This window comes from Paraburkholderia sp. MM5477-R1 (genome assembly GCF_050436385.1).
GTDB classification, from domain to species: Bacteria; Pseudomonadota; Gammaproteobacteria; order Burkholderiales; family Burkholderiaceae; genus Paraburkholderia; species Paraburkholderia tuberum.
Window position 1 is genome coordinate 1 of the sequence record NZ_JBNDMC010000008.1, and the last position, 57,671, is coordinate 57,671.

At 63.5% G+C, this 57,671-nt stretch carries 46 protein-coding genes, 1 rRNA gene, 2 pseudogenes and 2 riboswitches; of the genes and pseudogenes, 17 read left to right on the plus strand and 32 right to left on the minus strand.

From position 1 onward, the window contains the following. Nucleotides 1-83, minus strand: a 16S ribosomal RNA gene (locus tag OKW35_RS41795); the annotation flags it as partial. A gap of 578 nt (nt 84-661) precedes the next feature. On the opposite strand from OKW35_RS41795, the gene OKW35_RS41800 reads away from it, so the two are divergent. Then, nucleotides 662-1,606: a flagellar brake protein gene (locus OKW35_RS41800; protein WP_429555145.1), complete on the plus strand. Its 945-nt coding sequence runs from the start codon at nt 662-664 to the stop codon at nt 1,604-1,606. A gap of 67 nt (nt 1,607-1,673) precedes the next feature. Here the strand turns inward: OKW35_RS41800 and OKW35_RS41805 are convergent, their stop codons facing one another. From OKW35_RS41805 to cobW, 4 genes are read right to left on the minus strand one after another with little or no spacing between them, the layout of a single operon-like run. Further along, nucleotides 1,674-2,288, minus strand: coding sequence for a vWA domain-containing protein (locus tag OKW35_RS41805; RefSeq protein WP_429555146.1), 615 nt, complete (start codon nt 2,286-2,288; stop codon nt 1,674-1,676). 56 nt (nt 2,289-2,344) lie between these two features. Beyond that, a complete protein-coding gene (locus OKW35_RS41810; protein ID WP_429555147.1) occupies nt 2,345-3,445 on the minus strand; it encodes an ATP-binding protein in 1,101 nt (366 codons plus the stop codon). Continuing rightward, nucleotides 3,442-7,260 carry a cobaltochelatase subunit CobN gene (cobN, locus tag OKW35_RS41815; protein ID WP_429555148.1) on the minus strand — a complete coding sequence of 1,273 codons (3,819 nt, stop codon included), beginning with the start codon at nt 7,258-7,260 and terminating at the stop codon, nt 3,442-3,444. The genes OKW35_RS41810 and cobN overlap by 4 nt, the downstream gene beginning before the upstream one ends. 14 nt (nt 7,261-7,274) lie before the next feature. Continuing rightward, nucleotides 7,275-8,366, minus strand: a complete 1,092-nt coding sequence (gene cobW / locus OKW35_RS41820; protein WP_429555149.1) for a cobalamin biosynthesis protein CobW — start codon at nt 8,364-8,366, stop codon at nt 7,275-7,277. Nucleotides 8,367-8,568: 202 nt separating this feature from the next. After that, a riboswitch (cobalamin riboswitch) is annotated at nt 8,569-8,846 on the minus strand. Between the two features lie 80 nt (nt 8,847-8,926). Continuing rightward, nucleotides 8,927-9,186: riboswitch (cobalamin riboswitch) on the plus strand. Between the two features lie 195 nt (nt 9,187-9,381). On the opposite strand from cobW, the pseudogene cobA reads away from it, so the two are divergent. The 5 genes and pseudogenes from cobA to bluB all read left to right on the plus strand — a co-directional run. Next, nucleotides 9,382-10,122: pseudogene (gene cobA, locus OKW35_RS41825) on the plus strand (uroporphyrinogen-III C-methyltransferase); the annotation flags it as partial. Between the two features lie 75 nt (nt 10,123-10,197). Further along, nucleotides 10,198-10,632, plus strand: coding sequence for a cobalamin biosynthesis protein (locus OKW35_RS41830; RefSeq protein WP_429555248.1), 435 nt, complete (start codon nt 10,198-10,200; stop codon nt 10,630-10,632). Then, a complete protein-coding gene (gene cobO, locus OKW35_RS41835; protein WP_090805916.1) occupies nt 10,629-11,231 on the plus strand; it encodes a cob(I)yrinic acid a,c-diamide adenosyltransferase in 603 nt (200 codons plus the stop codon). The genes OKW35_RS41830 and cobO overlap by 4 nt, the downstream gene beginning before the upstream one ends. Before the next feature lie 3 nt (nt 11,232-11,234). Further along, nucleotides 11,235-12,614: a cobyrinate a,c-diamide synthase gene (locus OKW35_RS41840; RefSeq protein WP_244144864.1), complete on the plus strand. Its 1,380-nt coding sequence runs from the start codon at nt 11,235-11,237 to the stop codon at nt 12,612-12,614. Next, on the plus strand, nt 12,598-13,257 hold the full coding sequence (gene bluB / locus OKW35_RS41845; protein WP_429353813.1) for a 5,6-dimethylbenzimidazole synthase: 660 nt from the start codon (nt 12,598-12,600) through the stop codon (nt 13,255-13,257). Before OKW35_RS41840 ends, bluB begins: the two co-directional genes overlap by 17 nt. A gap of 36 nt (nt 13,258-13,293) precedes the next feature. Here bluB and OKW35_RS41850 read toward each other — a convergent pair whose 3' ends face one another. The 8 genes from OKW35_RS41850 to OKW35_RS41885 form a co-directional block, all read right to left on the minus strand. Then, entirely contained in the window at nt 13,294-13,908 is a 615-nt protein-coding gene (locus OKW35_RS41850; RefSeq protein WP_429555150.1) for a DUF4136 domain-containing protein, read from the minus strand. A 42-nt stretch (nt 13,909-13,950) separates the two neighbouring features. Beyond that, nucleotides 13,951-16,437 carry a CHASE2 domain-containing protein gene (locus OKW35_RS41855; protein WP_429555151.1) on the minus strand — a complete coding sequence of 829 codons (2,487 nt, stop codon included), beginning with the start codon at nt 16,435-16,437 and terminating at the stop codon, nt 13,951-13,953. A 65-nt stretch (nt 16,438-16,502) separates the two neighbouring features. After that, the gene (locus OKW35_RS41860) at nt 16,503-17,954 is read right to left on the minus strand and encodes a FecR domain-containing protein (RefSeq protein WP_429555152.1); all 1,452 of its coding nucleotides are present in this window, start codon (nt 17,952-17,954) and stop codon (nt 16,503-16,505) included. Next, nucleotides 17,951-18,691 (minus strand): response regulator transcription factor, encoded by a 741-nt coding sequence (locus tag OKW35_RS41865; RefSeq protein ID WP_429403186.1) that lies wholly within the window; start codon nt 18,689-18,691, stop codon nt 17,951-17,953. Before OKW35_RS41865 ends, OKW35_RS41860 begins: the two co-directional genes overlap by 4 nt. A gap of 1,034 nt (nt 18,692-19,725) precedes the next feature. Beyond that, the gene (locus tag OKW35_RS41870; protein WP_429555153.1) at nt 19,726-23,232 is read right to left on the minus strand and encodes an SNF2-related protein; all 3,507 of its coding nucleotides are present in this window, start codon (nt 23,230-23,232) and stop codon (nt 19,726-19,728) included. Nucleotides 23,233-23,429: 197 nt separating this feature from the next. After that, complete coding sequence (locus tag OKW35_RS41875) at nt 23,430-23,969, minus strand: cytochrome b (protein WP_090805927.1); 540 nt, start codon at nt 23,967-23,969, stop codon at nt 23,430-23,432. Next, the gene (locus OKW35_RS41880; RefSeq protein ID WP_429555249.1) at nt 23,966-25,021 is read right to left on the minus strand and encodes a catalase family peroxidase; all 1,056 of its coding nucleotides are present in this window, start codon (nt 25,019-25,021) and stop codon (nt 23,966-23,968) included. The genes OKW35_RS41875 and OKW35_RS41880 overlap by 4 nt, the downstream gene beginning before the upstream one ends. 206 nt (nt 25,022-25,227) lie before the next feature. Then, nucleotides 25,228-25,500 carry a DUF4148 domain-containing protein gene (locus tag OKW35_RS41885; RefSeq protein WP_184049825.1) on the minus strand — a complete coding sequence of 91 codons (273 nt, stop codon included), beginning with the start codon at nt 25,498-25,500 and terminating at the stop codon, nt 25,228-25,230. 167 nt (nt 25,501-25,667) lie between these two features. Between OKW35_RS41885 and OKW35_RS41890 the strand changes: the two genes are divergently transcribed. The 3 genes from OKW35_RS41890 (at nt 25,668) to OKW35_RS41900 (ending at nt 27,914) form a co-directional block, all read left to right on the plus strand. Next, complete coding sequence (locus OKW35_RS41890; RefSeq protein WP_429555154.1) at nt 25,668-26,393, plus strand: anti-sigma factor family protein; 726 nt, start codon at nt 25,668-25,670, stop codon at nt 26,391-26,393. 154 nt (nt 26,394-26,547) lie between these two features. Continuing rightward, entirely contained in the window at nt 26,548-27,066 is a 519-nt protein-coding gene (locus OKW35_RS41895; protein ID WP_018421072.1) for a sigma-70 family RNA polymerase sigma factor, read from the plus strand. Continuing rightward, nucleotides 27,063-27,914, plus strand: coding sequence for an anti-sigma factor family protein (locus OKW35_RS41900; protein ID WP_429555155.1), 852 nt, complete (start codon nt 27,063-27,065; stop codon nt 27,912-27,914). Before OKW35_RS41895 ends, OKW35_RS41900 begins: the two co-directional genes overlap by 4 nt. Before the next feature lie 33 nt (nt 27,915-27,947). Here OKW35_RS41900 and OKW35_RS41905 read toward each other — a convergent pair whose 3' ends face one another. Next, a complete protein-coding gene (locus tag OKW35_RS41905; protein WP_429555156.1) occupies nt 27,948-28,859 on the minus strand; it encodes a helix-turn-helix domain-containing protein in 912 nt (303 codons plus the stop codon). Nucleotides 28,860-29,106: 247 nt separating this feature from the next. Between OKW35_RS41905 and OKW35_RS41910 the strand changes: the two genes are divergently transcribed. Next, nucleotides 29,107-30,012 (plus strand): NmrA family NAD(P)-binding protein, encoded by a 906-nt coding sequence (locus OKW35_RS41910; RefSeq protein WP_429555157.1) that lies wholly within the window; start codon nt 29,107-29,109, stop codon nt 30,010-30,012. A 78-nt stretch (nt 30,013-30,090) separates the two neighbouring features. Further along, nucleotides 30,091-30,501, plus strand: a complete 411-nt coding sequence (locus OKW35_RS41915) for a hypothetical protein (protein WP_429555158.1) — start codon at nt 30,091-30,093, stop codon at nt 30,499-30,501. 395 nt (nt 30,502-30,896) lie between these two features. On the opposite strand, the gene OKW35_RS41920 is transcribed toward OKW35_RS41915, so the two are convergent. The 15 genes and pseudogenes from OKW35_RS41920 to OKW35_RS41990 form a co-directional block, all read right to left on the minus strand. After that, a complete protein-coding gene (locus OKW35_RS41920) occupies nt 30,897-31,610 on the minus strand; it encodes a DUF4396 domain-containing protein (RefSeq protein ID WP_429555159.1) in 714 nt (237 codons plus the stop codon). An 856-nt stretch (nt 31,611-32,466) separates the two neighbouring features. Further along, nucleotides 32,467-33,126 carry a hypothetical protein gene (locus OKW35_RS41925; protein WP_090805940.1) on the minus strand — a complete coding sequence of 220 codons (660 nt, stop codon included), beginning with the start codon at nt 33,124-33,126 and terminating at the stop codon, nt 32,467-32,469. Nucleotides 33,127-33,169: 43 nt separating this feature from the next. After that, complete coding sequence (locus OKW35_RS41930) at nt 33,170-34,462, minus strand: chloride channel protein (protein WP_429555250.1); 1,293 nt, start codon at nt 34,460-34,462, stop codon at nt 33,170-33,172. 95 nt (nt 34,463-34,557) lie between these two features. Beyond that, nucleotides 34,558-35,721 (minus strand): MFS transporter, encoded by a 1,164-nt coding sequence (locus OKW35_RS41935; protein WP_429555160.1) that lies wholly within the window; start codon nt 35,719-35,721, stop codon nt 34,558-34,560. A gap of 725 nt (nt 35,722-36,446) precedes the next feature. Next, a complete protein-coding gene (locus OKW35_RS41940) occupies nt 36,447-36,770 on the minus strand; it encodes a DUF1840 domain-containing protein (RefSeq protein WP_429555161.1) in 324 nt (107 codons plus the stop codon). 375 nt (nt 36,771-37,145) lie between these two features. Beyond that, nucleotides 37,146-37,877 carry a YfdX family protein gene (locus tag OKW35_RS41945; RefSeq protein WP_187610278.1) on the minus strand — a complete coding sequence of 244 codons (732 nt, stop codon included), beginning with the start codon at nt 37,875-37,877 and terminating at the stop codon, nt 37,146-37,148. A 524-nt stretch (nt 37,878-38,401) separates the two neighbouring features. Next, complete coding sequence (locus OKW35_RS41950) at nt 38,402-39,478, minus strand: APC family permease (protein WP_429555162.1); 1,077 nt, start codon at nt 39,476-39,478, stop codon at nt 38,402-38,404. Next, nucleotides 39,408-40,004, minus strand: coding sequence for an APC family permease (locus OKW35_RS41955; RefSeq protein WP_429555163.1), 597 nt, complete (start codon nt 40,002-40,004; stop codon nt 39,408-39,410). The genes OKW35_RS41950 and OKW35_RS41955 overlap by 71 nt, the downstream gene beginning before the upstream one ends. Nucleotides 40,005-40,249: 245 nt before the next feature. After that, nucleotides 40,250-40,978 (minus strand): ABC transporter ATP-binding protein, encoded by a 729-nt coding sequence (locus OKW35_RS41960; RefSeq protein ID WP_429403198.1) that lies wholly within the window; start codon nt 40,976-40,978, stop codon nt 40,250-40,252. Then, nucleotides 40,975-41,724, minus strand: a complete 750-nt coding sequence (locus OKW35_RS41965; RefSeq protein WP_429403199.1) for an ABC transporter ATP-binding protein — start codon at nt 41,722-41,724, stop codon at nt 40,975-40,977. The genes OKW35_RS41960 and OKW35_RS41965 overlap by 4 nt, the downstream gene beginning before the upstream one ends. Next, nucleotides 41,721-42,614, minus strand: coding sequence for a branched-chain amino acid ABC transporter permease (locus tag OKW35_RS41970; protein ID WP_260334916.1), 894 nt, complete (start codon nt 42,612-42,614; stop codon nt 41,721-41,723). Before OKW35_RS41970 ends, OKW35_RS41965 begins: the two co-directional genes overlap by 4 nt. Before the next feature lie 53 nt (nt 42,615-42,667). Next, nucleotides 42,668-43,537 (minus strand): branched-chain amino acid ABC transporter permease, encoded by an 870-nt coding sequence (locus OKW35_RS41975; RefSeq protein ID WP_429353831.1) that lies wholly within the window; start codon nt 43,535-43,537, stop codon nt 42,668-42,670. 116 nt (nt 43,538-43,653) lie between these two features. Then, a complete protein-coding gene (locus OKW35_RS41980; RefSeq protein ID WP_184069005.1) occupies nt 43,654-44,910 on the minus strand; it encodes an ABC transporter substrate-binding protein in 1,257 nt (418 codons plus the stop codon). A 531-nt stretch (nt 44,911-45,441) separates the two neighbouring features. Next, nucleotides 45,442-45,828, minus strand: coding sequence for a hypothetical protein (locus OKW35_RS41985; RefSeq protein ID WP_184069008.1), 387 nt, complete (start codon nt 45,826-45,828; stop codon nt 45,442-45,444). A gap of 268 nt (nt 45,829-46,096) precedes the next feature. After that, nucleotides 46,097-46,490, minus strand: a pseudogene (locus OKW35_RS41990) (chloride channel protein); the annotation flags it as partial. Between the two features lie 519 nt (nt 46,491-47,009). Between OKW35_RS41990 and OKW35_RS41995 the strand changes: the two are divergent. Both OKW35_RS41995 and pal read left to right on the plus strand, forming a co-directional pair. Continuing rightward, a complete protein-coding gene (locus OKW35_RS41995) occupies nt 47,010-48,026 on the plus strand; it encodes an IS110 family transposase (protein ID WP_429555164.1) in 1,017 nt (338 codons plus the stop codon). 271 nt (nt 48,027-48,297) lie between these two features. Further along, the gene (gene pal, locus OKW35_RS42000; protein ID WP_429403200.1) at nt 48,298-48,795 is read left to right on the plus strand and encodes a peptidoglycan-associated lipoprotein Pal; all 498 of its coding nucleotides are present in this window, start codon (nt 48,298-48,300) and stop codon (nt 48,793-48,795) included. A 28-nt stretch (nt 48,796-48,823) separates the two neighbouring features. Here the strand turns inward: pal and OKW35_RS42005 are convergent, their stop codons facing one another. Continuing rightward, nucleotides 48,824-49,078: a hypothetical protein gene (locus tag OKW35_RS42005; protein WP_184067236.1), complete on the minus strand. Its 255-nt coding sequence runs from the start codon at nt 49,076-49,078 to the stop codon at nt 48,824-48,826. Continuing rightward, nucleotides 49,062-50,996: a chloride channel protein gene (locus OKW35_RS42010; protein WP_429555165.1), complete on the minus strand. Its 1,935-nt coding sequence runs from the start codon at nt 50,994-50,996 to the stop codon at nt 49,062-49,064. Before OKW35_RS42010 ends, OKW35_RS42005 begins: the two co-directional genes overlap by 17 nt. 473 nt (nt 50,997-51,469) lie before the next feature. Between OKW35_RS42010 and OKW35_RS42015 the strand changes: the two genes are divergently transcribed. The 4 genes from OKW35_RS42015 (at nt 51,470) to OKW35_RS42030 (ending at nt 55,371) form a co-directional block, all read left to right on the plus strand. Beyond that, nucleotides 51,470-51,904 (plus strand): MarR family winged helix-turn-helix transcriptional regulator, encoded by a 435-nt coding sequence (locus OKW35_RS42015; protein ID WP_429555166.1) that lies wholly within the window; start codon nt 51,470-51,472, stop codon nt 51,902-51,904. A gap of 468 nt (nt 51,905-52,372) precedes the next feature. Then, nucleotides 52,373-53,113 (plus strand): ATP-binding cassette domain-containing protein, encoded by a 741-nt coding sequence (locus OKW35_RS42020; RefSeq protein WP_184067230.1) that lies wholly within the window; start codon nt 52,373-52,375, stop codon nt 53,111-53,113. A 113-nt stretch (nt 53,114-53,226) separates the two neighbouring features. Continuing rightward, a complete protein-coding gene (locus OKW35_RS42025) occupies nt 53,227-54,165 on the plus strand; it encodes an ABC transporter permease (RefSeq protein WP_090805964.1) in 939 nt (312 codons plus the stop codon). 213 nt (nt 54,166-54,378) lie between these two features. After that, nucleotides 54,379-55,371, plus strand: coding sequence for a sugar-binding protein (locus tag OKW35_RS42030; protein ID WP_184067251.1), 993 nt, complete (start codon nt 54,379-54,381; stop codon nt 55,369-55,371). 813 nt (nt 55,372-56,184) lie between these two features. Here the strand turns inward: OKW35_RS42030 and uppS are convergent. Continuing rightward, a complete protein-coding gene (gene uppS / locus OKW35_RS42035) occupies nt 56,185-56,925 on the minus strand; it encodes a polyprenyl diphosphate synthase (protein WP_184067224.1) in 741 nt (246 codons plus the stop codon). Between the last annotated feature and the right edge of the window lie 746 nt (nt 56,926-57,671).

Here is a 57,671-nt window from a genome sequence, read left to right on the forward strand (position 1 = left end):
CGGAGTCCGTGCTGCCGTTCGACTTGCATGTGTAAGGCATGCCGCCAGCGTTCAATCTGAGCCAGGATCAAACTCTTCAGTTCAAACCTGTTACTGTGTTCGGGCTCTCTCGAACCCGGTCGCTCACTCAACGTACTGACGATGATTGATCCGTCTTTCGACAGACAAACCTTCCTCCAATACTGTGTGAGGCTTCTGATACTTCTGCCTGACAGCAGATTCCGGAGAATCCGCCGCCGCATTCCGCATCAAGCGCCCACACTTATCGACTGTTAGTTTTTAAAGATCGGTCCGCCAAACCCGCCGCGCCTGAATCACCACTACCCGGCACCGCTTCGTTTGCGTCGCTGCGTCTGCAGCAGAGAAGCGAGATTATGGAGAGCGGTCGACAACACGTCAATACCCTTCTGCGAATTTCTTTTGGGAGCAAAGACTGCCATCTCCATCGCATTGCCGCCAGCCCCTAAAAAAGAGTCAACTCTGGCCAGACCAAAAAATCAGCGAAAATAGTTAGTCATCCGATTCAACCCGCCGAAGTCCTGATACCGACAAAACAAAGTAGTCCGAGCACGGCTCGAACTCACCACGGCTCCCCAAATTAAAGTTCTACCCTTCCCCGCCGTCAATCAGATCATCTCGCCACTTAAATTAGCTGCCGACTATGGACAATCTCGTCGACGCACACGTCGAGGACACCCAGCCCGCCGCGGCATCCCCGATGCTCGAGCCTGATACGGTGCCGGTAGGCACGCCGCTCCCATGGCCGATCGTCGATGCCGACGGCACGCTGCTCTTCGCAAGCGCGACGACGCTCGCGACCACCGACGAGCGCGCCTTTCTGTTTCAACACTTCCGCCCGCAACGCGGCGACCTGTTCGACCTCGGCGCACAACAACCGCCGGCGCCAACCGCCCAGCCTGACCACGCCGGTGAGTTGACGCTGAAGGACATGCACCTCGAGATCGGCACATTGATCGGCATGCGTTCGCAACCCGGCAGCGGCGCGCCGATGCAACCTTGCGGCATCATCGGTTTCGCGCCGAATCATGCGCTGTTCGTCACGCCGCCGATGCAGCAGGGCCAACCGCTGCCGCTCACGCCCGGCGAGAACGTCGAGGTCGTCGCGATCGCGAGTCAGGCCGTGTTCCGTTTCGTCTGCACGGTCGAAGCGGTCTGCCGCGTGCCGTTCGACTATGCCGTGTTGTCGAGACCCGGTATGGTCCGCCGGCTCCGTGAGCGCAAATCGATCCGCGTCCATGCGCACCTGCCCGTGCGGTTTGGCATCGGTGGGAGCGGTGACACTTACGAAGGCCTTGGACTCGCCAAGGGCATCAGCGCGCTCGGCATGTCGTTGAGTGCGTCATGGACACTGGGCGAAGTCGGCGAGCGGCTGCGCATCGCGTTCCGGCTGAAGTCGGCCGAATACGATTCACAGATCGAGACGACGGCGGTGATCCGCAACGTTCAGAAGGGCAAAGCGCCTGGCGAGCCGTCCATGCATGGGCTCGAACTGGATCAACTCGATTCCGTTCAACAGATGGCGATGAAGGTGTTCGTGTTCGATCGTCAGGAGGATGTGCAGCACTGGTCCAACGGACTGAAATAAGCGGTACGGCCACAAAAGCAACGCGCGTGCGGACACAGCAGCGTCGACCTAGCTGCGCACACATCGATCAGCCGAGCAACTCTTCCGGCGTCAACCGCCGCGCTCCCCAGGCATTGGCGAGCACCTCGCAACGACCGAGCCGTATCGCACCACGCTCGAAATCGACGAACACGACTTCATCGACGTCGGCCGGCCGCGCGGGTTCGTCGCTCGTGCGGCCGTCGGTCAGAATCCATAACCAGCGCTGCTGGGCCGGCCGTCGCCGCGCGCAGCGTTCGAGCAGTTGCGCGGCGCGGCGCACGCCCGACGCGAGCGGCGAACCGCCGCCTCCGCCCACGGGCGCGAGCCATCGCTCGTTCCACCAGCGCGGCACGGCCGGGCCGAAGCGCACATCCGCTCCCGCACCGCCGAAGCAGATCAGCGCAGCCTCGGCGCGCATCGCACTCGCACGGTCGAACAAGGCAGTCAGTAGACCCTTCGCCAACGCGAGGCGTTGGCCCGCCAGCATCGACCCGGAGCAATCGAGCACGAAACAATGCAGCACACCGCCACGCGGCACTTCCCGTACGAAGCGCAGATGCTCACGACGCAGCGTGTGCTCGCGCATCGCGGCGAGCGTCGGTGGCCATGCAATGCGCCTGCCCGGTTCGCCGCGCGACGTGTCGTGCGAATCCGCCCCCACGCCTCGTCGCCATCGAAAACCGCTGCGCGAGTCAGCGGCGGCGCCTTTCCGATGGCTCAGCGTTTTTTTGCGTCGAGCGCAATGACGCCTTTGACAGGCAAAGCCGCCGTCGGCTCGGGCGGCAGGTAGCCGCAGTCGGAGTCGGCGGAAGGTGTCGTGGATCCAGCCGTATCGCCAGACGCACCCGCAGCGACGTCCCGTGCCGGCGCCTCGCTTTCTGGCCGGCGCTGATTCGCATGTTGCGAATCATGCTGACGCCGCCGATGAAGCAGCACCGGATCGGCAACGCGCTCCACATGCCGCACCGTCACCGCGCCTGCCCGTTCGAATGCGGCCAGCGCGCGCGCCGCGCGCAGCATCACGAGGTCGGCGCGCAAACCGTCGACGGCCGCGTCGATGCATAGCGCGCTCACGCGCGCATGGACGGCGTCATCGAACGACAGCAGCGGCAGCGCCGCGCGCGCCGAGCGAATTCGCTGCACGTATGAAGCCTGCTGCTCCGCGTAGACGGTACGAAACCCAGCGGGATCGAGATCGAACGCGAACCGCGCTTTGACGATCGCCTGCCGCACCTGCGGCTCGAAGGCGTTCTGCAACTCCACCATCAGACCGAAGCGGTCGATCAATTGCGGCCGCAACTCGCCCTCTTCGGGATTCATCGTGCCGATCAGCACGAAGCTCGCGTCATGACTATGCGACACGCCATCGCGTTCGACGGTATTCACGCCGCTCGCCGCCGCATCGAGCAACGCATCGACGAGCGCATCGGGCAGCAGATTGACTTCGTCGACGTACAGCACGCCGCGATGCGCCTTCGCGAGCAGCCCCGGCGAGAAGCGCACCGAGCCGTCGCGCAGCACGCTTTCGATATCGAGCGTGCCGATCAGACGATCCTCGCTCGCGCCAAGCGGCAGATTCACGAGCTCTCCCTCCGGCAGCAGTTCCGCAAGCGCGCGCGCGGCAGTCGACTTCGCGGTGCCACGCGGTCCGCTGATCAATACGCCGCCCAAGCCCGGGTCGATCGCCGCGAGCACCAGCGCCTGCTGCAACGAGGCCTGGCCGATCAGCGCCGCAAACGGAAAAACGGACCGCGCCGCCGTACCCGATACACAGGCGGAGCTACCTGCGTCGCCCGCTCCTCGCATCGCTCCATTCATGTTTGTCTTCCTTCGATCTGCTGTTCGCTCGCCAGCAGATGCGTTTCCACCTGCGCGCGATAGTCACCCGGCTGCTGCCACAGCCCCCGCTGCATCGCCTCGAGCAAACGCTCGCAAATCGAATGCAGCGCATGCGGATTGTGCCGTTGCATGAACGCGCGCGTATCGGCGTCATTCAGATAAGCATCGGCGACGAGCGCGTATTGATGATCCGCGATCACGCGCGCGGTCGCGTCGTAGCCATACAGATAATCGACGGTCGCGGCGATCTCGGCCGCGCCCTTGTAGCCGTGGCGCTTCACGCCGTCGAGCCATTTCGGATTGACCACGCGCGAGCGGATCACGCGCGCGATCTCCTCGTGCAACGTCCGCACGCGCGGCGCGGCCGGATTGCTGTGATCCGCGTGATAGACGCGCGGCTGCCGACCTGCCAGATGCCGCACCGCCGCGACCATGCCGCCCTGAAACTGGTAGTAGTCGTTCGAATCGAGCACGTCGTGCTCGCGATTGTCCTGGTTCTGCAGCACGAGGTCCATCGCTGCGAGGCGCGTGCCAAACGCTTGCTGCGCTTGCTCGCCCGCGCTCTTCTGCGCGTACGCATATCCGCCCCACGCCTGATACGCGTTCGCGAGATCGGCGTCGGTCTGCCATTGGCGCGAGTCGATCATCTGCTGCAGACCCGCGCCGTACGTGCCCGGCCGCGCGCTGAACACGCGCCAGCCGGCGCGCTTGCGCGCTTCGACCGGGTCCATGCCGCGCGCGATCAACGCATCGCGTTCGCGCTGCACGCGCGCGCGAATCGGATTCAGCTCCGCGGGCTCGTCGAGTTCGGCAACCGCTTGCACGGCCGCATCGAACAGATGCATCACGTTCGCGAACGCATCGCGAAAAAAACCGGATACGCGCAACGTGACGTCGATACGCGGCCGATCGAACGCGTCGATCGGCATGATCTCGAAGTCCGTCACACGGTGGCTGCCCGGCGCCCATTTCGGCCGCACGCCGAGCAGCGCGAGCGCCTGCGCGATATCGTCGCCGCCGGTGCGCATCGTCGCGGTGCCCCAGACCGACAGGCCGATCGCGCGGGGATAATCGCCGTGCTCCTGCAGATGCCGCTCGATCAGTTGCTGCGCCGATCTCAGGCCGAGTGCCCACGCGGCTTGCGTCGGCACCGCGCGCGTGTCGACCGAATAGAAGTTGCGGCCGGTGGGCAGCACGTCGGGCCGACCGCGCGACGGCGAACCGCTCGGACCTGGCGGCACGAAACGTCCTTCGAGGCCGCGTTTCAGCTGCGTCATTTCCTGCGGGCCGCAGGCGTCGAGACGCGGCAGCACGTCGTCGCGCAGGCGTGCGATCACCTGTGCCGCTTGCGGCAGACTTTCGTCGGCTACGGGGACGGCCTGCGAACGATCCGCATCATCGCAATCGACATCGCAGACACCGCGCAACAGCTCGCCCGCGAGCAATTCCAACCGCTCGCGCGTATCGCCATAATGTCGCCACGGCGCATCGCTGACCCGCTGCAATACATCGGGTCGCGGGCCGTCCCATGCGGCGGCCCAATCCACCGTCAAGGGGTCGAACCGATGATCGATGCGCAGATCGCGCGCCAGCGCGTCGACGAGCCCCGCCTTGCCGGCCCGCCCATCGCCGACCGGAAAGCGCCCGAGCGCGAGCAGCGTGTCGCGCCGCTGCACGCCGCGCGGCGACTGCCCGAACGTATGCAGGCCATCGCGAATCTGCGCTTCCTTCAGCTCGCACAGCCACGCATCGACGCGAGTGAGCAGCGCGTCTTCATCGTCCTGTCGGTTCGGCGCCGCGAGACTCAGCTCTTCGTGCAACCGATGCTCGACGATCGTCGTCAGAATCGTGCGACGCAAGAGCTTCGCGCGACGCGAATCGACCATCAATGCTTCGTAGTATTCGTCGACCTGGCGTTCGAGGTCCTGCAGCGGCCCATAGTTTTCGGCGCGTGTAAGCGGTGGCATCAGATGATCGATGATCACCGCCTGCGCGCGCCGCTTTGCCTGGCTGCCTTCGCCGGGATCATTGACGATGAACGGATACAGATGCGGCATCGGTCCGAGAATCAGATCGGGCCAGCACGCATCGCTCAAGGCGACGCTTTTGCCCGGCAGCCATTCCAGGTTGCCGTGCTTGCCGACGTGCACGACCGCGTCGATGCCGAACTGATGGCGCAGCCAGAAATAGAACGCGAGGTATGCGTGCGGCGGTACGAGCTCCGCATCGTGATAGCTCGCGTAGTCGCCGTGCTCGCGCGAACGCGCAGGCTGAATGCCGACGAACACCTGGCCGCAGCGCCAGCCGGCGATCATGAAGCGGCCGCGCCGTAGCGTGGGGTCCTGCTCGGGCTTGCCCCAGCGCGCGTTCAACGCGTCGCGCACGCTCGCCGGCAACGCGTTGAAATGCGCGAGATAGTCGTCGAGTGCGAGGCTTTGCAGGGCCGGACGCAGATCGCGTACGACCGGATCGTTGGTCACGCCTTCGGTCAGCCTGTTCAACAACGCGTCGCCGTTTTCGGGTAGTTCGCCGACACGATAACCTTCATCGCGCAGCATCGACAGAATGCCGACCACCGACGCCGGCGTATCGAGCCCGACGCCATTGCCGATGCGCCCTTCGCTCATCGGATAGTTGGCGAGAATCAACGCGACTTTCTTGTCGGCGTTATCGAGCGAACGCAAACGGCACCAGCGCCGGCTCAGCTCGGCGAGAAAGCGCACCCGTTCGAGGTCGGGCTGATAGCGGACCACGTCGACCTGCGTATGCGCACAGCGATACGCGAGCCCCTTGAAGCTGATCGCGCGCGTGATGATGCGCCCGTCCACTTCGGGCAGCGCGATATGCATCGCGATGTCGCGCGAATTGAGGCCGTGGTTGTCCTTCAGCCAGTCTTCGCGATTGCCGCCGCTCAGGATCACCTGAAACACCGGCGCGTCACCGGCGAGCGCGAGCGGCTCCGGGTCGTCGATCGCGGAAGCGGCGAACGCAGTCGTGTTCAGCACGAGCGCGACACCATCTTGCGCGCACAGCGACTGCACGACATCGCGGCTCACCGCATCCTTCAGCGACGTGATCGCGAGCGGCAGCGGATTGAGCCCTTGCGCTTCGAGCGCGTCGATCAACGCATCGAACACCGCGGTATTGGCGGCCTGCAGATGCGCCTTGTAGAACAGAATCGCGACGACCGGCGCGTCTTGCCGCCAACGCGCCTGCCAGTCGGCGACGATGGGGGTATCACGCTCGGGGTGATACAGCGACGCGGCCGGCAACGCGCGCGGCGGATCGGGTTCGCGCCCCCAGTCGAGCGCGCGATACGCGATGCAGCGCAAAAACGCCTCGGCGTTCTGCGGACCGCCCTCGCGCAGATAGCGCCACAGCTGCTGACACAACTCGGCGCTCGCGGTGCTGCGCGCGAGCAGGTTCGGGTCTTCCTGCAGATCGCCGGAAAACATCGCGAGTGTTTGCTGTTTGCGCTGCGCGAGCGCGACCACCTGCTCGATGCCGTACGGCCAATACGTTTCGCCGCCGAGATGATCGACGACGACCACGCGCGCATGCTGCAACACGTCGTCCAGATAGAAATCGACCGAGGCAGGCTGACGCAGATACGTGACGTTCGCGAGCCGCACGCTCGGAAAGCCGTCGCCGAGACGCGGCACTACGCTCGCGAGCAGCGACAGCGTGGTGTCGGCGGAACTGAGCACGACGATCTCGGCGGGCTGCTGATCGATGCGGATCACGCCCTGCGTATCGTCGACGAAGCCGCCCGGCGTCGTGCGCAGCAGATGCATGCTGGGGCGCCTGTTTATGCCGTCGCGTTCGACGTCGCGCCGAGCGCCGCGTCGAACGCCTGTTGCATCGCGTGTTGGTCGAGGTCTGCGCCGATCAGCACGAAGCGGCTCAACGCGCCGTCGCCATTTTCACCCGCTTGCCAGCGCCGGTCGAAGTAGCTCTCGAAGCGCCGGCCCACGCCCTGGATCACGAGACGCATCGCCGCGCCCTGCAGTGCCGCGAAGCCTTTGACACGGTAAATCGTGTGGGTTTCGACGAGCGCCTGCAAGGCGGCGAGCGCCGCGTCGCGCGACGGTACGGATGCCTGCACGACGACCGAATCGAATTCATCGTGGTGGTGATTGGGGTCGTCGGCGGAACCGTGGTGGTCATGACGCAGGTGGATCGTCTCTTCCGACGCCGCTTCGAGGCCCAGCAGCGTATGCAGGTCGAGCCGCCCCTGCTGCGCGCGCACGATCTTCACCTGCGGCGCAATCTCCGCGCGGATCGCGGCTTCGACCTCGTGCTGCCGCGCGTCGTCGATCAGATCGGTCTTGTTCAGAATCACCAGATCGGCCGCCGACAACTGGTCTTCGAACAACTCGTGCAGCGGCGACTCGTGATCGAGATTCGGATCGGCCTTGCGCTGCGCATCGACGGCGAGCGGGTTATCGGCGAACTGGCCGCTCGCGGCGGCCGGGCCGTCCACCACCGTCACCACCGCGTCGACCGTGAAGCCGTTGCGGATTTGCGGCCAGTTGAACGCCTGCACGAGCGGCTTCGGCAACGCCAGGCCCGACGTTTCGATCAGCACGTGATCGAGTTCATCGCGGCGCTCCGCGAGCTTTTCCATCACCGGGAAAAATTCTTCCTGCACGGTGCAGCACAAACAACCGTTCGCGAGTTCATACAATTGCCCTTCGGTCTCGACGCCGTTTTCATCGCAACCGATGCCGCAGCCTCTGAGGATTTCGCCGTCGATGCCGAGCTCGCCGAACTCGTTGACGATCACCGCAATGCGCTTGCCGCCCGCATGCTGAAGAATGTGCCGCAGCAGCGTGGTTTTGCCGCTGCCGAGAAAGCCCGTGACGATCGTGACGGGGATCTTGCGCAATTGAGTTTGCATCGTGAGGTCCATCCCTTGGCGTTGATCGGTATGCCGGAAAGTCCGCGCGTGGGTCCGCGTCGGCTGGCGAATGGAGCGAATGAAGCACGCGCAGAAGTACCAGCGATCACCAGACACGGGGACGAACGACGGCATTGCCGCGACAACGGAAATACAGAAAGCGGAACTGAGGTCATGAACGCGCCGCCGCATCCCCGCGGCGGTCGTTCTGCTTCTTTGGGCCGGTATCCGGGCTGGCGAAAGCGCCGCTTCCCCTTCCCGGCCGAGTGGTTTCTCGTCCAGTGGTGAAATGTCCACGCGAGCTTGCGCGAGGACATCGAAGCCGGCACTGCGGTGCCCGGCTATCAAGCCGGAACCGCTTTTCGCTTACCGTTGCGGGGACAGCACAGGTTAGCCGCTCCAGAGCAGGTGGCTCCCTGTTTCCCGTTTAACTGCATGCGCACGAGCGCGCACGCGAGCACCCAAAGTGCGTGCGAGTGTAGGCCCGCGGCCTTGCGCAGTCAAGCAACGCAGCGAGCCGGAAAGCGCCGCCGAGGCTTATCCGGCAAGGCGCCATGTGCTATCGTATGCGCGCGTTTGGTGCCCGCACATGCGCTCGCGTGTGCAGTTAAACGGGAAACAGGCAGCGCCTCGCGCGTTCAACCTGTGCTGTCCCCGCAACGGTAAGCGACCTGCGGCGCGCGATTCGATTCGCCTTCGATTCCGCCGTGCCGCGCATGCGTTTTTTGATGCCACTGTCCCGCGAATCCACAAACCGGGACGGGAAGGCGAAGCGCATGAGGCCGCCAGCCCGGATACCGGCCAGACGCGGAGGCGGTGCCGCATTGCATCCGTGCATCACGCGGCGCCGCCGGCCGCCGGAATCCGCGGGGAACGGATGTGAAGGCGTAGCAGCGCGGCATCGCGCGTGCCCGGATTCGCAGTTCCGCATGACCTCTATATTCACCGCCGCGCGCGCTGTCGCACGCCGCGTCTCTTCTTCCATCACCGCATGGCGCGCGCCATGCACGCCGCGATGACGCGCGCCTGGCTGATCGGCGCCGGTCCCGGCGACGTCGAACTGATCACGCTGAAGGCCACCCGTGCGCTCGCGCAGGCCGATGTCGTGCTCGTCGACGATCTGGTGAATCCCGACGTGCTGCAGTTCGCGCGCACCGACGCGCAAGTCGTGTACGTCGGCAAGCGCGGCGGCCATCCGTCGACGCCGCAAGCCGACATCGTCGCGCAAATGCTCGGGCATCTGCGCGCGGGGCGCAGCGTCGCGCGGCTCAAGGGCGGCGATCCGTTCGTGTTCGGCCGCGGCGGCGAAGAGTTGCAGGCGCTACAGGCCGCGGGTATCGAAGTCGACGTGATCAACGGCATCACGGCCGGCATCGCGGCGCCCGCGGCGCTCGGTATCGCGGTCACGCATCGTGATCACGCGCAGGGCGTCGTGTTCGTCACCGGCCACGGCGCCGGCGGCAGTGGCGAACCGGACTGGGCCGCGCTCGCCGCGACGCGCATGACGCTGGTGATCTATATGGGCATGCGCCGGCTCGGCGAGATCGCCCGCGCATTGCTCGCGGCCGGCATGTCCGCCGACACGCCGTGCGCGGCGATCGAGTCGGCGACGCGGCCTGAGCAGCGTCATGTGCTCGCGCCGCTTCGCGAGTTCGCCGAGGCGGTGGCGCGTGCGGGGCTCGGCTCGCCGGCGATCGTCGTGATCGGCGGTGTGGCGTCGCTCGCGCTGGCGCGTGATGCGGCCAAACGCGACGCCGGCGTTGCTCACGAACTGGCAGCGAGCGCGACACGACACGGACTCGGACGCGCGATCAAAACGCTGAGCGTCGGCATCGGTTGCCGCTTGCACAGCGAAGCCGCTGAGATCGAAGCCGCCGTCCGCGCAGCACTCGGATCGAATGCCTTCGAGCAGATCCGCGCGATCGCGACGATCGACACCAAAGCCAACGAAGCCGGTCTGCTCGAATTCTGCTCACGTCATCAGCTGCCGCTGCAACTGTTCAGCCGCGAGCAGATCGCCGCGGTGCCGGTCGCGTCGCCGTCGGCGGCGGCACACGCGCATCTCGGCGTCGACGGTGTGTGCGAGCCGTGTGCGCTGCTGGCGGCAACGGCGCAGGACTCCAGCACAACCGCGCAAAACGCGCGTCTAATCGTACGCAAGACCGCGCACGCCGGCATCACGGTTGCGATCGCAGCGGCGAACAACGCTGCCCTTAGCGACGCGCCCCCATCCCATCCCGCCCCTCAAAACCAGGACCCTCGATGAAAACCGATCCGGAATCGCATCAACGCATGACCGAACGCCGCCGCGAAGGCCACGAAAAGAAGCAGGCCGGCGCGACCGTCGAAAAAGGCCTGCTGATCGTCAACACCGGCACCGGCAAGGGCAAGAGCACGGCCGCCTTCGGCATGGCCGTGCGGGTGCTCGGCCACGGCATGCGGCTCGGCGTCGTGCAGTTCATCAAGGGCGCGCTGCATACGTCGGAGCGCGATTTCCTCGGCGCGATCGCGCAATGCGATTTCGTCACGATGGGCGACGGCTACACGTGGAACACGCAGAACCGCGAGGCCGACATGGCGACTGCGCGCAAAGGCTGGAACGAAGCGCGGCGGATGATCGAAAGCGGCGACTACCAGATGGTGATCCTCGACGAGCTGAACACCGTGCTGAAGTACGAATACCTGCCGCTCGACGAAGTGCTCGCGGTGATCAACGCGCGTGCGCCGATGTTGCATGTCGTCGTGACCGGACGCCATGCGCCGGACGCGCTGATCGAAGCCGCCGACCTCGTCACCGAAATGCGCGCGATCAAGCATCCGTATCGCGAGCAAGGTGTGAAGGCGCAGCGCGGCGTGGAGTTCTGAGCGATGTCGGCATCCCCCAACTGGGCTTCGTCCGGGGCGCCCCCCAAGGGGACTTCCTTCGGGGCGTCCCCCCAGGGGACTTCCTTCGGGGCGTGCCCCGCGCTGTTCATTAGCGCGCCCGCGTCGGGACAAGGCAAAACCACGATCACCGCCGGTCTCGCGCGCTATCACCGGCGGCTCGGACGTCGCGTGCGCGTGTTCAAGACCGGGCCGGATTTTCTCGATCCGATGATCCTCGCGCGCGCGAGCGGCGCGCCGGTGCTGTCGCTCGATCTGTGGATGGTCGGCGAAAGCGCATGCCGCAACCTGCTCGCGCGGGCGGCGCAAGAAGCCGATCTGATCCTGATCGAAGGCGTGATGGGCCTGTTCGACGGCACGCCGAGCAGCGCCGATCTGGCGACCACGTTCGGCGTGCCGGTGCTCGCGGTGATTTCCGCGCAGGCGATGGCGCAGACCTTCGGCGCCATCGCATTCGGCCTTGCGCGCTTCAGGCCGCAACTGCCGTTCCACGGCGTGCTCGCGAATCGCGTCGGCTCGGCTCGGCACGCGCAGATGTTGCAGGAAGCACTGCCGCCCGAGTTGCGCTGGTGCGGCCACCTCGCCGCGAGCGACGAGATCACGCTGCCCGACCGCCACCTCGGCCTACACCAGGCCGATGAAATCGACGATCTCGAAGCGCGCCTCGAACGCGCGGCGGATACGCTCGCGTCGACCGCGCTCGCCGAACTGCCGCCGCCGGTCGATTTCGGCGTGCCCTCGCCCGAAGTGCTGCCGCGTCTGCTCGAAGGCAAGCACATCGCGATCGCGCGCGACGCCGCGTTCTCATTCATCTATCCGGCCAACGTCGCGCTGCTCGAAGCGCTCGGCGCGCGGCTCAGCTATTTCTCGCCGCTTGCCGACGAAGCGTTGCCCGCCGGCACGCACGCGCTCTATCTGCCGGGCGGCTACCCCGAGTTGCATCTGGCGACGCTCGCGGGCAACGTGAACAGCGCCGCATCGATCCGCGCGCACGTCGAGGCGGACAAACCGCTGGTCGCCGAGTGCGGCGGCATGCTCTATCTGCTCGACACGCTGACCGACGCGCAAGGCACTAGCACGCCGATGCTGGGCCTGCTACCCGGTCACGCGACGATGCAAACGCGCTTCACGTCGCTCGGCATGCAGCAGATCGATGGCGTCCACGGCACGCTGACCGGCCACACGTTCCACTACTCGAAGCTCGCGACGCCGCTCGCGCCGCAGCGCTTCGCCACGCGCGCGCACAGCGACACGCCCGGCGAAGCGGTGTTCCGCGTGGGCCCGATTGTGGCAACCTATATGCACGCTTACTGGCCCTCCAACCCGGCTTTCACGGCCGCCCTCTTTCATGGCGAAGCCTTTTGACGACTCCGAGCGCGAAGCGGTCTATCGCGCGATTTACGAACGCCGCGACATGCGCCACTTCGTGCCCGATCCGGTCGATCCGGCGGTGCTGCGGCGTCTGCTCGACGCGGCGCATCACGCGCCGAGCGTCGGCTACATGCAGCCGTGGCGCATCGTGCGCATCACCGACGCGGCGCTGCGCACGGGCTTGCGCGACATCGTCGAGCGCGAACGGCTCGCCACCGCCGATGCGCTCGGCAAGCGCCGCGACGAGTTCATGAAGCTGAAGGTGGAAGGCATGCGCGAATGCGCGGAGTTGCTGGTGATCGCGTTGATGGACGGGCGCGAGCGACACGTCTTCGGCCGCCGCACGCTGCCGGAGATGGATCTCGCGTCGGTCGCGTGCGCGATCCAGAACATGTGGCTCGCCGCGCGCGCGGAAGGACTCGGGCTTGGTTGGGTGTCGCTATTCGATGTCGACGCGGTGCACCAGCTACTGGGGATGCCGGAAGGCGCGCGGCCGGTCGCGATTCTGTGCCTCGGCCACGTCGCTGCCTTCTATAGCGAGCCGATGCTCGAAACGCAGCGCTGGGCGAGCCGTCTGCCGCTCGCCGATTGCGTGTTCGAAAACCGCTGGCCGCAAGACGAGCCGGCGCAGGAATAACTGATACTCGTGGCCCCGGCGATCCGAGGCTGTGTTTTAACGCTGCAGCGGCTCCATCGACTCGACGTTCGGCACACCGCTCGTCTTGTCGATGCTGAGCTTCACACGCCAGTCGGCCGGCGCATCGAACGGCAGCTTCGCGAGCGCGGTTTTCACGAGCAACGGCAGTGCATGCAGCGGGTCCGCGTCGCGATCCATGAACACCGCGCCGACCTTGTAGCGCTCGGCGCCGCTCGCGTAGTCGAAAAAGCGCAGCGTCAGCGCGTGCTGATACTTGCGCCCAAACAGCAGCGCGCCTGGACCGTCGCTGCCCGCGCCGCAATCGGCGGGCGCGCAATCCTCACCGCCGATGCCGATCGACGCCGGCCGCGTGCTATACGCCATCGACAGCAGATAACGCGCGGGCTTGCCCGCCGTATCGACGAACCCGTGTTTCGCCAACTCGTCGCGCAACAGCTTTTCGACTTGCGGATGGTCGGCGCTGTCGTCCTGCGGCTGCGTGCGCGCGAGCGAATAGGTCTGCTCGCCTTGCAGCGCAACGGCGCGGTCGGCGCCGTTAGCGGAGACGGTGTGCACGTCGGCGCTCAGGCCCGCGCAAGCGGTGAGGCTCGCCGCGGCCAGCGCGGCACAGAGGTGAGCGATCTTTGCCATTGTTTGTTTTCTCTCTAGTACATCGAATACATCAAAGGCGCATCAGACGCGCGGTGCGATCGATTCGTCGAGGGGCGCGTCGTCGAGCGCGGGCAGCCAGATCGTGAAGGCCGTCCCCTCGCCGGGCGCGCTGACGACTTCGACGCTGCCACCGTGGCGCGTGACGACGGTTTTGACGAACGCCATGCCGAGTCCCGCGCCACCCACTTCCGGCCGCTCCGCCTCGTGAAAACGGCGAAAGCGCTCGAACAATCCCGCTTGCTGCTCCTCAGGAATGCCATAGCCCTGGTCGCGGATCGTGCACGACACGCGCGGCGCCTCGCTGCCCGCGCGCTTTGCCGCCGGCTGGCCAGCGAAGCTGCATACGATGCGCGTGTCGGGCGGACTGTACTTGACCGCATTGTTCAGGATATTGACGAGCGCGCGTGTCATCAGCGAGCGGTCGGCGCAGATCCAGGGATCGTCGTCGGCGTCGTCGGCGGATTCCGTATGCAGCGCGATGCGCTTCGCATGCGCCTGCGGCCAGACCTCGTCGCTCGCATCGATGACGAGTTCGGTCAGACTCAGCGGCTCGAGCACATAGGCCTGCGATTCGGCGCGCGCCAGTTGCACGAAGTCGTCGGCAAGCGTGAGCGCGCGTTGCGCGTAGCGTTCGATGCGCTCCAGCACGCTGCGCGCGAGCGCAGGCTCGGTGCGCGCGCGCTCGATCTCGACCAGCGCAATGATCGACGCCTGCGGCGAGCGCATGTCGTGCGACAGCAGCCGCAGCGCGTCTTCGCGCTGACGCTCGGCCGCATGGAGTGCCGACACGTCGACGAGACCGGCGATCCAGCCGGTCGTCTCGCCCTGCGCGTTGGTGCAGGTCGCATAGCGCAGCAGATGGTCGCGCTCGTTCGCGTCGCGCACCTCGACGCCCTGCGCCATCAGCGCCGCGAACTCGCCGCGCGTCGGATCGAGGAGCGCCGGCCAGTGCGCGTGCGCGGACAGACTGCGCTCGTTGTCCGTGGCCGCGCCGGTGTCGATCGTCTTCACGAGCGTGAGGCCGCCGAGCACGCTCTGCATCGGCTGGCCTTCGGGCATCGGCGCGCCTAGCCGAGCGAAATGCGCTTTCGCCGCGTGATTCGCGATCAGCACGACGCCGGCCACGTCGCTGACGAGAATCGGCTCCGGCACGCTATCGAGGCTGCCCCACACGAAGCGCTTCATGTCCTGCACCCGTTGCGCGGCCTGAGCCATCAGCGCCATGTGCTGCGCGAGCACGTCGCCGCCGAACTCGCGGCGGCGCTTCGGCGTCTCGGGCAGCAGATGCGGCTCGTCGGCGAGACGCTGCAGTTCGCCGCGCAGATACGCCATCGTCATTTCGAGGCGTCGCCAGTTCCAGATCGGATAGACGATCACGACGCCGAGGATCGCCGGCACCGGCGAGATCCACAGCCTGCCGCCGTACAGCAGCAGCGCGCTGCCGGTCGCGGCGAGCAGCACCAGCGCGCCGGTCAGCAACAACGAGCGGCGCGGCGACAGTACGAGGAAGCCGGCGAGCAGCGCGGCGAGCGGCCCGAGCGCCGCCGCGAACACGACCCACAGCGCGACCGGCTGGATCTCGCGGCCGCTCAGCAGCGTGTCGAGCACGTTCGCGTGGATGTAGACGCCGGGCAGCGGACCGAGCTCGCCCGATACCGGTGTCGCGAAGCGGTCGTACAGACCCGACGCCGTCACGCCGATCACGACGATGCGCCCGCGCAACTGATCGGCCGGCACCTTGCCGGCGAGCACGTCGGCGAAACTGAGCTTTGGGTAGTTCGCGGCGTTCGGGCCGAACGGAATCAGGAAGCGCTCTTCGCCGCCGTCGTCGCTGCCGCGTGCGGGCTCGTTCGAGGGGCGCGGCGGCAAGCCGCCGCGCAGATGCAGCTTGCCGTGTTCGACCGCGTCGGCGACGAGCACCGTCAGTTGCGGCCAGCGCGAGCGCTGGTCGCCCTGGAAGCGCGCGACGCTACGCACGATGCCGTCGCTGTCCACTTCGAAATTGATGTGACCGAGCCCGGCAGCAGCCTGCGCGAGCGGCGCGACGGGTTCATCGACGGTGCGCTTGCCGCTCGCATCGGGCGGCGTCAGCAGCACGGGCAGATAGGTCGGGCTCAGCGCAATGGCGTGGGCGAGCTGAGCGTCGTCGACATTGGGCTCGGTGAACAGTACGTCGTCGATCACCGCGGCAGGTTTGGCCGCGGCGATCTGCTCGAGCAGCCGCGCGTGCACGCTGCGCGGCCACGGCCAGCGGCCCAGTGCGTCGATGCTCGCGTTGTCGATCTCGACGACGACGATGTCGGACAGCAGCGGCTGCTCGCGCAGCTTCAGAAACTGGTCGTACACCAGCAGATCGATGCCGGCGCCGACGCGCCCGAACGACGTCAGCAGGATCACCACGAGACCGAGACAGCCAACGCTGACCCACTCGATCAGAAAGCGCCGGCCCGCCCGCCGTCCAAGACGGGCGCGCGGGTCGAGGCTCAGTCGCGTAGAAGTGGCGGGCATGGACGATATAGTCGGGAACGGGAGGACGGACCGGCCAGCAGGCCGGCCCCGAGAATCTACCCGCGTCAGGGCGCAAGCGTAAAGGAGCGGACCGGACTGCTCTTTTCGTAGAAGCGGCCGTTGTCGAACTGCTCGGCGACGATCGTCCAGTAGTAGACGCCCGGAGGCAGATCGCTGATCACGAGTTCGCCGCCCGGCAGATCGGGGCGATCGATTACCGGATGGCTCAGTTCGGCCGTGTTCGCGAGCAGGAAGCGGAAACGGGTCGGCACGTTACTGCGGCTGACGAACCAGCGGAACTCGTAGTCGCGGCTACCCGCGCGCTGCGCGGCCGAAGCGTCCAGCCCCAGCTGGCGGCGCTCGAACGCGTACACGTTCGGCAGGCCGTCGAGACCGTTGCTATCGGTCGACGCGACGCGCACGAAGTACGTGCCGTCGGGCAGATCGCCGAAGTCGGCATGCGGCGCGCTCACGCGCAGGTCTCGCACCAGGTCCAGTTGATCGGCGTCGTGCGAAATCTGCAGCCGATAGCCGACCGCGTGCTCGGCCGGGTTGACGTCGAACGCGACGCTCTTGCCGTCCTGCACGCGCGCCGGCCGCGCGAGCGCGGGTGCGGGCAACAGCTGGACCGGACTGCCGACCGCGCCGCCCGAGTGCGTGACGTTGCCGAAGCTTGCCTCGACCAGCTGATCGGACGCCTGCAACGGCCTGCCTGGCGCCGGCGCGGCGCTCTGGCCATGCTGCGTGGCCGGATCGACGCCGACCGCGCCGTCGAGCACCGCCACCGCGGTGGTTTGCGTGTCGCCGTCGTAATCGACGCGAAAACGCGTGCCGCGCACTCCGGCGACCACCGAAGGCGAACGGATCTGGAAGCGATCATCGCGTCGCTTCGCATGCGTGACCTGGCTCTCGACCTCGCCGGCGCGCAGCTCAAAGACGCGATGGGCGACGCCGGTCAGCGCGACGTGCCGCAGTCTCTCGATATTGAGTTCGCCGTTCTGCGCGACCGTCACGTATGAGCCGCCGGGCAGCTCGAGCGTCGCGAACCCGTTCGCGCCGGTGCGCAAGCGATCGCCTTCGGCAAGCGTTTCACCGGTTTTCAGCGGCAGATAAGGGCTCGAGTCGAACGCGTGCTCGACTGGACCGCTGGTCGCGATCACGCGAGCCGTGTCCCGATCCTGGCGCAGCCTTCGGGACGGCAAACGCAGCACGATGCCGGCCGCCATGCGGCGCGGCGCGGGCACGTGATTGAGGCTGCTCAACAGCGCCCAGTCGGTCGGATCGGCCATGTAGCGGGCGGCTATGTCATACAGCGTGTCGCCCTCGTGCGTCGTGTACGAAGCGTAGACCGGCGAGGCCTTCGCTCCGGTCTTGCCGCGCGCGGGCTGCGCGTGCGCGAGCGCGCTCCAGCCGGTCGCGCCCGTTGCCATCAGACAGGCCGCGGCAAGCCACGCGGCGGCGCGGCGGCCGGGCATGGCGGCGCTGCCCGATGCCGCCCCATCCACGCAGACCGTCACGCTTCCCCCGCTTCTTCAGTGGGTTCGTCGTCGGCGGCCGGTGGTGTGCCGGTTTCGATCCGCTCGAGGCGGTAGCCATAGCCGTAGATCGGCGTGAGCCGATAACCGTGCTCGGGGCGCAGACCGAGCTTGCTGCGCAACATCGACACATGAGTGTCCATCGTGCGCGACGGGATGTCCGTGGCCTGCTTCCAGATCACGTCGAGAATGTGTGCGCGCGACAACGGCCGGCTCATATGCTGGAACAGCAGCAGCGCGAGTTCGAACTCTTTCTGCGTGACGGAGACCGGGGTGCCGCGGACCACGACGTGCTTGACGCTCAGGTCGAACTCGAAGTCGCCGAATACTTCCCTCGTTGCCGGCGGCTTCAGGTAATACGCGCGCCGCAGCAGCGAACCAACCCGCGCGAGCAGTACGGCGCCCGACACGGGCTTGACGAGATAGTCGTCGGCACCGGTATTCAGAATCGAAGTGATGTCGGTTTCGCGGCCGCGGCTCGTCATGAACAGCACCGGCAGGCGCTCGGACAGGCTTTCGCGCACCCAGCGAAGCACTTCTTCGCCGGACATGTCGGGAACGTTCCAGTCGAGCACGAGCAGATCGAACGTCTGACGACGCAACTGGCGCACGAGTTCGCGCCCTGCGCCATACGCGTGACAGACGTGTCCAGCGGCGGACAGCGTTTGACACACAAGGTCGGCCTGAGCCGAATCATCATCGAGGACTGCAATTCTCATAACACCCCACAACGCAACAGCGCCTTCATGGCTGACGGCCGGTATACCGGCTGACGACCGGGATGACGGCGCAGCACCGCCGATCCGGCTTCCCAAAAAATTCCGGCTGTTACTTTCTGATTAATGGTCCCTCGCCGTCCCCCGCCATGACGCTGCTTTCATGAAGCGGAAATCAGCGCATAAATGTAATTTCCATAGCGATTATGCAGGGCAGATCATGATAATCGAAAACCTTCTTTCTTCCCGTTTGCCGTGTACCGGCAATCCGTCGCGAAAAACCCTAATCAGAAACGGCTGACGCGCTTTTCAGGTTTTTCTGGTCTGCCACCACTAGCCGGCGCCGGAAGGAAGTGACACTGCGGACGGAAGATCCTTGCTGGAGCGGCTTTTTGACCATGCTCGCTTATCGGCTTTAAGATTCCTTTCAGGTACTCTTATTTAACAATTGCGCGTTCAGTATAAGAATAATCTCAAAAGAAATCGTTTAAACATTGTTAGATTTTGTCCCGGTCGAGTTGTCATTCGAGGCAGTCGGCCTGGTCGGGCGAGCGACTCAAAGCTCTCGTTCTGCATGAGGCATTCGACTGCTTCACATTGTTGGCCGACGCGATGACGCGCCGCGAGACGGGCCGTCAGCGGGTGATGCGCAGCGTTAGGGTCGCCGGCAAAAAAATGCGGCGCTGCCCCTGTCGAAGCAACGCCGCCCACAAACACTACACACGCTCGCCGGGGTCTAACCGCACGAGTAACGTCACGTTAGCTGGAAGAACAGCCGTGCTCAAGATGAAAGAACTTCCTTTGTAACCGTTGGCGAAGTAGTTATTACGCGCCGCACCAGCCGCGCGCGACGCGCAAGCCTTACACAGCGCGAGTTCGAAATTGGTATGAGTTTGAAGTCCCATCGACGGTAATTTACATACACAGACGCTTTGTTACAGTGTGGCGCCCATTGGCGTTGCTGCGGCGCGTCAGATTTCCCCTGCGTGTCTGCGTGGCCCGTCTGCGTTGCCTCGTTCGGTCGCTTGCCCGCGCGTTCAACGCGCGCCTTCGAGGTCCGGCATAGGCGCGAACAGCGCGTCGAGATCGTCGTCCGAGAACTTTGCGGCGCCGGCCGCATCTTCCGCGAGAATGCTGTCGGCGAGCCCGGCCTTGTGCTCCTGCAACGCGACGATCTTTTCCTCGATGCTGCCGGCCGCGATCAACTTGTACACGAATACCGGCTTGTCCTGTCCCAGCCGATGCGCGCGGTCGGTCGCCTGGTTCTCGGCGGCCGGGTTCCACCACGGGTCGTAGTGGATCACCGTGTCGGCGGCGGTCAGGTTCAGCCCCACTCCGCCGGCCTTCAGGCTGATCAGGAACAGCGGCACCTCGCCCTGCTGGAACCGCTCGACCGGGCTCACGCGATCGGCCGTGTCGCCCGTCAGCATGACGTACGGGATCGCGGCTTCGTCGAGCGCCTCGGCGATCAACGCGAGCATGCCGGTGAACTGCGAGAACAGCAGCACGCGGCGTCCCTCCTCGATCAACTCGGGCAGCATCGACAGCAGCAGATCGAGCTTGGCCGAGCGCATCGCGCGCTCGCCGCCGCCCGTGGCAGCGCCGTCCGCGATACCGCTGGCGGTGCGCACGAGCCGTGGATCGCAGCACACCTGGCGCAGCTTCAGCAACGCATCGAGCACGATGATGTGGCTGCGCGCGAGCCCCTGCGCGCTGACCGCCGCGCGCACCTTCTGCTGCATCGCGGTGCGCACGGTTTCGTACAGGTCGCGCTGCGCGCCTTCGAGATCGACCGGACACACGATCGTCGTCTTCGGCGGCAGCTCCTTCGCGACCTCGTCCTTGCGACGGCGCAGCATGAACGGCCGGATGCGGCGCGCGAGCAACGCGCGGCGCACGTCGTCGCCGTTCTTTTCGATCGGATTGCGCCAGCGTCGCGTGAAGTCCTTCTGGCTGCCGAGAAAGCCCGGCAGCAGAAAATCGAATTGCGACCACAGCTCGCCGAGATGATTCTCGAGCGGCGTGCCCGTCAGGCACAGCCGATGCCGCGCCCGCAAGCCGCGAATCGCCTGGGCGGCTTTGGTGGTCGCGTTCTTCACGTACTGCGCCTCATCGAGAATCAGCAGATGATAGTCGTGCTCGGCGAGCACCTTCTGATCGCGCCACAACAGCGCATAAGTGGTCAGGATCAGCTCGGCTTCGCCGATCTGCTCGAAACGCTCCTTTCTCTGCGGCCCGTTCAGCACCAGCACTTTCAGCTCCGGCGCAAAGCGGCGCGCTTCCTCGCGCCAGTTGTGCACGAGCGTGGTCGGCACGACGATCAGCGCGGGATGCGTGAGCCGCCCCGCTTCCTTCTCGGCGAGAACGTGCGCGAGCGTCTGCACGGTTTTGCCGAGGCCCATGTCGTCGGCGAGCACGCCGCCCAGATCCTGTTCGCGCAGGAACTGCATCCAGTTCAGGCCCTGGTGCTGGTACCCGCGCAGCTCAGCCTTCAGCCCGCGCGGCACCGGCACTTCGCGCAGGCCCGGACCGGCTTGCAGACGGCGCGCGAGCTCGCGGATCGAATCGTCGCCGCTGAACTGCCAGCGGCCGGTGTCGTGCAGCGCATCGAGACGACCCGCATCGACCGCGGGCACGCGCAGAGGCGCGCCTTCGGCAAGCGCGCCGCCGAGCGAATCGAACAGATCGACCAGCACGCGCACCACCGGCTTCAGACGATCGGCGCGCAACCGCAGGCGCTTGTTCTCCTCGGTCTTCAGCTCGATCGGCTCGTCGTCTCGAATACGCTCCAGCGCGCCGGAGAGCCAGCGCCGGTCGCGCCGGAACAGATCGGCCAGCAGCGGTTCGAGCCGCACGTTGCGCTCGCCGACGCGGATGCCCATCTCCAGATCGAACCAGCCGTCGCCGGCCTGCAGCGCGGTGCCGTCGATCGCGTCGATCTCGATCACGTTGTAGCGGAACTCGGGCGCCATCGTCACGCGCCAGCCCTTCGCGACCAGATCCGGCACCGCGTCGTTGACGAACTCGGACCACGCGTCGGTGTCGGGCAGTCCGAGCATCGTGTCGGGCAACAGACGCGACGCATGCAGGTTGCGCGTCGGCACCTTTTGCAGACCGGTCTTGCGCAATTCCAGCAGACGCTTTTTCTCGGCGTCGTAGCGCCGGCGGATGTGAATCACATCGCCGCCCGGCAACGGCACCAGCGTCACGCTGCTGTCGGCGTTGATGCTGACACCGTCGTAGTCGAAGCTCGCGGCGGCCAGTTCTACCGCGGCGGACTTGCGCTCCGCGGCCTTCGCGGCCTTCGTGGTTTTTGCCGTTTTGATGCCCTTCCCCGCGCCGGGCAGCGCATGGCTGTTCAGCGTCAGCACCGGCACCGGTTCGACGTCGATCACCCGAATCGCGGGCGCGTCGTGGGTCGGCGGCAGCGGCAGCTCGGGCGCGATCTCGCGCAGCACCGACGCGACGAGCGGCGCCTCGGCGAGCGAGATCGGCGGCATCGCGAGGTAGTCGGGCAGTTGCTGGAACGGCAGCGACAGTGGCACGACGCCCGCCTCGTTGGCGACGCCGTCCACGTACCAGACCGGCTCGGTCGGCAGCACCATGCTCGCGCGCGGTTCGGTGCGCAGTACCGGGCGCAGGCGCTCGTCGGCGAGCGGCTCCCATTCGATGCGCCCGAGGCGGTCGGCGGCGCGCGCGAGCGGCGTCGGTCCGGCCTGGCCCGGCGCGATCCCGAAGTCGAAGAACAGGCGCCCGGTCGCGATCAGCTTCTGCAGCGTTTCCGCGCCACTCGTGCCTCGCAGCACGAACTGGCCCAGGTCCTCGCGCGAGCGACCGAGCCATAGGCCGCGGAGGATCGACAGGTCTTCGTCGGACACGAAGCGCGGCTGCCTGAGCAGCGCGCCTTCGACGTCGCCCCAGCTGTCGCCGACTTCGACGATCACGCCGTCCGCGTCGCAACGCGCGCGATGCAGCACGACTTCGTGGCGCATATGAAAACGCGACCAGTTGAGCCGATAGGCGAGCGTTTCCTTGCGCGTGGCGTCGAGCTGCCGGGCGGCGTCTTTTCCGGCGGCGTCGGCCACGCGGGCGCGCGCGCGAAAACGCTCGAGCCAGCTGACCAGTTCGGGTCGCACACCTTGAGATGAAGATGGAGACGGTGATGGCGCCGGCGGCGCGCCCGGCACCGTGATCCGTCGCGCGATGAACACCTCCGACGTCGCCGGGTCACTGCCGTCCTCGACCTGCGTGATGTGATCCATCTCGTCGTGGTAGTGGAGTTCCGCGAGCAGTAGCGCCGCGACGTGCTTGCAATTGCGGCCGACCGGGCACGTGCATTTGCCTTCGGCCGACGGCGACCCGCCATCGGTGCGAAAGCGAACCCGCGTCAGGTACGGCCCCGGCTGCGAGCCCTGCACGTCGCCCGACAGCGTGTCTCCCTGCCATTTGACGTTGCTGACCGCGCCCACCGAGCGCGCCTTGGCGACGGTGCGCTCACCGAGCCATTCCGCAATCCTTTCCCGATCGAAGAAAACTGATGACATCCGCGTGCATTCCTGTTCAAACCGGCGAAGGCAAGCGCGCGTGGACCATGACGGGGCGCCGCGCGACGCCCGGCCGATTCTGTCCAGTTGCGATTTGCCAGTGATAACCGGCCATTTTACGCGTTGGACGAAAATCGCCAGGGCGGGCGATTTGGACAGTTCGGGAGCAACCCGGTCAAGCCGCGGTTCGACCCATATTAGCGTTCGCCGCGGGCCATGCTGCCCCACACTCCGTCGCGCAGGATCAGCCCATGCAACAACGCCGCCGCCAGATGCAGCAGCACCGTCGCGAACAACGCGAACGCGAGCCACGTATGCAGCGCGCGCAGCAGCGCGAACAGCGCGACGTCGTGCGGTGCGATCGGCGGCAGATGCAGCGGACCGAACAGCGTGACCGGATAGCCGGCCGCCGATAGCATCGCCCAGCCGATCAGCGGCATCGCGAGCATCAGCCCGTACAGCACGAGGTGCGACGCATGCGCCGCGATTCGTTGCGGCTTCGACATGCGCGCGGGCAATGGCGGACTGCCGCGCATCACGCGCACCGCGAGCCGCACCAGCACGAGCAGCAGCAACGCGATGCCGAGCGGCCGATGCAGCGCGACCAACGCATCATGGGCACGCGATACCGTCGCCACCATGCCCACGCCGATAAACAGCATCGCGACGATCAGCGGCGCCATCGTCCAGTGCAGCAGCCGCGCGAGCGGACTGAAGTGAGTGCGGGTGCGCGTCATGAAGCCTCTCCGTTTGGCCGGGTTCGATGGATCTCGGGATGCAGCGCCTCCTCGCGCGTACGGCGTTGGAACGACTGTGCATAGGCCGCAGAGCGCGCGGCGAGCAGCGGATCGTCCGATGGCGCGATGCCGGCGGGCACGATCGTCGGATCGAAGTTGATGTCGCGGCAGGCGCCGTCCTCCTGCGACGTGGTGCGTTCGATCACGAGCGTCCCGGCGTCGACGCGCTGGCGGTCGTCGGGCCACTGCAGCGTCGCGTCGCTGGTCGGGTCGCCCGGTTGCGCGACGGTCAACAGCAGATGCCAGCGCAACGGTCCGTGTTGCAGACGCTCGTCGAGATCGGCGGCGAGGAAGTTCTTTTCGGCCTGCTGCGCCGCGGTGATCGGCGCGTATGGCGTGTCGGGCACGACGGCCCAGCGCACGGCGCGCGTCGTGCCGTGGGCATCGGTAAACAGAAACGCGTCGATGCCGTAGTATGCGGCGTTCGCGAGGCTCGACGACGGCGCGTGCGACTTGACCCAGCGCTGGAACGGCTGCGTCTCGGGATTGGCCGCGTAGAACGCCTTCAGCTTCGCGGGGTCCGGTTTGCCGGTCGCAGGGTCGGGCTTCGCGGCCAGCAATTGCTGATAGAACTGCGCTGGCGTATGCACCGCGAACACCGGCGTCGAGTTCATGCCGGTACGCCACTGTTCGCCATCGCGAAGCCGGAACTGCAGCGCGAGACTGCGCACCGGCGAGCTCGTATCGGGCGCGGACGGATTGCCGCCGGGCACCGCGAAGCGACCCGACACCGGCGTGCGGCCCGGCGCGAACACTGCCGCGTGCGACAGCGCCGCGCCATTGCCGTTGCTGTCGAAATAGCCGTCGACGCACAGGCCCTTGGCGTGATTGCGTCGATAGCCGGGATGCGGGCCCGCGACCGCCTCGAACGTATCGATGACGCGCGGGGCGGACAGACGCGCGGGCGTCAGCCACCCCGCGGTGTAGGCGAAGCCGCCCGCGAGCGCGAGCGCGACCGCGCCGATCGCGGCGAGCCGGCATGGCACGCAGATCGGCCGCGGGTCGGAGCCGGCGGGGTTGGGTTTGGGTGCGAAGGGTGGTGTCACGGAAACTCCTTGCCGGATGGATCGATGATTCGATCGATGGGTCGATCGACTCATCGACCAACGTACGGGCGAACACGCCTCGCTACGGTCTATTCCATCCGGCCCTGGCGCGCACATTCAAACCCATTCGCGCGCCAGTGGCCGATGCTGCTTCAATGGGTGCCAACAGCCGGCGCTCCCGAGTTCGCGACGTGGCTCGCGGCGAGCGCCGCTTGCGCGGCGAGCGCCTGCTTGCGCTGCTCGACCTGACGCGCGAACACGGGACTGACATCGGGATACGACGCGTCGGTGATGTAGTCGAGACCGTTCTGCTGCGCCTCGATCAGTTCCTGGTACACCTGAGCACGTGTCTTGCCCTGCGCAAACGCGCTCGACGAAGCGGCGAGAACGACGAGCGACAAAGCAACGAACGAAAGCTTTTTCATGATCGACTCCTTGGAGAGTTGTGCGGGTTCGCACCAGGGAGAACCACGGGTGGGCAGCGTTTATTCCTGTATTCGTGGCGTGAAAAAAAACATCGCCGGCGCGGGGAATAAATGTCCCCGCCGCCGTGTTTGCCGTCCGATAGCAGCAATCAAGACCGCGCATCATCATGACCTCGACTCACCGCCCCTCCGGCGCTCCGCCCTCCGAAGACGACATCCAGGCCTATGCGGACGGCACGCTGACGCCCGAGCGCTCCGCGTCGCTGCGCGACTATCTCGTCAAGCATCCGGCGGAAGCACGGCGTGTCGCCTTTTACGACCGCTTGAACGCACAGATCCAGGCCACCTTTCAGACCGCCGAGGAGCCCGCGCCTGGGCGCCTCGGCGGATCGCGCCCGCTGCGCATGCGCCCGCAACCGGGTGGTCGCGCACGCCGAACACTTGTCGCGCTCGTCGCGCTCGCGCTGATGCTGAGCGCCATCAGCGGTTGGCTCCTGGCGACTCAGGTGTCGGCACGAGCGCTCGATAATGCTGCCGTGATGGCGCTCGCCGAAGCCACCGCACGGCCCTTTTCCTCGGCATCGCCGACGCGCATCGATCCAGCCGCGCCGGATCTCGGCGCGATCGGCCTGCGCCTCGTCGAGCAACGCGTGCTGCGGCTCGGGCCATTGCAGCGCGCGGACGAACTCGTCTATCTGAACGGCGATCAGCAACCAGTGGTCGTGCTGTCGGCCGCGGCGCCGTTTGCGCGGGAAGAGCCGCAGTGGGCCGCGCGCCGCATCGGCGAACTGCGGCTGTTGACGTGGACCGCGCGGCGGCAGCGTTTCGTCGTCGCGGGCAATGCGCGCACCCACGGCCTGATGCGCGCCGCCGACGTGATGAGCGCGCGCTGACGCCGGTGGGCGCGGCCCTCGCGGAATAAAATGCGCTGACAGGTGTTTGCAGTTCGAACGCATCGTGCGACGGACGCCTCCGCGACCGGCCCGGCGCGTATCGATACGCGAGTGAAGCCGATGCCACCCCCACGCCCCTTGACCGGGATCAACCATGGATGTCCGTGACGAGCTGATCGAGCACGTGCCGCGTCTGCGGCGCTATGCGCGGGCGCTGATCAACAATCGGGAGCTCGCCGACGACCTCGTGCAGGACACGCTCGAGCGCGCGCTCGGCCGCACCCGTCTGTTCCAGCCGGGCACCGATCTGCGCGCGTGGCTGTTCACGATCATGCACAACGTCTTCGCGAATCAGGCGCGCAAGGCGTCGGCGCGCGCGGTCCACGTCGCGGTCGACGACGACAGCATCGCCGAAAGCGAGCTGGCGGTGCCGTCGGGCCAGACGCGTTCGCTCGAAATGCGCGACCTCGACTACGCGTTGCAGCGGCTGCCGGTCGAACAGCGCGAGGTGGTGCTATTGGTCGGTCTCGAGGAGATGAGCTATGCCGATGTCGCGCTCGCGCTGAACGTTCCGATCGGCACGGTGATGTCGCGGCTCTCGCGCGGACGCGAACGGCTGCGGGCTTTGATGGCGGGCGCCCAGCCCGGTGCGAAATTACAGGTGGTGCGATGAGCGAGCCGCAAATGCCGATCGGCGAAGAAGACTTGCACGCGTACGTGGACGGCACGCTGTCCGGCGAGCGGCGCGACGAGGTGGAGCGCGCGCTCGAACAGAATCCGGAGCTGGCCGCGCGCGTCAGCGATTACTTTTCGCTCAATGGTCTGCTTCACGAGCGCTACGACCGCGTGCTCAGCGAGCCCGTGCCGAAGCGCCTGCAGACCGGTGTGCCGCGCCGCGCGCGAGCGGCCGCGAACTGGCCGCGTTTTGCCGCGCAGTTCGCGGGCATGGCCGCGGCGCTCGTGCTCGGCGTGGGCATCGGCATGCACAGGAACGATCTGATTCCACCGGTTGCGATCGATCGAACCGACCCAGGGGCCGAAACGCAAGCCGGAAATCGTCCGGTCAGCGCGGACAGCGCCGAGGGCTTCGCGCGCCAGGCGGCGCTCGCGCACGTCGTCTACATGCCGGCGATCGACCGGCCGGGCGACATGAGCGCCGATCGCGAGCAGGACTTCGTGCAATGGCTCGCGAACCGGCTCGGCACCGAGGTCCATCCGCCGATGCTGTCGAAGAGCGGATTCATGCTGTCGGGCGGCCGCCTGCTGCCCGGCGACGACGGTCCGACCGCGCAGTTCATGTATCGCGGACCGAACGGCGAGCGCGTCACATTGTGCATCTCGCATCGTCGCGAGAACGCGAATACGACCGCGTTCAAGCTGTATCAGGCGGGGCCCGTCAACGTGTTCTATTGGGTCGACGGCGATTTTGGCTATGCGGTGTCGGGTGGGATCGATCGCAAGGAGCTGCTGCAGCTCGCGCATGATGTCTATGCGCAGTTGACGGGGGCCACGCCCGGTTGAAGCGGATGGGTTCCGCGCCGCGCGGTTCGCGCATCAACGTCGTGTCCTCTCCTGCCCCGACATGGCCGCGTCATCGCGCGCGGCGCCGCGCAGTTCACGCGGCGTTGCACCGAGCAAACGCGACATCCAGTGCGCCATATGGCTCTGATGCGCAAAGCCCGTTTCGAGCGCGATCTGGCTTGCGCTGAGGCGTCCCTGCAGCAGCAGCGTTCGCGCGCGCTCGACCCTGCGCTGTACCACGTACTGATGCACGGGCACACCGAGCGTGTCGCGAAACAGCGCCTTGAAATGCGGCACGCTCAGTTGCGCCTGCGCGGCGAGCTCGTCGAGCGTCAGACGCTGATCGAGATGCGCGTCGATAAACTCGATCACACGTGCGGCCGTGCGCGGCGCGAGCGTACGCCGCCGGTTGCCCGGCATGGGTTCGACGCCGATCAGACGCACCAGCATCGCCGTACACAGACTTTCGGCGTAGAGCGGATCGGACGCATCGTCCGCTTCGAGCTCCGCGCGCAGCGCCCAGGCGAGATGCTGAAAGCGCGGATCGCGCATCTGGAAGCGCGGGCGCAACTGCGCATCGGCCGAGTTCAACGCGAGTTGCTCGACCGTCCGTCGCGCGAAGTCCTCGGCAAACCAGACGCTGAAAATCGTGCAGGCGGCGTCATCGTTCCACTGACCTTCGAGCCCCGCGGGGATCACGTCGGCGTCGCCGTGCGCCTGAATCCGCGTGTGGCGGCGCGCATCGCACAGACAGCGCGCAGTCACCGGCGCACCAACGTGCACGCCCACGCGATGATGGCGAAACGCGGGCATCCGATGCAAACCGGCCGACACGTTGACCAGCTCCGCACCGAAGCCTTGCCAGCCAAGCGCCCTGCTCGTGCGCACGGCGATGCGCGAGCCGCTGTGCGGCGCCGGCGCGGGAATCGGGGTGACGGCGTTCATCGCTTGTCTCCTGAGTGAGCTGAATGACGGCGAGATGCCTGCATTGTGCGGCGTTTTTGGCAGGTTCGCCGGCGTGACGGAATTTGGTAGCTCGCGAACAGCCAACGCGACTCGCGCGACCTGGGCGACCTGCGCGGCATCGGCGTAAAAAATCATCCAGATCTGCGCAAAGTCATCCAGATCTGAGCGCCTCGCGAGCACCGCGTCCCTACCATCACGTCATAGCGATCCTCAAAAGGAGCACAACGTGTTCGTCATTTTCGGAGCAACCGGTCACGTGGGACACGCGAGCGCAACCGCCTTGCGTTGCGCGGGCCACCCGGTACGCGCGGTGGTGCGCGACGCCACGCAAGCCGAAGCGCTCGCGGCAATCGGCTGCGAGCTCGCGATCGCCGACCTGAACGACCCACACCTCGTCGCGCGCGCAATCGACGGCGCGCAGGCAGTGCAATGGCTCTGTCCGGTGCCGCGAGCGCATGACGATCCCGCGGCCGCGATGCGGCGCATCATCGACGCGGGCGTCGTGGCTTTGCGCATCAGCGCGCCACCGCGGCTCCTCGCGCTGTCCGACTACGGAGCCGAGCACGCGGATGGCACCGGCATCACGACGCTGTTCCACTACCTCGAAACGCGGTTGCGCACCGTCGCGTCGTCGCTGATCTTGTTGCGCGCCGCCGAGCACATGCAGAACTGGGCACGCGTGCTGCCGGTCGCGCTCGGCCGGGGCGCGCTGCCGAGTCTGCATGATCCGCTCGACAAGCTGTTTCCGACCGTCGCGGCGCAGGACGTCGGCGAGCTTGCCGCGCAGTTGCTGCTCGATGAAGGGCCTTCGCGCGCGACGCCACGGGTGGTCAGTATCGAAGGGAAAGAGCGGGTAAGCGCGCTCGACGTCGCGCGTACCTTGGCGGATCTGTCCGGGCGGCCGGTTATCGCCCACCGGGTGCCGCGCGACGAATGGAGTGCCGTGCTGCGCGGCGCCGGGCTCGGCGAGCGGCACGCCCAACTGATCGTCGATCTGTACGACGCGCACAACGCTGGACGCATCGACGTCGAGGCGAATATCAGCGAGCGACGCTTCGGCGCCACCACGTTGCGACAGGTGTTGAGGGCGCTGCTATCGGGCGTGGCAGGTACGGCAGCGGCGGCGCGGTGATCCGCGTGGATGTAGGGCAAGCGGACGGCGTGGCGCGGCGCGAACAGCGTCGAAGGCGTTCAACACTGGAGAGATGGTATGCAGACCTGCCCGTTGCTTCACGCATCGATCGACGCCAGATCAACGAAAAACGCAATGCGACGGATGCAGTGCGTAGCGTCAACACCGTCAACGCGCCCGAGCTCACGCGCCGAGCGCTGGCTGCGCATAGCGATAAGGCTATCGAGCTTCATGGGCTGGCGCGCGCTTGCCAACCTGCTCGCCGCGATTCCCGACAGCAATGACGATTTCGGCGTGTTCCAGGTTCTCAGTCGTGAGCCGCGGGCGGGTCAAGCGGCGCTGAAGGTGCCGGGCTGGTGGCAAGCACCGCGCCGCAAGCCGCCACCAACCCTCTTATCGAGCCGGTTTACTCGTTCTCGTCGAAATAGTGACCCGGGCGAGCTTTCTCGTACAAACCTACGCCAACGCTTACGCCGGACCACTGACTGAGAGGTTGATACCGTCAGCGATACAGTCGGGTCACGGCCTTTTTCAACGCGATCAACCCTGAGCCACGGTTCGAGCTTCTCTGACCACAACGACGACTTTTAAGGTACAACCACGCCACTTGCCTAACTGAGTCGGCCGGCGGGTGGTCTTGAGGTTTGTTCGACGCCTGCCCATCTCCGCGGACTCACGAGCGCGTGAAGTCGCACGTTGGTTGTATTGGGGGTGAGGTCCAGATTACTACGGTCATCCGGCATCCATCACAATGCACGTTTTGTTCGGGTGAACGCGTTTGGGACGCAGCTAGTATCCAATCGCCGCACATCCTGTGGGACCGCCTTCACGTCAGTTGCGATTTTGCCTGTCGCCATCAGCGCCCTTTTCGCTGAGGGTTTGGTCTACATCTTCTCCTTCACACCGGAACGAATCAGCCACCAGTTCACAGGGTAGCTCGTTACGAAGCCCGCGAGCATGGCGATCTGCATGGCGAACCAGAACTCCGAACTTGTCACGTTCGCGATGCCGCCAAAAACCGGCTTGAACCATAGGAACTGAATGATCGCCATTGCTCCATACATGCCAATCTGCCACGCGGTTATCGAGGCAATATCCGCTTTGACTGCAGCGATCACGCCCTGTCCAATTGACAGGTCGCGCATCGGCTTGATGGTGAAGTACTGAAAACCGATTCCTAGCAGAAAGGCGATCATGAAGTCCGGGATCCAGACGGCAAAAGTTTTCTCGTTGAATACGCTGTGCCATCCGAACCACACCGCCAACCCTGGAAACGCAAACGCTGACCATTCGACAACAATGTCGCCGAGTGTGCAACCAGCGCCGCAATGACTAGTGCCTTTCATCACGATCACTGTGAACGGTTGCGTTTTATCGCCAGCTTCGGCGGCGAGCACGTTGCGTCCCCATGCATAATAGGCAGCAAGCCAGAGAACTGTGCCGAATAGCGTGGTCAGCGGCCAAACCAGGCTCATGATCCACATCTTCTGCGGATGTCTTACCTCGTCAGTCACAATGATGGCGGCACACACCACGCCTAACACAATCCAGGCGATCGACAGACTATGGAGCCAGGCTGGAAAAGTACCGTAAGTCATCGTTGGTCTTGAAAGGCTTTGCACTGATAGCGCACAGAAGAGCAACTGCCGTTCCGGCTCTGCAAGATTGGCTGATGAACAACGGCTCGATTCGGGCAGACGCCGGGTTACCGGTCTCCTGATGACCAAGCGAGATTCCACGTCAACCGAACGGTCGCGATGCATCGTTAAGCACGTCGTTTGTCGTGGACCGTTTGTCGTGAACACTTGTAACGTCGACCGATGTAGGCTTAACACATGGAAAACGCGCCGATCCTGGGCAGCTTGGACAATATTTCGCCGGGGCGCGAAAAAGACGATCTGAGGATAGCGACGATGACAGCGCTCTGACCACGTAACGTCAATCAGATAGCCCTCCGCAATTGCCCATCGGGTTTTTCCAATCGTTTCTGTGAAACCGACCTTCTCTGAACCCTGCGTCGCACGACGTGCCCATTTGCGGTGCTGCGACGCGCATGCCAGCGTCGCCGCCCGAAGCTAACGGCTGCAGACCTGTAAGTTGTGCGAGCTTCGCGATGCGGACCTGGACCCTTATCTACCCAGGGACTGCTCTGTCGATAGGCTCCTGTTCGCAGTGATCTCCCGCTCGGCACGTTGCCCGGGCCATCGGTCAGAATCGCAAGAAGTGAGTTTGGCCTCGCGTTGGCGCGGCCTCCGAAACGCGCCGACAGATCAAACCAGCAGGTCGAGCGATCGACTCTGCCGTCAGAGGAGCGACCGCGCCACCTGTCTCGACTTTAATCCGGCGTGCGTCTCCGGCCCGCGCTGTGCGAGTGGCGAGAGGTCGCGCCGGTTCAGAACAGTTGGTGCAACAGAAAACACCTTACATCGGCATCCCATCTCAAGTCGCGCCAGCTCATTCCTGTCTTTTCACCGCGCTATTACGCGTATTGCGTTCGATCGCTGTGAGCAGTAGCAGCAAAGTCAGGAAACCTGTCAACGCGAGAAGAATTCCCAGCGACGAACCGAACTGAGCGTTTTTGCCCTCTGCCGCCTGAACGGCGCTTTGGGCCGCATCAATCCGCCCAATCTTGACACGGGCATACTGATCCATGGCCGCTGCAACATACCGCTCGCGGTTGTCCCATTCCCACGTAGCAGCGTGCTGCCCGGCAGCCGCAACGACGTCGGACAGTTCATCCAGGAACTGCTGTCGGTCGGCTTGGGGAATACGCTCGAGCCACGCCTTGAGCAGCGGTTGGCTTGCATTATTCTGGTTCAACAGGGCATTAAGCGGAGCGGGGATAATTAATCCCGCGGCGCCAGCGACATCCGCCATGGCGTTGCCGTTCGCGCTGCCGATCTTCAGACCGTCGTTGGCCGCCTCCGAACCCGCTATCGAAGAGAGTACCTCGCTCGCGCTGACGGGCGGATCTGTGATAACAGCTGCCGTCCTCGGAACGCCAAGCGCAAACATTAATGCGATCATCGCCAGGATGGCGCCAACTAGCGCGATCAGACATAGCACGCGCGCCATGCCCAATAGACGCTTTTCGATTCTGTCTGCGATCCCCATATGAACTCCGTCGATGTCTGTTCGACCTACCGTCGCCTTTGCCTCACGGCTTGCGCAGATAACGCTCCGAGAGCGCCTCGTACAGCGGTGGCGCAAAAAAGCGCGAGACGCGACTCGCGATGAGCGCCGTGGCCATCAGCGAGATAACGAGCGCGTGCCCGTTGATCATCTCGATGACGATCACGAACGCCGTGATTGGGCTCTGGGTGACCGCCGCCAGATAGCCGACCATGCCGAGCGCGATGAGCATCGGAAGCTGGATCTGCGAGAACGCCATGTGAACGGTGTTGCCGATGCCAGCCCCGATCGCGAGCGACGGGGCGAACAGGCCTCCGGGCGCGCCTGGCAGATACGACCCCACCATCGAGACCATCTTCAGGAGCGGGTATGCCGCGCTGACATGCGCGCTGCCTTCCAGCATGCTCCGCGCTTCGGCATAGCCGCTGCCAAATGTATGGCCATTGGCGCTCACGCCGACGAGCGCAATGACCAGGCCGCATAGCGCGCCGAACAGCACAGGCCGCTTCACGCGCAGTTCGAGCAGAACTTCGGGCATCCAGCGCTTCGTGTTGAGCAACAGCCAGCAGAAGCATCCCCCTAGCGCGCCCGCAAGGACACCGATCAGCACTACGGCGAGGCTGAGCCATCGGGGCAATCCCGACCCGATATCGATCGTGCCGAAATAGACATAGTTTCCCTGAAGCCCAAGTGAAACGACGCCAGCGAAGATGATTGCCGTGATCAGCACGCCGCTCGCGCGCTCCTCGAAGCTGCGCATGAGTTCCTCAATGGCGAACACCACGCCTGCGAGCGGAGCATTGAATGCCGCCGACAAACCGGCGGCCGCACCCGCGAGCGCGAGTCTGCGCTCCAGCACGCCCGGCCGGATCGCCAGAAAACGACTCGGGTAAAAGCGTCTCAGGCTGAACATCAGGGCGGCGCCAACATGAATGGTCGGACCTTCGCGGCCGATGGTAAAGCCACCGAGCAGGGCCAGGAACGAGACCAGAATCTTTCCAACGAGAATACGCAGTGTGAGCAGCCGTGGCCCGAGTTCGTTCGGCCCGTGCAGCATGGCGATCACCTGGGGGATACCGCTGCCCTCGGAACCGTCAAAAAAGCGCCGTGTAAGCCACACCGTAACGGCGCCGGTTGCGGGCGCCACGATCAGAGGCAGCCAGAACCGGTCAGCCGCATAGCGAAGGAACACCGCGTAGCCGAAATCGATCAGCTTCGCGTAAAGCACCGCGACCAGGCCTACGGCGATCGCCCCCAGCCAGAACACGCCATAGTGGAGCCATAACCGGTTGATGCGCTGCAGCTTTCGACGGTCCATCAGCGCGAGAATGCGCACGATCTGTTCCCCTGTTTTTCTTCTAGGTTTTCTCCGGCGACGCCCTCACCGGCTGCATTTCGCGCCAGAAGCGCGACTCAGGCTTTCCGCGGTGACGGAACCTTCATATTGAACGCGATTGCGAGCCAGCACAATATGAGCCCGGAGCACGCGTAAAACACCGCGTTCGCGCCATCGTGTTTTAGAAGCCAGCCGCCAACCGCGCCGCCGAGGGCAAGGCCGATCGACTGCGTGGTGTTGTATACGCCCGTGGCCGCACCCTTCCGATCGCCCGGCGCGAGCTTCGAGACGAGCGAGGGCTGCGACGCTTCGAGGATGTTAAAGCCGAGGAAATACACGAACAGGACGGCGGGCACGATAACGAGTGTATGTTCGAGCGAGCCAAGCAATAGCTGGCCAATGAGGATCAGACCGATTGCAGAGACGACCACGGCCTTCATTTTCCCCCGCTTCTCCGCGGCAATGATGGCCGGCACCATCATGACGAACGCAATACCCATGACCGGCAGATAGACCTTCCAGTGCAACGAGACCGGCAGCCCTGCGTCGACGAGCAGGCGAGGCACCACAAGGAACAGCGCCGTTTGCGTGGCGTGCAGTACGAGCACGCCGAAGTTCAGGCGCAGCAGCTCGACGTTGTGGAGCACTTCGGCAAATGGCGCCCGCAAATGGACGGGCCGGTTCGGCGAATCCGGCACGACCCAGATCACCACGCCCACCGCGAGAATCGAGAGCGCGCCGACCAGCGAGAACAGGCCGCTCATCCCGAGCCAGTGGAACACCAGAGGCGCACCCACGATCGCCACCGCAAAGGAAATGCCGATCGAGGCCCCCACCATCGCCATTGCTTTTGTGCGGTGCTGCTCGGCAGTGAGGTCGGCAATAAAAGCGAGCACCGCGGAGGAAACGGCGCCCATTCCCTGGATCACGCGACCGACGATTATCCACACAATATCGTGCGCCCCCGCGGCGACGAAGCTGCCGATCGCAAATATTACGAGACCCGTCGCGATAACTGGCTTGCGGCCAACCTTGTCGGAAACCCAGCCGTAGAAGATATAGAAAAGCGATTGAGTGACGCCGTACGCCCCCAGCGCGATGCCGACCAGCAGGAGATTGTCGCCGCCGGGAATGGTTTTCGCGTACACCGAAAACACCGGCATGATCATGAAGAGACCGAGCATGCGCAGTGCAAAGATCGCTGCGAGCGACAGCGTCGCTCGCAGCTCAAGCGCACTCATGTGCGAGCGGGAAGTGGCCGATGTGGAAGTTGCGCTCATATCGTGTAAAAAAAAACCCAGCAGTCGCTGGGTGAAGATAGCTGCCGATGCTGCAGTCGGACGTGCTTGACCGGCAAGCTGAGGACACGTCGAAGTCACGCGATTCCGCGGCGCACCCGCTGAAAGCCTGGTGCAATATTATGGCACGACATGACACTTCTCAGAATTTAGACGCGAAAACTTAAACGAAACTTAAAACCCGGCCCGTGAGCCCTCGCTCGTGTCGCGCGCGGCACCGCCGCCGGCGTGCTGCTTGAGACCCTGGTGATCTGGGACGGCGTGCTCTCTCTTTTATGCGGCCTTCAACGATCCCCAGACGGTCATTGGAACCCTGAGCGCCGCGAGGGCTCCCGCTCCCGGAAGCGGTTCGGATGCGGCCAGACCTCTCGTCCTACGGCCGCACGACGAAGGGCACGCGCGATTTACCGCTCGCGCAGATTACGTCGGATCGCAATCATTTAGCTTCGCGACATGTCGAGAATTATTGGTCCGATGCGGCAGGTCGCTAATAAATGATGCGTCGGCGCCGGGTTCGATGCGCGTGGCGACGATGAACCTTTGAACGTCAGGTCGCATCTGCAGACTTATCGCGTCTATCCCCTGGAACGCCCTTGCGCTGACAACGGCATCGGCGCTGTCTCGCGATAACGAGAAGACATGTGCCTGCGCCGCAGCGCTCCAACGGTCTAAATACCCCAGAGAATATCGTCGCCATGGCGATGGGCCTCGCGCATCATGTCGAGCAATGGCCAGGCGCGATGTTCGACGGTCGCGGCCGCACTGTTTGAACTATGGTCGTTCGGCACGTGATGGAGGACGTTGAGGGCTAATTCAGTGCGTGCCTGATCTTCGATAGCGCGTTCAAGCCGCGTTATCACCGTACCCAGTTCATCGCGGCTGATGACGCCACGAGTGGCGACTTGCTTACCAATGGCTGCGAGGAGATATTCCGCGAGGTTCCGCAGCATGACGACGTCCGGAGTTGAACGGCACTTGAACGTAACAAGCATACAGACCTCTCCGCGAAGGACAACTGTGCCGTTGCGACGGCCGCCGAGACGGCCGCCTGATGCAATCGACGCTTATAAGCAGCAACGAGGCTTGCGCCAATCTCGATATCCAAAGTGTAGGCAAATATGTCACATTGTGCTATATAAAGATCAGATGCGCGGACCATACCTTACCGGCGCGCAGGCAGGTCGACATGAATCTAACTCGCGGGCAGCGCTCATTAGCTGCGCACGACGTTCGTCGTGTCGTGGCATAAGCGGAGGCAATAAATGCCATGATCGACTGCTCTTTGGGGGCGTGATGACCCTTCAGAATAAGCTAACGCTAAATTGTCCCTCTGTACCGCTAGGGACGCTTTGGCATCGCGGACAGATTCATCGTGCGCTCGCGGACGAGGCGGGATGCTCGGCAGGCTTCGAAGCCATTTGGGCGGTTTGTGCGTGCTGAGGAATGGCGTCCAGGTCGACCCAGTCATACCGCACGCTCGCCACCGCCTGCCGGAGGGCGTCATTTGCTTGATAGTACTGGTGATGAGAGATCAGCCTCGCAGCGTCATTGACGTCCGCGATCACCAGTTTTAGCGGAACGAGTTCCATGGTGTAGGCAACGTTAATATTCGCGACCTTCAGGGCGTTGAGCGCCTGATCCCGCTGACCTTGCTTGATGTGCTCATTCGCGGATGCCACCGCTTTGGATTTCTCGGAAGACTGGGCGAGATTGTCGGTGATAGTTACGTCAGCGCCAACCGGAAGCCACATCAACTCCTGCGAAGCGCGAGCGACGTCCGCTTGGACATGCGGCGCGCTGGAAGCCGTGGGTGGAAGTTTCAAGTCTTTTTCAGCCTTGGTAAAAGCAGTATTGTCAGCCTGCGCTTCCTGCAGTGATTTCTGGGCGGCTTTTACAAGCGTGGCGGCCTCCGAACCGTTACCGTTGAAGATTGCGAGCCGCGCAAGTTCGATCTGCTGGAAGGCCTCGTTTCCTTTCCCCGAGACTTTGCCCATGTCCGACGCGACGGCCCGCGGGGACTCGGCGGCCTGCACGGCCGCACCACAATAGGCGGCGGAGAGCAACGCGCACATGACAGCGATAACCTGATGCCTTTTCATGGTTCATTCTCCTTAGCGAGTGTCCAGTTCCAGACGTCGCATGCGGCTTTGCGCGCTCACATCGGCGGCGCATATGGCATGCGAGACTTTCACAGGGCTTGAACTTCGAACAGTTGACGCTTTAAAGCTAGGCCGTGGTGCTTAAAGGACGCTTAAGAAGGAGCCATCCGGACGCAAGGCGGCAGCACTGGGTAGTGCGAAGAACCGGACCTCGCCAGTTAGCGTTCGCATGATGTGGTAGCAGCGCGAAGCGACCACAGCCGCTTCTGATGTGCGATGACGTCAGGTTCATCGCACATGCTCGTGATCATCGGCGTTAGAGGGCGCTCATTCTGCCCTTCGCTTCCGGTTAGACAAGTCTTGCTCGATCGCCGCTCATTACATGAGCGCGACTCCCTGACCAGATCTCACCGTTGGAAGTCTGGCTTGCAGTTCAGGCGGGTACTCGGGTAGTCCCTTCAAGCGCCCCGCTAACGGATAGAGCTTCCGTTGGCTCCTCCCTCGCTGAACGATGGCGTTGCCAGTCAACTCGTCGCGTCCATTCGCTCCATCATTGCTCGCGTCTGCTCGACGCGCAACGCGCAGCGCATTGCGAGCCTCATCACGATCACGCTCCAGAGCGCCACTAGAAGAATGTCCCAACCGAATCCGATCACACCGAGTCCGCCACCGATGCCGCCGAGCCACGACAATAACCAGATGCCCCCAAACCACGGCAACAGCCACGCAATGTTGTTCCAGCCGAAGTCTTTCGCAGCTTTGCGCAAGACGATGTGGTAGTACGCCGCGTAGAGTACGAAACCGATCGCCACCAGCGCAAACAGAAAGGTGTTCGTTGCAAAGCCAGTCCAATATATTACGAGGTTACTGCAGATAAATGCGGCTGGCGCCAGCACGGGCGCGGCCCACATGCGAAATGGACGATGCAGTTCCGGAAGGTTACGGCGCAACACCAGCAACGCGACCGGACCAAGACCATATGTCAGCACCGTAACCGACGTAATGTAGTCGACCATCTTCTGCCATGCAGGAAACGGCAGCAGGAAAATGGTGCCAACCACCCACATCACGAGAACCGCCAGCCATGGCACCTTGTTGCGGTTCAGCTTTGTCAGCACGCGGGGACCTGCCTCCATTTCGCCCGTAGCAAAGAGGACGCGCGATCCGCCGGTTACATACATCAGCCCCGTGCCTCCAGGCGATATATAGGCGTCGATATAGAGAAGCGTCGCCATCCAGCCGAGCCCGAGCGTCGCGGCAAGTCCAGCGAACGGTCCCATTTCCCCCTTGAAGCTGAGGTGTGCCCATCCGTGCGCGAGATCGACCGGCGACAGCGCCCAGATAAAGGCCACTTGCAACATGATGTAAACCACTGCAGCGAGCACGACCGAGCCAATCACGGCTAGCGGAATGTCGCGATGTGGATTGGCCGTTTCGCCGCCGAGGTCGATCGCAGTACGGAAGCCCAAATAGCTGAAAACGATACCTGCTGCGGGAAGTGCCGTGAACATGCCGGAGAGCTTGTAGGTGTCAGGCGCCGCACGCACGACATCCCAGTGGGTGCTCGCCGCCATCAAGCCAACGATGGTCAGTATCGGCACCAGAATTTTCCACCACGTAATGAGTTGAATTGACGTTGAGCAGCCATCTGATCACCATCAGATTCAGCAGCGCGGTTATTCCGAGCAAACCGGCGCACACGAAGAAGCCCGCCAAACTCAGCACGCCGGCGGAGCCAGGACGGATCAGCCATGGCAGATAGTTGCTTGCATAAGTGACGATTGCTTCGGCTTCGACTGCAGGCACCGGGACATAGGCGAGGAAGAGCAGCCAGCACCACAACCTTCCAAGTCCGTCGCCATGGCTCGCGTGGCTCATATGAACCAGCGCCCCACTACGGGGAAAAACGGCCGCAAGCTCCGCGAAACATAGCGCAATCAGCATGATGATGACAGCGCCAAGCGCCCAACTGCCTATGCTCAACGGACCGGCTATTCTCGATGCATGGTAGGCGCCGAACAGCCACCCTGAACCAATCATGCTAGTGGTGCTTGCGAACAGCAACCCCACTATCCCAGCATCGCGACGCAGTTTGCCCGTTAGCGTCAGGTCGGAAATCGTGCTCATTTCTGGTCTCCTTGCGCCTGCCCCGGAGTTCGGTTTTTGAACCGGCGTTGCGCGAAAGAGGCGGTGCGCATCCGCGCACCGTCATACATGAACGGCTCACCCTGAACGCTTCGACCGCAAAGACGGCGATAAAATTCCCGCCGTGAACCGAAGCAACAATTAAAGGGCTTGGAAATGCCTGTGCGCCTCGACGAGCGTTAGTTCACACTGTGCCATTTCATATTCGTGGCATGGCTTCATGCGATTCAAGCATCGTCGAGCATGCGCCAATCGCTCGCACTCGCCCCGGCCAGAGTACGCACACGAGCTTCGTCGCGCGCAAGTTCTCGCGCGGATCCGGAAAAAACGACCCGACCATCGTCCAGCACGCAAGCCGCGTCGGCAATCTCGACAGCCGCTCGAACGTTCTGCTCAACCAGAAGCACCGACATGCCTTCGGCGCGCATTCTGACGATAACATCAAACACTTCCCGCACCATCAGCGGTGCGAGACCTTGAGACGGCTCATCGAGAAGCAGTACGCGTGGGTTGAGCAGCAGGCCGCGTGCGATCGCGAGCATTTCCTGCTCCCCTCCTGAGAGTTGCCGGCCCTTGCTGTTCCGACGCTCGCGTAACCGGGGAAAAAGCTCAAACACACGTGCGATCGTCCAAGGACCGGTGCGCCCGTTGGGCACAAGCAGATTTTCTTCCACGCTGAGACCCGCGAATATGCGCCTACCCTCCGGCACATATCCGACACCGAGCGCCGCGACCCGGTCTGGCGGCCAGCCGGTCGTTTCGCGGCCTAGAATGTTCACCCTTCCCGCGCGTGGCCGGGTCAATCCCATCAGGCTTCGCATGGTTGTCGTCTTGCCGGCGCCGTTGCGCCCTACCAGGGCGACAATCTGGCCGTCGTCAACGTCCACCGATACGCCATGCAGAATGTGGCTCTTGCCGTACCAGGTCTGCAGTCCCTCGGCAACCAGGGCACTCATTTTGCTGTTCCCAGATAGGCTGCTTGCACGGCTTGATTGCCGGTGATTTCTTCGGGCGTTCCTTCTGCCAGAATCCTGCCTTCGGCGAGCACCATGATGCGCTGTGCCAGCTGGAAGATGACGCGCATGTCGTGCTCGATCAGAATCATCGTCAGCGATCGATCGCGGTGCAGGCGTCGTATCAGTTGCGTCACGTCGTAGGTTTCCTGATCTCCCATCCCCGCGGTCGGTTCGTCGAGGAGCAGGAGCCTGGGTTCGAGTGCGAGCGACATGATGATTTCCGTGGCTCGCTGGTCGCCAAGCGACAGTTCACCCACCAACCGGCGCGCACGCTGCTCGAGTCCGCCGAGCACGAGCAATTCTTCCAGCCGCTGGTTGACGGTCGCGCGCGCCGCCCTCGATAGCCACGGCGAGAGCCTGTGCCCGGCCCGAAGTTCGACCGGAATCCGCAGATTATCGCGAACGGACAACTCAGGAAAAACTTCCGTAATCTGGAAAGTCCGCGCCATTCCCATGGCAACGCGGCGATGAGGCGCAAGCCGGGTCACGTCGCGTCCGTCGAACACGATACGCCCCGACGTAGGCGGAAAGAACCCACTGATCAGATTGAAGAACGTCGTCTTTCCTGCACCGTTAGGCCCAATCACCGCGCGAAGCTCACCGGCTTCCACAGTCAGGCAAACATCGCTAACCGCGCGAAGATTGCCGAACCGGTGAGATACGTGATCGACTACGAGCAGGCTCATGAACGCACCCCGCCCGTCCGGATGCCCAGCACGCCACGGGGAAAGAACAGAACGACGAGGATGAACAGCAGGCCGATAAACGACATCCAGTTCTCAGTCCGTGTGGAGATGTAATCCTGAACCAGCACGAAGACGGCCGCGCCGATCAGCGGTCCCCACAACGAGCGCATTCCCCCCAGCACGGCCATGATCACAAAATCGCCTGACTGGTCCCACCGCAGATCATGCGGATCGGCGAAGTTATTGAGCAGCGCGTACAGGGTACCGGCAAAACTCACGAAAAAGCAGGAGATCACGAACGACAGCCAGATATGCTGCTCCACCGGCAGCCCCAGGAAGCGCGCCCGTTTTTCGTTCTCGCGTATCGCCAGAAGCGTACGGCCAAACGGAGAGCGCAACAGCGCAGTCATGACGCCAACCGACACGGCAAAGCAAAGCAGAACGAAATAGTAAAACACGGTGCTGTTGCCAAGAATGTCGATTCTCTGCTGGCCAAAGTGGAGAGGCATGCGATGCCATCCGGAGAGTCCATCGTCGCCGCCAGTCACGGCGTTCCAGCGAAAGGCGACGAAGTAGAACACCTGGCCGAATGCGATCGTCGCCATCGCGAAATAGACGCCCCGAAGCCTGGCAATCAGCGCGCCGATGAGCGCCGCCGCCAGCGTGCCGGCCGCGACCCCAATGACGATACCAAGCGGCGTATTCGGCACCAGATAACGGATCGTCATACCAACGCCATACGCGCCGAGACCAAAATATGCCGCGTGACCGAACGACAACACGCCAGTAAAACCGAGTAGAAAATTGAGCGCCATCGCCGCCAATGCCATCACTACTACGCGTGTACCAAGTGCCGTATAGCCGCCGAGCCAGGTGATCCAGTACGGCATGGCTGCGAGCGCCAGCCAGACCGCCGCATCCCCCGCGAGTTGCAGTGATGATCTCACTGGACCCTCCCTTCCTCACCCAGCAGTCCGCGCGGACGTACGAGCAGCACTAGACCCATCAGGACGTAAATCACCGCTTCGGTCGCGGACGGGAAAAAGACAGAAGTCAGGCCAGAAGCGACGCCAATGAGAATGCCGCCGAGCAGCGTACCCGGCAGGCTGCCCAGTCCCCCGACGATGATCGCAACGAAACTCGGCATGATGAGCGAATCCCCGATTGTCGGTTGCAGTCCGAGCATGCCGGCTGCCAGTACGCCAGCCAGCCCCGCGAGAAAGATGCCGAGGCCGAAATTCATGCTGCGAAGCCACCGTACATTCACGCCCAGTGTCGCGACCGTTTCGAGGTCTCCGACACCAGCGCGGATACGAATGCCGGATCGAGTGAACTTCAGGAACATGAAGAGCGCCGCCACGACGATCACGACCAGAACGACCATGAACACACGATAGCCCGTTAGAAAGAAGAACGAGGACGTCAATGGCTGGTTCAGCGCGTCCGGAATCTGGTATGGCAATGTCTGAGGCCCCCAGATATAGCGGCTACCGTCCTGCAGCAGAAACGCGAGCCCGAACGTGAGCAGCAGACTGTATAGGGGATCTCTTCCATACAGCCGGCGAATCAGTACCCGCTCGATCAGCAGTCCGAGAGCAGCCGTCAGCAAGGGTGCAATAACAAGCGCCGCCCAAAAGCCGACATATGGCATGATCGTGTAGGCGAGGTAAGCGCCGATTGCCAGGAATCCGCCGTGCGCGAAGTTGATGACACCGCTCAGATTCAGGATCAGCGACAGGCCAAGCGCCATCAGCGCGTAAAACGCGCCAATGACGATACCGTTGAAAACGTTGAACAGGATCAGTTGCGTCATACCGTTACCTGTGCTGCCGACGTCCGCTTCCGATGTCCCGGCTCATCGGTCGCGCGGCAGTTGCGGCAGCGCGACGTCATTAGGCACTCAGCCCCCTGTCTGGCTCCCCGAACCGGTCATGCCCATGTGAGACGGCAGCCGGTTTCGCCGACCGGCAGCGCCGCGTCGATGCCCTTTACCAGTTGATCGACGTGGAATAGATCATCAGGTCTAGGTCCCTGCGCTACCGCATGTCCCACATAGAGATCCGGCATGAGCTGATGGTTGCCGGCCCGATAGAACGGTGTGTCCGGCATCAGCCCTACGTCCGGCGGCAACTTGAAGCCTTCGAGCGCCCGTGCCAGTTTCACCGCGTCAAGCGTCTTCTCCTGATTAGCGACGAGTGCAACGCTATTGACAGCGACGTGCCCGAACCAGTGTCTGGCAGTCGGCACTCTCCCGGCCTTCTTACGGATGCCGGCCACGTATTCCGCTACGTGGGGTACGTTGGGCTGGTCCCAGTACCATTCGAATACCCACGTACCGATTCGCGCATCCGGCGGCAAGCCCTCGAGCACCTCCAGTTCCTGCTGCGCCCCGGCGATGTGGAAACGCTTGTTAAGGCCGAACTGCACCGCCTGCTTAAGCGAATTGACAGCATCCTGACCTGCGGTAAGAAACAGGATGACGTCAGGATCGGCAGCCTGCGCCTTGATCAAATATGACGAATAGTCGGTGGTGCCAAGCGGCGCCAACGCGGCTCCAGCCTCCACCCCTCCGAACTTCTTCAGGCTCGCCTCGAAGCCGAGTTGCAAGGTGTGGCCAAATGCGTAATCGGGGGTGATGAAAAACCATTTTTTTCCGTACCGGTCGAACAGGACCTTCGATACCGAGTTGGTTTCCATCCTCGTCGTATTGCAGACCCGAAAGACGTTCCAGTGACAATCTGTACCGGTCACGGCGTCGGTATGCCCACCCGTCACGATATGCAGTGTTTTCAATTCGTTTGAAACCTGCCCGATCGCAAGCGCCATGGCCGAGTTGACATTGCCAAGCAGGAAGTCCACCTTGTCACGTTCGATCAGCTTGCGCGCCTTCTGTACAGCAGCGCCAGTATCCGCGCTGGTGGAATCCTCCACGATGAGCTGAACCGGACGACCCAATATGCCCCCGCGCGCATTGATCTGATCGATCGCGTATTCGCAACCCATTTGCTCGTTCTTGCCGAGTTCGGCATAGGTACCTGTCAACGGATCGTCGAGCCCGAATTTGATTGGAACCTCTCCGCGCGCCTTGATGATGAAGGGTGCGCCGATCTGCGCAATTCCGGCTGCGGCAGCAGCCTTCAGTACGAGCCGGCGATGCCGTCGGCCCGCGGTCGATAGTCTTCCCATTTCGGTCTCCCACAGAATGGACACGTCCGAGCAATGCTCGCGCTCTCCTCCTGGGAAAGCTGGGTCCGATTTCTACGCTTCGGATTTCCAACGCATATCAAATGTTAGTGCACGATATGACATAATTCCATGAGACGTAACGAAACGTCTGAGTGCCAGCCGGTCTATCGCGGTGATTCAACGCACACCGGCGCGGTGCGCGGGTAAAGCGCTTCAGTAAATGTCCCGGGATGCGCATGAAAGAGACTCGGGAAAACCTCCACTCTGAAGAACCCTTCCTCCATTGAGGCATCTGGAACAACCCCGATGCTCGCGCCGGGTGTTGGGAGATCTGGCAGCATCGTAGGCAGTGGTCGCGCTCGCAACCGATTCGCTTGTCAAAGATTGCGCCAAAGCGAAGGCAAAATTGTGGGACCACATCGGCGTTTCGTGCGCGGCGTCCGTTACAGAGATGGCCGATTTCGAATGGGTGAGCTCCCCTCCGCAATCAGGCAAGACGAGCCACGGCCCTCGCTACCGCGATCGAGATGATTAATCGAGGCTCGAAGCCCCGAAACCCAACGCGCTGAGTGCGAAACTTCCTGCGCCAAACGCATTACGTGACGGCGTGTACGCATCGTCAAACGCCAGGATTTCGCCGTGCGCTGCCAGCGATATGTCCGCCAAAGAAGACCGGGAATACGGATCGGCGCGCTCCGGATACCATGGTGTCGTTGGAGAGGATACTGCCTCAGAGGTCGAGCCTCTGCTCGAAGACCTCATCTTGGCCCATGGACCAGAGGAATCCAGCGGCACTAACTCGTCCAGCATGCGATCACCTGTCATCGCGTTCACGCTGCCGCAAATGGCTGTCGCGACCAACAGCACGGCCTTGGTGAGCTTGCGAAGGAGTTTTGATGAGTCTGGCGCAGACTTCATGAATGATCGCTGTGTCACTTCAGAATTCAGACGTTTGGAACTTGCCGCCTCACGGCACAGTCGCTGCATGATAGCGGGTGGCCTCTGCCAAATAAATCTATGTTTACTCCCTATCTGCGAGTGCAGCGCACCGATGGATCCCGCACCCGGTGCTCCCTATTGATCATCGCGATGACAATCACGAAGGCCTTGCCAACCCGGAGATGACGCCGATCAGCAGCACTCGCGACGGCGAGTAGATCGGGCATGTAATTGCCTACTTCGATTGCGCCGTAATGATCACGCCGCTCATGCGTGCGTCGAAGCTGCGGGTCAATTCCTTGATGGCAAAGACCGCGTTCACAAGCGGCGCATTGAACGCCGCCGACAGGCCTGTGGGGGCGCCGGCGAACGCGAGTCTGTGCTCGAGATCGACGCCGCGGATGGTCCGAAATCGCGCGGGATGGAAGTGCCGCAGGTTAAGCATCAGCGATGCGCCGACGTGGATCGTCGGCACGCCGCAATGTGTCACAATCTGCATCAATCAGATGCGCTTCCAGCACTGCGACGAGAGCGGTGACCAACGGGCCCACCCAGAAGATTCCATAGTGGAACCAAAGCCGCCGAACATGTTGCAGCGTTCTTCTGTCCAAGATGCGGAAGAAAGTGGCAGACGGTTTCAACGTCAGATAGGGATCAACGAAAAAAAAGCCCAGCCGTGAAGCTGGGCGGAGGGGAATCGCCTTCTGTCGCCTGAAAACGGGTGGGCTTGCTGCCGGACCATACGCCATAACATGCAATATCGGCACGCCAGGTCCCACACCACTAGCCCCTAGAATAAGCACGTTGTGACATTTATTCAAGCGATTCCTGCACCTTTTTCGTAAAACCAGGAAGGGGGAACACGGCAGGAGTTCATTCAGATGACCTTCGCGAGATAACGGCGGCGGCTCCGATGGCTGCATCGCCTGGGAAAATACGGAGGCACACCACGCAAACGCCACATAGACTTCAAGACGTCGCTTCCCTCGACGTACTGCCCTGCTCCACGTCGTCACTTTTCTGGGAGATGGTATGGACGCCTCCCTCCCGCGTCGGATAGGAGAGGCAGTAGGAACGGCGGAGCCCTCGCTATACCCGACGGCATCAGAGTGCCAAAGTGGTGGTGTCAAAACGACCACTGAGGGTAAGGAGGGCTCGAAATGAAGACTACGACGTTTGGCGTGGACCTGGCAAAGCGGGTCTTTCAGGTGCACTGGGTAGACATGGACACAGGCGAGATCAACCGTCGTCAGCTCAAGCGCGAACAGCTCGTGACGTTCTTCGCGAAGCAGGCGCCCGCGCTCATCGCGATGGAAGCGTGCGGCAGCGCCCATTACTGGGCACGCCGCTTCGCGAGCTTCGGTCATCAAGTCCGGCTCATTGCGCCGTCATTCGTCCGACCGTTTGTGAAGCGCAACAAGACCGATGTGGCAGACGCGCAGGCGATCTGGGAAGCTGCACAACGGCCGGAGATGCGTTTCGTCGCTGTGAAGAGCGAAGCGCAGCAAGCGGTGCTGACGCTGCACCGCGTGCGCGCACAACTGCTCAAGATGCGTCGCATGCAGATTAACCAGACGCACGGCTTGCTGTACGAGTTTGGCGCGGCAGTGCATCGCGGCTCGCACAGCATGAGCGACGCGGCCCGCATGCTTGGCGAGCTGGCCGACGCTTTGCCCGCCATGGTCATCGACACGCTTCGCGAACAACTGCAGCGTATCGAAGCGCTCACGCGCGACATCCGTGCCATTGAACACCGGCTCGCAGCATGGTTGCGCCAGGACGAAGGGGCCACGCGGCTCGCCGCCATTCCGGGTGTGGGCCTGCTCACGGCGACTGCCGCCATTGCCACCATCGGCGAGGCGAGTACGTTTCGCTCCGGGCGCGAGTTCGCCGCGTTCCTCGGTTTGGTGCCACGGCAAAGCGGCACGGGAGGTCGCGTCAAGCTGCTGGGCATCAGCAAAAGAGGCGACGTGTACTTGCGTACCTTGCTGATTCACGGCGCGCGCGCAGTGCTCTCGCATCCGAAGCACCTGAGCAACGCGCTGCAACGTTTGCTCGCGCGACGACCGTTCAATGTAGTGGTCGTCGCGCTCGCAAACAAAACGGCACGCACGATCTGGGCGCTGCTTGCCCACGCTCGAACGTACCAATCTGGTTACGTGGCTCACGCTGCGTAGAAGATCAACTAACTATGGAGACGTGGTCGCTAATAGGTTGCGCAGGTTGATATACATGTGATGGCGAAACAGGTCGGACCGCGGGGAAGCAAACCTGAATTCTGTCTTGTCCTTCGAGGACTCGCAGGAGATGAGGACTTCCCCGGCAGATTCCATCAGGGCCAGCGGATCACCATCCGCACCACAGGCCGGATATAAGTCTGCAACCTCATCCTGTCCGTCACACACCGAATATCACCTGGCAAACCGGGAGGCGTCCATATAAGACAGAATGAAAAAATGCACGATCCGACTCACGTTCGTGATGCTCGCGCTGCTCGCCGGATGTCATGAAACGAAAACGCCGCAAACGGTCACATCGAGCGGCCAGGCTGCCAATGCGTCGGCGCTCAGTACCGGTCCCTCGACGATCGACGAACTGAACAATCCCAACAGTCCGCTTGCAAAGCGAAGCATCTATTTCGATTTCGACAGCTATACGGTGAGGGATGACTATCAGGCGCTACTCCAGGCACATGCGGACTATCTGCGCCGGCATCCGTCCCAGCATGTGCTGATACAGGGCAACACCGACGAGCGCGGCACCACCGAATACAATCTCGCCCTGGGCGAGCGGCGCTCGCAGGCCGTCATGCGTGAGTTGGAAACGCTTGGCGTGCCCGGGACTCAACTGGAAGCCGTCAGCCTGGGCAAAGAAAAACCGGTTGCGCTGGGGCACGACGAGGCGTCGTGGTCGCAGAATCGCCGCGCCGACCTGGTGTACCGCTAATCGCGCAGCGCACGACGCGCGGACCAGTTCAAAGCCCGAAGTACCAGAGCCGCACGTCCTCTTCCTCCGACCATATCTGCACGTCGAGCATCTCGTCGAATTCGACCGGCTCGCCCCGGTACATGCAGCAGAACCCGCGCTCGGTGCGATAGACGATCACCCACTCGCGCGGGTCGGGGGTTGCGTCGGGCGAACGGTCTTCCCGTGTGCTCCCGGAATCCGCAAGGTGCACCGCGGCCTTGAGCCGCTCGCGCAACGTCCGCCACTCAGTTTTCAGCTTCACGGTCGCTCACCTTGAGACCCCTGCCGTGCACGGCATACGAAGCGTCGTTGACGCGCACGGATTGCGTCGACGTGGCGGTCCTTCCGCGAACCCGGGGCTGGAAAATATCGATACTGCGGGCGACGGCGTCCGCAATATGCTCCTTCGCAATCACGCCGGACACGTCGAACGCGCCATCGACAGCGGCATCGACGAGGACCACCGCCATCACCGCGCGGCGCTGCCGGAGTTCGCTGATCACTTCGAACGCCGCATCGGATCGCTTCACGACGATGAAGTTGCGATGCGCGAGTTGCCCGATCGTGACCGTCGGATTGTCATGGCTGACCGCGCGGCGCAGGCCGGTGTTGATGCGCAGCACGCCGTACAGCATGCCTGCCTTCGTGACGACGATGTGCCGGAACGGCGCGACGCCCATGCGATCGAGGAGATCGCGAAACGGGACGTCCGCGTCGAGCACCAGTATGTCGGCCTCCATGATCGCCCCCGCGTTCTGCACGAGAAACATATTGGCGTGCAACGCATCTGGAATGACATGACCGCGCCTGACGAGTTTCATCGTGTAGATCGTCTCGCGCGAGAGGAGCCGGCGGGTGCCAATGCTGAACGCAACCGCAAGTATCATCGGCAGCACGATGTCGTAATCGCGCGTCATTTCGAAGATCATCGCCACTGCCGTCATCGCGGCACCCGTGCCGCCCGCGACCACCGCCCCCATGCCGACCATCGCGAATGCAGGCACGCTGACCGGAGCGGCCGGCACCAGCAGATGGAACAGGGACGCCAGTGCGGCGCCCAACGTCGCGCCGATGAACAGCGACGGCGAGAACACGCCGCCCGACGAGCCGGAGCCGAGGCTAACCGACGTCGCGGCCATCTTGCACAGCGCAAGCAGCAGCAGGAATAGGCCACCTTGCAACTGTTCATTGAGCGTCGCCTGGATCGTGGCGTAGCCCACGCCTTCCACGTAGTAGTGGCCTGCGTAGCGCATCAGCAGATACATCATTACGCCGACGAACAGCATGCCGAGCGCGTGGCGCGCAAAACGCCCCGGAACGCGATCGAAGGCGTCCTCCGCCCAGTGCAATCCGCGAATCAGCAACGCGGCCGCCACGCCGGCCACGACCCCGAGCAGCGCGTAAAGCAGCAGCGTGAAGCCGCTCGCGAGATGGTTATCGAGCGCTCCGAGTTGAGGGGGAACCAGGAAAGCCGCTGCTCCGCCAAGGAACAGCCGTCCCACGAACGTGGCGGTGCCCGTTGCCAGTGCGACGGGCAGAAAAGTCCCCACGCTGATTTCCGGCATCATCAGCTCGGTCGCGAACAGTACGCCGCCGATCGGCGTATTGAACGTCGCGGCAATGCCGGCCCCCGCGCCGCTCGCAACGAGAATGATCCGCTGACTGGCGGGCATCCGCAGCCACTGACCCAGCGTCGAGCCCAGTGCCGAACCGATCTGGATGATCGGACCTTCCCGGCCCACCGCCGCACCGGTGCCGATCGCGATGGCCGATGCGAGCGACTTGACGACCGCCACGACCGGACGGATCACGCCGCCCCCGAAATAGATCGCGTCCATCACTTCTGGCACGCCATGCCCTTTTGCTTCCGGCGCGAAGCGGCTTACCAGCCACGTGACCACGAAGCCGCCTGCTACCGGCACGAGAATCACCCATGCGCCCCACGGCGACGGCGGGGTAAACTGGCTCGCGTCGTAGAGCGGCGAAAGGCGTCCGAGAAACGCCGCATTATGGATAGTGCCGATCAGCATCCTGAACACGACCGCGCCAAAACCGGTCACGATCCCGAGGCAGAACCCCAGCATGCTCATGCGATAGAGGTCGAGCGGCTTCACGACTTCTTGCGCGTTTTCAGGAGGCGCCGAATCTCCTTCCTTACCGTCGAGCTTCGTGGGGGCCATATCCCGCTTCTCCTCGCATGACAACACCGCGTCATCGTTCGGCGCGGGAGCCTCGAGCGGTCCCATGCACGCATTACAAGGTCCACGCAGAAAGAAGCCGAGCGGTCTTGGGGGGATGATCGAACATCGCACCGCCCGCCTGAATCGGTCGGTGCGACCGGGTAGACAGGCCTCGGCAATCATGTCATGCCGTGCCATGCACTATAGTCCTATCAACGCGTGTTCACCAACCTTGATGGTCGTGGCGATACGGAACACCCAACGCTCACTGCATCTCAATCCGGCGCGGGCACGCAATCCATCTGATACGATTTTGCGCTGTCACCCCGTCACGCCGCATTGCCGGTGCGCCTTGCGATAGAGCAACAGGATTTCAGCAAGGCTGCAGAGAATCCGGTTTCAGGCGCCTGGTCCATGTTCCGAACGAGACAGGTAGCAAAGTGAAGCAAACATCACCGCACATCCGGGTCGGCATGCCCAACAAGCAGGATCTCGAAGCCATGTCCGCATTCCGTTACCAGTTACGCAGGTTCCTGCGGTATTCGGAAGAAATTACTCACGCCGAAGGAGTCACGCCTCTGCAATATCAGATGCTCCTTCACGTCAGGGGATTTCCCGACCGCTCCTGGGCCAGTATCGGCGAACTGGCTGAACGGTTGCAGGCAGCGCCCAACGGTACCGCGGCGCTCGTGTCCCGCTGCGAAGCCGCCGGGCTCGTCGAGCGTCACCCCGACGCTTCCGACCGGCGACTCGTGCAGGTCCACCTGACGGAAAAAGGCGAGCGGTGCCTGTTGAAGCTCGCGATGCTGCATAAGCGGGAAATCGAGTCATTCGGTTGGGCGCTGGGGCAGTTTCAGGTTCAACAGACACCACTGGTTGGCGGAGCGGCCAAATCGCCAGATTGGTGATCATGCAGCGGCGCCAGGGATGAGCATTCGTCGACGGCCGGCGCGCCAGCGACGATCTCCGCGTGCCAGCCCTTTGGCCCGTGTCCGTACGACCCATTCTCAAGACATCCAGGACCGCTTGGGCTAATGGGTGATTACCCTCGCACGGACGCGCCAGAAGCTTTCAGGCCTGCCTTAATTGGGGCGATCGTACTTGTCATGCCAGGAGCGGCGCCTGTGGCGCGAAGTCCGCTGGATGACATTTTCCGATGGACGCGAGTGGCTCGACGCCCCTCAACGGCCACCGCTTGCCGCTTCGTGCGCAGCCGCACTGGACGCGCCTTCCGATTCGGCGGCACGTTCGACAGGTGGCCGAAGTGCCTTGCTAAATGCCCTATCGTGCGCTAAAAAATATTTACTTCCTTCGCGTGTCTACTGGCCGTCCGGCCAATGCCATGGACGCCCCCACTCCAGCGAGCACGACTGTCCATGAGTCTTCTTGAGCTCAGAGGCGTTTCCAGGCATTTCGGCGCCATTCAGGCCCTGACCGACGTGACGCTCAGTCTGGAGTCAGGTCAGGTCGTGGGGCTCATGGGCGATAACGGGGCCGGGAAATCGACTTTGGTGAAGGTCGTCGCCGGCAACTTTCCACCTTCGCACGGCGAAATTCTCATCGATGGAAATCCCGTGCATTTCAACAAGCCGGTCGACGCGCGCGCGCGCGGCATCGAAGTCGTCTATCAGGATCTCGCGCTCTGCGACAACCTGACGGCAGCCGCCAACGTTTTCCTTGGCCGCGAACCGCGGGTCGGGTTCGGGCCTATCCGCGTGCTCGATCACGCGACCATGTATCGGCGTGCGGGTGAACTGTTCAAGGCACTGAAGTCCGAGACGCGCCCGCGCGACCTCGTCAGGCAAATGTCGGGGGGACAGCGGCAGGCGGTGGCCATCGCCCGCACACGCCTCTCGGAAGCAAGGCTCGTCCTCATGGACGAGCCGACCGCCTCGATCAGTGTGCGCCAGGTCGTCGAGGTGCTGGATCTCATCAGACGCCTGTCCGAACACGGTATCGCCGTCATCCTCATCAGCCACCGCATGCCTGACGTATTCGCCGTTGCCCATCGGGTGGTTGTCATGCGGCGCGGGCGCAAGGTCGCCGACAAGAAGACCGAAGAGTCCTCCCCGGAAGAAGTGACCGGACTGATCACCGGCGCCATCGCCGCTGCCTGAAACTGCCTCGCATCGGAGCCACCACATTGAACGACGCGCCGCGAAGGCCCCCTACAACCCCGCCATTGCTCGATGATCCACAGTCCGCGAGGACGCATACTCGCTGGTCGGGAATGCTCGCAAGCCAGGTGTTCTGGGTCGTGCTGGCAACGATCGTCGCCTGTATCGCCCTGTCTTTCGCGACCTCGACCTTCGCGACCTCCGAGAATCTTTTCAACGTTACGCGAAACTTCGCCTTCGTCGCCATCGTGGCGCTGGGAATGATGGCGGTGATCGTCACGGGCGGCATCGACATTTCGGTTGGCTCGACGATCGGCATCAGCGGTATCGTGCTCTCGGTCGTCATGAACGCGGGCTACCCGATCTGGGCCGGTATCGGCATGGGACTACTGACCGCCGGGCTGGTCGGCCTCGTCAACGGCTTGCTCATCGCATATCTCGGCATGCAGCCTTTCGTCGTGACGCTCGCCATGCTGAGCGTCGGCCGCAGCCTCGCACTCGTGATCTCCCGCAGCCGGACCATTTTCGATTTCGGCCCCGACGGGAGCAAGCTCCTCGCGCTCGGCGGCGGCGCGACGCTCGGCGTCGCCAATCCGGTGTGGTTCCTGATCCTGCTTGGGCTGTTGTTCTGGTTCGCGTTCGGCTGGACGCGCTGGGGCCGCTATGTGTTCGCGATCGGCGGCAACCGTCATGCGGCGACTCTCACCGGCGTACCGGTGCGCCGCATCGTTTGTTCCGTCTACATGCTCTGCGGCCTCATGGCGGGCGTCGCGGCGATTCTCGAAGTCGGCTGGCTAGGCGCGGTGACGACAGGCCTCGGCACGGGGGACGAACTGCGCGTGATCGCTGCTACCGTGGTCGGCGGGACCAATCTGATCGGCGGGGTTGGCAGCGCCTTCGGCACGATCGTCGGCGCGGCGCTCATCGAGGTCATCCGCAACAGCCTGATCCTGCTCGGCGTCGACGCGTTCTGGCAGGGCACAGTCGTCGGCAGCTTCATCGTCGTCGCGGTGCTCTTTAACAGGCTCGGTGGCGAGCGGCAAGGAGATTGAAATGTCGTTGGACGCGCCGGCCGCTTCCCGGCCGGTGCCGCGGGAAGCGGGTGCGGCCGGATTAGGCGCGGAACTGCCGCACGCATGGGTTCACAAGACCGCGAGGATCCGCTCCAAGGCCGAGTTCCGATTTCGGGCCTGACGTTGGATCGTTATGAAGACTGTGTAGGCCCACATGGGCACCGTAGAGCCGGCGCCGAACAGGAGGAAGCAATGAAGAAACTGTGGATGTGTCTTGCCGCGGCTGGAGGACTCGCGATGCTGGCGTCCTCTGGCTTCGCGGCCGATAAGACCCTTGCGCTGGTGGTGAAGGGTCTCGACAACCCGTACTTCGACCTCATGCATCAAGGATGCGAACGGGCGAACAAGGAACTCAACAAGCAAGGCTACAACTGCTACTACACCGGTCCCGCGACCGCCGCGGACGAGAGCGCGCAAGTGCAGATCATCGACGACCTGCTGACCAAGGGCGTCGCGAGCATGGCGATCTCGCCAGCGAACGCGCCGGCTGTGGCGGAGGTGCTGCGCCGCCGCGGCGGATCGGTCCCGGTCATCACCGCGGATGCCGATCTGCTGCCGAAGGATGCGTCACTGCGCAAGAGCTATGTCGGCACCGACAACTACGAACTGGGCGCCAAGCTTGGCGAGCAGTTGAAGATGCTGATGCCGAAAGGCGGCAATGTCTGCCTGGTGATGGGCAATCCGGCAGCGGAGAACATCAACCAGCGGGCCCAGGGCGCGCGCGATGTGCTCTCCGGGAAGAAAGGGATCACGAAGCTCGCTGGCGAGAACGGCTGGCATGAGATCAGTGGCTGTCCGCTCTACGTGAACGACGACGCCGCCAAGGCGAACCAGATGATGCAGGACACGCTGACCGCCCACCCTACCGGTCTCGACGCCTTTCTGCTAGCGGGCGGCTGGCCTCTCTTTGCGCCGCAGGCTTTTTCGCAGGTTGTCGCGCCGATAATGGACAAGATCAAGAACGGCAAGTTCGTGATCGTCTCGGCGGATACGCTCGGGCCCGAACTGCAAGCGCTCAAGGAACACAAGGTGAATGTGCTCGTCGGCCAGCGGCCCGAGGAAATGGGCTACCGCGCCGCGATGGTCATGCGTGACCTCGCGGAAGGGAAGTCGGTACCTCCGGTCATTCACACCGGACTCGACGTCTGCACATGGAAGAACGCCGACACTTGCCTGAAGCATTGAAGGCCGGCGGCCCACATCATCACGATAACGCGGGAGCCGGATCGACACCGAGCCGACTCTGCGCTGCCTCAATGCATCGACGACACAATTTGCCTGCTCTTCCTGAAAGAGGCCGGGCGCGGCATTGAACACCAATAGCGCGCCGACAATGCACGCTTCGACACGTTCGCCGTTGATGCGCATCGTTAACCTCGCCTTAAGTTGCCCAGGAGTACGCTGATTACATGAGAAATCCCACGGCCCGAAGCATCGCTCTGGTTTGGTCAGTCATCCCAAACATGACTTCGCTAAGCATCAGATAAGCTTTGCATCCTGGACTTCTCTCACGTTCTTCTCATTGCACCGCAGGGTTTTGACGTTGGTCAAATGACCCGGCGTCTCCCCGCATTGCAGCAACCACAGGCCAGCCCGCCTGAGCGAATCCTGCACGGCGAGCACCGAGTCCCAAGAAAATGCATGGACCGAACCTCCTTATGAGCGCCAGTAGCCCATCGTTCGTCTCCTGCAAATCACAGCTTTTGAGCCAAATGTCGCTGGGTCGCGATAACTAAACAGAGCGTCTTGAATAATGCAGCATAATCTTCGCAAAATCTCGTTTGACCTGATCCAGTGTCGGAAACAGGCCTCGACGGCCTCAAGCCCTTCGACGAGCGTGGAAAAGTAGCGGTTGCGCAATTCGCCAGTGGCGTGCCGCGATCGCGGCGCGGCTGACAGAATGGCACCGGCCATTTCGTACAGCAGGAGATTGTCTGAGTGACCCATCTCCTCCCGATAAAGTAGGCGTCTAGCATGAGTGAATACTTCACACCTCTGTCATGCATTTGCGCGCCCAAAACGACGTTCGCGCGCCCGATATGATGCGAGTGCGGCATCAAGCGCGGCGTCGTCAAAATCTGGCCAGAATATGTCGGTGAAGTAGAGTTCAGTGTACGCGAGCTGCCATAGCAGGAAGTTGCTGATGCGCTGCTCACCTCCGGTCCGGATCAGCAGATCGGGTTCCGGCGCGTACGCCATCGCCAGATATTGCGCGAAGCTGGCTTCGTCGACCGGCACGGCGTGACCATCGACGGCACTCCGTGCGGGTAGCTCGCTTATAGCGTGAAGGATATCCCAGCGACCGCCGTAATTCGCCGCAATGGTCAGCGTCATACGCGTATTGTGGGCGGTTCTGATTTCCCCTCGCTTCACGAGCGCCCGAAGGTGCGCATCGAACGCCGATAGATCACCAACGACGCGCAAGCGGATGCCATTCTTGTGCAACCGTGCCGTTTCACGCTGTAGCGTCGCCCCGAACAGACGCATCAGGAACGACACTTCGTCCTCCGGCCGGCGCCAGTTCTCCGAACTGAATGCAAACAGCGTCAGGAATTCGACGCCGCGCCGCGCGCAGCCCTCGACGATTGCGCGGACCGCTTCGACACCCTTCACGTGACCGGCCACTCGGGGCAGCCTGCGCTGCGCCGCCCAGCGGCCATTGCCGTCCATAATGATTGCAATGTGCCGCGGCACATCGGTCACGGCCGGTACGCTAACGGTCGAACTTTTATGGATCATGGGAACCGCCGCGAGTCAGGCGGAACACGAAAGTCCCCGAAGGTCATGAAGGTGCCCCTGGACTCTTTTCCTGGTGATCAACTCGACCGCCACCAAATCACGTGGACATCGGCTGGGCCACCGGACGAAATGGACAATCGTATGGTATGCAGACGAAACTGAAAGGATGCTTAAGACGGAGATACTCTCCAGGCTTTGTTCACGTATTGGCAGGTTTAAGGGGGCCCGGCGATGATTTCGTTCATGAAAGCAGCCGCCCAACAGAACGATACCGCCGTCGACAACCCGCTCTCCTATGTTTGGCTATCGATTTCCACCCGACGTGATCAGCTACGCGGTGTAGTGGTATACCGTTTCCCGCTAAGAGTCGTTAATACAACCTGGACAGCGCGGCTGGGCCCAGACGCCATATCCTGGCAGGATGACAAGACGAAAAATAAGCAACGAGATCTGGGCGGCGCTGGAGCCGCCAGGCGATGCGACAGCTGCGTGAGCCACTCACGCCTTTCCCTGTGGTAAGTATCGCGGTTGTAGACGCCGATGATTCCGGGCTGTACGTGGCCGAGGACTGCCTCGGCAATATCGTTGGGACATCCCAGCGTTGCAAGAAGCGTCCGAGTTGCGCGTCGAAGGTCGTGGGCGGACCAATGCGTGACGGGCAAGCGCGGGGGGTGTCCGGAATTTTGTGTAAACGGGTTGAGGCTTAACCCGGCACCAGCCGCTCTTCGAACTGGATCGTGAAGCGG

Excerpts from the sequence above, each read along its gene's own strand:
- OKW35_RS41980 (WP_184069005.1), bottom strand. The coding sequence starts at position 44,910 with ATGGGAAGACTATCGACCGCGGGCCGACGGCATCGCCGGCTCGTACTG.
- OKW35_RS41855 (WP_429555151.1), bottom strand. The coding sequence starts at position 16,437 with ATGCCCGCCACTTCTACGCGACTGAGCCTCGACCCGCGCGCCCGTCTT.
- uppS (WP_184067224.1), bottom strand. The coding sequence starts at position 56,925 with ATGATCCATAAAAGTTCGACCGTTAGCGTACCGGCCGTGACCGATGTG.
- OKW35_RS41895 (WP_018421072.1), top strand. The coding sequence starts at position 26,548 with ATGGATGTCCGTGACGAGCTGATCGAGCACGTGCCGCGTCTGCGGCGC.
- OKW35_RS41915 (WP_429555158.1), top strand. The coding sequence starts at position 30,091 with ATGCAGACCTGCCCGTTGCTTCACGCATCGATCGACGCCAGATCAACG.
- bluB (WP_429353813.1), top strand. The coding sequence starts at position 12,598 with ATGGCGAAGCCTTTTGACGACTCCGAGCGCGAAGCGGTCTATCGCGCG.
- OKW35_RS42030 (WP_184067251.1), top strand. The coding sequence starts at position 54,379 with ATGAAGAAACTGTGGATGTGTCTTGCCGCGGCTGGAGGACTCGCGATG.
- OKW35_RS41890 (WP_429555154.1), top strand. The coding sequence starts at position 25,668 with ATGACCTCGACTCACCGCCCCTCCGGCGCTCCGCCCTCCGAAGACGAC.
- OKW35_RS42010 (WP_429555165.1), bottom strand. The coding sequence starts at position 50,996 with ATGGCCCCCACGAAGCTCGACGGTAAGGAAGGAGATTCGGCGCCTCCT.
- OKW35_RS41920 (WP_429555159.1), bottom strand. The coding sequence starts at position 31,610 with ATGACTTACGGTACTTTTCCAGCCTGGCTCCATAGTCTGTCGATCGCC.
- OKW35_RS41800 (WP_429555145.1), top strand. The coding sequence starts at position 662 with ATGGACAATCTCGTCGACGCACACGTCGAGGACACCCAGCCCGCCGCG.
- OKW35_RS41955 (WP_429555163.1), bottom strand. The coding sequence starts at position 40,004 with ATGAGCACGATTTCCGACCTGACGCTAACGGGCAAACTGCGTCGCGAT.
- OKW35_RS41960 (WP_429403198.1), bottom strand. The coding sequence starts at position 40,978 with ATGAGTGCCCTGGTTGCCGAGGGACTGCAGACCTGGTACGGCAAGAGC.
- OKW35_RS41930 (WP_429555250.1), bottom strand. The coding sequence starts at position 34,462 with ATGGACCGTCGAAAGCTGCAGCGCATCAACCGGTTATGGCTCCACTAT.
- OKW35_RS41875 (WP_090805927.1), bottom strand. The coding sequence starts at position 23,969 with ATGACGCGCACCCGCACTCACTTCAGTCCGCTCGCGCGGCTGCTGCAC.
- OKW35_RS41840 (WP_244144864.1), top strand. The coding sequence starts at position 11,235 with ATGTCGGCATCCCCCAACTGGGCTTCGTCCGGGGCGCCCCCCAAGGGG.
- OKW35_RS41975 (WP_429353831.1), bottom strand. The coding sequence starts at position 43,537 with ATGACGCAACTGATCCTGTTCAACGTTTTCAACGGTATCGTCATTGGC.
- OKW35_RS42025 (WP_090805964.1), top strand. The coding sequence starts at position 53,227 with ATGCTCGCAAGCCAGGTGTTCTGGGTCGTGCTGGCAACGATCGTCGCC.
- OKW35_RS41940 (WP_429555161.1), bottom strand. The coding sequence starts at position 36,770 with ATGCTTGTTACGTTCAAGTGCCGTTCAACTCCGGACGTCGTCATGCTG.
- OKW35_RS41905 (WP_429555156.1), bottom strand. The coding sequence starts at position 28,859 with ATGAACGCCGTCACCCCGATTCCCGCGCCGGCGCCGCACAGCGGCTCG.
- OKW35_RS42015 (WP_429555166.1), top strand. The coding sequence starts at position 51,470 with ATGCCCAACAAGCAGGATCTCGAAGCCATGTCCGCATTCCGTTACCAG.
- cobW (WP_429555149.1), bottom strand. The coding sequence starts at position 8,366 with ATGCAAACTCAATTGCGCAAGATCCCCGTCACGATCGTCACGGGCTTT.
- OKW35_RS41945 (WP_187610278.1), bottom strand. The coding sequence starts at position 37,877 with ATGAAAAGGCATCAGGTTATCGCTGTCATGTGCGCGTTGCTCTCCGCC.
- OKW35_RS41870 (WP_429555153.1), bottom strand. The coding sequence starts at position 23,232 with ATGTCATCAGTTTTCTTCGATCGGGAAAGGATTGCGGAATGGCTCGGT.
- OKW35_RS41985 (WP_184069008.1), bottom strand. The coding sequence starts at position 45,828 with ATGAAGTCTGCGCCAGACTCATCAAAACTCCTTCGCAAGCTCACCAAG.
- OKW35_RS41970 (WP_260334916.1), bottom strand. The coding sequence starts at position 42,614 with ATGCCGTACTGGATCACCTGGCTCGGCGGCTATACGGCACTTGGTACA.
- OKW35_RS41850 (WP_429555150.1), bottom strand. The coding sequence starts at position 13,908 with ATGGCAAAGATCGCTCACCTCTGTGCCGCGCTGGCCGCGGCGAGCCTC.
- OKW35_RS42020 (WP_184067230.1), top strand. The coding sequence starts at position 52,373 with ATGAGTCTTCTTGAGCTCAGAGGCGTTTCCAGGCATTTCGGCGCCATT.
- OKW35_RS41925 (WP_090805940.1), bottom strand. The coding sequence starts at position 33,126 with ATGGGGATCGCAGACAGAATCGAAAAGCGTCTATTGGGCATGGCGCGC.
- OKW35_RS41865 (WP_429403186.1), bottom strand. The coding sequence starts at position 18,691 with ATGAGAATTGCAGTCCTCGATGATGATTCGGCTCAGGCCGACCTTGTG.
- cobN (WP_429555148.1), bottom strand. The coding sequence starts at position 7,260 with ATGCATCTGCTGCGCACGACGCCGGGCGGCTTCGTCGACGATACGCAG.
- OKW35_RS41885 (WP_184049825.1), bottom strand. The coding sequence starts at position 25,500 with ATGAAAAAGCTTTCGTTCGTTGCTTTGTCGCTCGTCGTTCTCGCCGCT.
- OKW35_RS41810 (WP_429555147.1), bottom strand. The coding sequence starts at position 3,445 with ATGAATGGAGCGATGCGAGGAGCGGGCGACGCAGGTAGCTCCGCCTGT.
- OKW35_RS41965 (WP_429403199.1), bottom strand. The coding sequence starts at position 41,724 with ATGAGCCTGCTCGTAGTCGATCACGTATCTCACCGGTTCGGCAATCTT.
- OKW35_RS41995 (WP_429555164.1), top strand. The coding sequence starts at position 47,010 with ATGAAGACTACGACGTTTGGCGTGGACCTGGCAAAGCGGGTCTTTCAG.
- OKW35_RS41900 (WP_429555155.1), top strand. The coding sequence starts at position 27,063 with ATGAGCGAGCCGCAAATGCCGATCGGCGAAGAAGACTTGCACGCGTAC.
- cobO (WP_090805916.1), top strand. The coding sequence starts at position 10,629 with ATGAAAACCGATCCGGAATCGCATCAACGCATGACCGAACGCCGCCGC.
- OKW35_RS41935 (WP_429555160.1), bottom strand. The coding sequence starts at position 35,721 with ATGAGTGCGCTTGAGCTGCGAGCGACGCTGTCGCTCGCAGCGATCTTT.
- pal (WP_429403200.1), top strand. The coding sequence starts at position 48,298 with ATGAAAAAATGCACGATCCGACTCACGTTCGTGATGCTCGCGCTGCTC.